The 56225-nt window shown below is 70.6% G+C and carries 54 protein-coding genes (1 of these 54 running past the window's edge); 40 read left to right on the top strand and 14 right to left on the bottom strand.

All coding sequences use genetic code 11. The features are described from left to right. Window positions 1–165 precede the first annotated feature (165 nt). The 3 genes from LOZ83_RS37670 (at window position 166) to LOZ83_RS37680 (ending at window position 2902) form a co-directional block, all read left to right on the top strand. On the top strand, window positions 166–2010 hold the full coding sequence (locus LOZ83_RS37670; RefSeq protein WP_236796680.1) for a type VII secretion-associated protein: 1845 nt from the start codon (window positions 166–168) through the stop codon (window positions 2008–2010). A 226-nt stretch (window positions 2011–2236) separates the two neighbouring features. Then, window positions 2237–2554: a WXG100 family type VII secretion target gene (locus tag LOZ83_RS37675; protein WP_236796681.1), complete on the top strand. Its 318-nt coding sequence runs from the start codon at window positions 2237–2239 to the stop codon at window positions 2552–2554. Window positions 2555–2605: 51 nt separating this feature from the next. Next, the gene (locus LOZ83_RS37680; protein WP_236796683.1) at window positions 2606–2902 is read left to right on the top strand and encodes a WXG100 family type VII secretion target; all 297 of its coding nucleotides are present in this window, start codon (window positions 2606–2608) and stop codon (window positions 2900–2902) included. Between the two features lie 61 nt (window positions 2903–2963). On the opposite strand, the gene LOZ83_RS40650 is transcribed toward LOZ83_RS37680, so the two are convergent. Next, a complete protein-coding gene (locus LOZ83_RS40650; RefSeq protein ID WP_236796684.1) occupies window positions 2964–3518 on the bottom strand; it encodes a DUF4333 domain-containing protein in 555 nt (184 codons plus the stop codon). 4 nt (window positions 3519–3522) lie between these two features. Then, on the bottom strand, window positions 3523–4371 hold the full coding sequence (locus tag LOZ83_RS37690) for a hypothetical protein (protein ID WP_236796685.1): 849 nt from the start codon (window positions 4369–4371) through the stop codon (window positions 3523–3525). 186 nt (window positions 4372–4557) lie between these two features. On the opposite strand from LOZ83_RS37690, the gene rplM reads away from it, so the two are divergent. From rplM to LOZ83_RS37730, 8 genes are all read left to right on the top strand, one after another. After that, the gene (rplM, locus tag LOZ83_RS37695) at window positions 4558–5010 is read left to right on the top strand and encodes a 50S ribosomal protein L13 (RefSeq protein ID WP_236796686.1); all 453 of its coding nucleotides are present in this window, start codon (window positions 4558–4560) and stop codon (window positions 5008–5010) included. A gap of 170 nt (window positions 5011–5180) precedes the next feature. Further along, on the top strand, window positions 5181–5636 hold the full coding sequence (rpsI, locus tag LOZ83_RS37700) for a 30S ribosomal protein S9 (RefSeq protein ID WP_236796835.1): 456 nt from the start codon (window positions 5181–5183) through the stop codon (window positions 5634–5636). A 196-nt stretch (window positions 5637–5832) separates the two neighbouring features. After that, window positions 5833–7167, top strand: a complete 1335-nt coding sequence (glmM, locus tag LOZ83_RS37705) for a phosphoglucosamine mutase (RefSeq protein ID WP_236796688.1) — start codon at window positions 5833–5835, stop codon at window positions 7165–7167. 19 nt (window positions 7168–7186) lie between these two features. Further along, window positions 7187–8821, top strand: coding sequence for a fatty acyl-AMP ligase (locus LOZ83_RS37710; protein WP_236796689.1), 1635 nt, complete (start codon window positions 7187–7189; stop codon window positions 8819–8821). Further along, complete coding sequence (locus LOZ83_RS37715; RefSeq protein ID WP_236796690.1) at window positions 8814–9077, top strand: acyl carrier protein; 264 nt, start codon at window positions 8814–8816, stop codon at window positions 9075–9077. Before LOZ83_RS37710 ends, LOZ83_RS37715 begins: the two co-directional genes overlap by 8 nt. A 102-nt stretch (window positions 9078–9179) precedes the next feature. Further along, window positions 9180–9491 (top strand): hypothetical protein, encoded by a 312-nt coding sequence (locus tag LOZ83_RS37720; RefSeq protein ID WP_236796692.1) that lies wholly within the window; start codon window positions 9180–9182, stop codon window positions 9489–9491. Next, window positions 9491–11992, top strand: coding sequence for a hypothetical protein (locus LOZ83_RS37725; RefSeq protein WP_236796694.1), 2502 nt, complete (start codon window positions 9491–9493; stop codon window positions 11990–11992). The genes LOZ83_RS37720 and LOZ83_RS37725 overlap by 1 nt, the downstream gene beginning before the upstream one ends. 13 nt (window positions 11993–12005) lie before the next feature. Beyond that, window positions 12006–12464 (top strand): hypothetical protein, encoded by a 459-nt coding sequence (locus LOZ83_RS37730; protein ID WP_236796695.1) that lies wholly within the window; start codon window positions 12006–12008, stop codon window positions 12462–12464. 3 nt (window positions 12465–12467) lie between these two features. Here LOZ83_RS37730 and LOZ83_RS37735 read toward each other — a convergent pair whose 3' ends face one another. Then, window positions 12468–13277, bottom strand: coding sequence for an alpha/beta hydrolase (locus LOZ83_RS37735; protein ID WP_236796696.1), 810 nt, complete (start codon window positions 13275–13277; stop codon window positions 12468–12470). A gap of 128 nt (window positions 13278–13405) precedes the next feature. On the opposite strand from LOZ83_RS37735, the gene glmS reads away from it, so the two are divergent. The 10 genes from glmS (at window position 13406) to LOZ83_RS37785 (ending at window position 24831) form a co-directional block, all read left to right on the top strand. Further along, window positions 13406–15268, top strand: a complete 1863-nt coding sequence (glmS, locus tag LOZ83_RS37740; RefSeq protein ID WP_236796698.1) for a glutamine--fructose-6-phosphate transaminase (isomerizing) — start codon at window positions 13406–13408, stop codon at window positions 15266–15268. 9 nt (window positions 15269–15277) lie between these two features. Then, the gene (locus LOZ83_RS37745) at window positions 15278–16720 is read left to right on the top strand and encodes an NAD(P)H-hydrate dehydratase (protein WP_236796699.1); all 1443 of its coding nucleotides are present in this window, start codon (window positions 15278–15280) and stop codon (window positions 16718–16720) included. Window positions 16721–16786: 66 nt separating this feature from the next. Further along, a complete protein-coding gene (locus tag LOZ83_RS37750) occupies window positions 16787–17794 on the top strand; it encodes an NAD(P)-dependent alcohol dehydrogenase (protein ID WP_236796701.1) in 1008 nt (335 codons plus the stop codon). 2 nt (window positions 17795–17796) lie between these two features. After that, window positions 17797–18597 carry a DeoR/GlpR family DNA-binding transcription regulator gene (locus LOZ83_RS37755; protein ID WP_236796703.1) on the top strand — a complete coding sequence of 267 codons (801 nt, stop codon included), beginning with the start codon at window positions 17797–17799 and terminating at the stop codon, window positions 18595–18597. Further along, window positions 18594–20003, top strand: a complete 1410-nt coding sequence (xylB, locus tag LOZ83_RS37760) for a xylulokinase (protein WP_236796705.1) — start codon at window positions 18594–18596, stop codon at window positions 20001–20003. The genes LOZ83_RS37755 and xylB overlap by 4 nt, the downstream gene beginning before the upstream one ends. Beyond that, a complete protein-coding gene (locus LOZ83_RS37765) occupies window positions 20003–21082 on the top strand; it encodes an ABC transporter ATP-binding protein (RefSeq protein WP_236796706.1) in 1080 nt (359 codons plus the stop codon). The genes xylB and LOZ83_RS37765 overlap by 1 nt, the downstream gene beginning before the upstream one ends. Before the next feature lie 72 nt (window positions 21083–21154). Beyond that, the gene (alr, locus tag LOZ83_RS37770; RefSeq protein WP_236796708.1) at window positions 21155–22267 is read left to right on the top strand and encodes an alanine racemase; all 1113 of its coding nucleotides are present in this window, start codon (window positions 21155–21157) and stop codon (window positions 22265–22267) included. Further along, window positions 22267–23367 (top strand): alpha/beta fold hydrolase, encoded by a 1101-nt coding sequence (locus LOZ83_RS37775; protein WP_236796709.1) that lies wholly within the window; start codon window positions 22267–22269, stop codon window positions 23365–23367. Before alr ends, LOZ83_RS37775 begins: the two co-directional genes overlap by 1 nt. Continuing rightward, window positions 23352–23801 (top strand): tRNA (adenosine(37)-N6)-threonylcarbamoyltransferase complex ATPase subunit type 1 TsaE, encoded by a 450-nt coding sequence (gene tsaE / locus LOZ83_RS37780; RefSeq protein ID WP_236796710.1) that lies wholly within the window; start codon window positions 23352–23354, stop codon window positions 23799–23801. Before LOZ83_RS37775 ends, tsaE begins: the two co-directional genes overlap by 16 nt. A gap of 49 nt (window positions 23802–23850) precedes the next feature. Further along, the gene (locus LOZ83_RS37785) at window positions 23851–24831 is read left to right on the top strand and encodes a zinc-binding dehydrogenase (RefSeq protein WP_236796711.1); all 981 of its coding nucleotides are present in this window, start codon (window positions 23851–23853) and stop codon (window positions 24829–24831) included. A gap of 501 nt (window positions 24832–25332) precedes the next feature. Here the strand turns inward: LOZ83_RS37785 and LOZ83_RS37790 are convergent. Together LOZ83_RS37790 and LOZ83_RS37795 are read right to left on the bottom strand one after the other, a co-directional pair. Continuing rightward, entirely contained in the window at window positions 25333–26628 is a 1296-nt protein-coding gene (locus LOZ83_RS37790; RefSeq protein ID WP_236796712.1) for a carboxyl transferase domain-containing protein, read from the bottom strand. Beyond that, the gene (locus LOZ83_RS37795) at window positions 26628–28073 is read right to left on the bottom strand and encodes an acyl-CoA synthetase (RefSeq protein ID WP_236796714.1); all 1446 of its coding nucleotides are present in this window, start codon (window positions 28071–28073) and stop codon (window positions 26628–26630) included. The genes LOZ83_RS37790 and LOZ83_RS37795 overlap by 1 nt, the downstream gene beginning before the upstream one ends. Before the next feature lie 110 nt (window positions 28074–28183). Here LOZ83_RS37795 and tsaB point away from each other — a divergent pair, with 110 nt between their 5' ends. From tsaB to tsaD, 3 genes are read left to right on the top strand one after another with little or no spacing between them, the layout of a single operon-like run. Beyond that, window positions 28184–28831 carry a tRNA (adenosine(37)-N6)-threonylcarbamoyltransferase complex dimerization subunit type 1 TsaB gene (gene tsaB / locus LOZ83_RS37800; protein WP_236796716.1) on the top strand — a complete coding sequence of 216 codons (648 nt, stop codon included), beginning with the start codon at window positions 28184–28186 and terminating at the stop codon, window positions 28829–28831. Further along, window positions 28828–29298 (top strand): ribosomal protein S18-alanine N-acetyltransferase, encoded by a 471-nt coding sequence (gene rimI / locus LOZ83_RS37805; protein ID WP_236796718.1) that lies wholly within the window; start codon window positions 28828–28830, stop codon window positions 29296–29298. Before tsaB ends, rimI begins: the two co-directional genes overlap by 4 nt. Next, on the top strand, window positions 29298–30344 hold the full coding sequence (gene tsaD / locus LOZ83_RS37810) for a tRNA (adenosine(37)-N6)-threonylcarbamoyltransferase complex transferase subunit TsaD (protein WP_236796719.1): 1047 nt from the start codon (window positions 29298–29300) through the stop codon (window positions 30342–30344). The genes rimI and tsaD overlap by 1 nt, the downstream gene beginning before the upstream one ends. A 90-nt stretch (window positions 30345–30434) precedes the next feature. Here tsaD and LOZ83_RS37815 read toward each other — a convergent pair whose 3' ends face one another. Both LOZ83_RS37815 and LOZ83_RS37820 read right to left on the bottom strand, forming a co-directional pair. Further along, on the bottom strand, window positions 30435–32333 hold the full coding sequence (locus tag LOZ83_RS37815) for an N-acetylmuramoyl-L-alanine amidase (protein ID WP_236796720.1): 1899 nt from the start codon (window positions 32331–32333) through the stop codon (window positions 30435–30437). 99 nt (window positions 32334–32432) lie between these two features. After that, entirely contained in the window at window positions 32433–32816 is a 384-nt protein-coding gene (locus LOZ83_RS37820) for a helix-turn-helix domain-containing protein (protein WP_236796721.1), read from the bottom strand. A 65-nt stretch (window positions 32817–32881) separates the two neighbouring features. Here LOZ83_RS37820 and LOZ83_RS37825 point away from each other — a divergent pair, with 65 nt between their 5' ends. The 4 genes from LOZ83_RS37825 (at window position 32882) to groL (ending at window position 36796) form a co-directional block, all read left to right on the top strand. Further along, the gene (locus LOZ83_RS37825) at window positions 32882–33742 is read left to right on the top strand and encodes an NADP-dependent oxidoreductase (RefSeq protein ID WP_236796722.1); all 861 of its coding nucleotides are present in this window, start codon (window positions 32882–32884) and stop codon (window positions 33740–33742) included. Window positions 33743–33826: 84 nt separating this feature from the next. Further along, window positions 33827–34423: a cadmium resistance transporter gene (locus tag LOZ83_RS37830; protein ID WP_236796725.1), complete on the top strand. Its 597-nt coding sequence runs from the start codon at window positions 33827–33829 to the stop codon at window positions 34421–34423. Window positions 34424–34806: 383 nt separating this feature from the next. After that, entirely contained in the window at window positions 34807–35100 is a 294-nt protein-coding gene (groES, locus tag LOZ83_RS37835; protein WP_236796727.1) for a co-chaperone GroES, read from the top strand. Between the two features lie 79 nt (window positions 35101–35179). Then, entirely contained in the window at window positions 35180–36796 is a 1617-nt protein-coding gene (groL, locus tag LOZ83_RS37840) for a chaperonin GroEL (protein WP_236796728.1), read from the top strand. A 117-nt stretch (window positions 36797–36913) separates the two neighbouring features. Here the strand turns inward: groL and LOZ83_RS37845 are convergent, their stop codons facing one another. Then, entirely contained in the window at window positions 36914–37216 is a 303-nt protein-coding gene (locus LOZ83_RS37845) for a WhiB family transcriptional regulator (protein ID WP_236796729.1), read from the bottom strand. A gap of 225 nt (window positions 37217–37441) precedes the next feature. On the opposite strand from LOZ83_RS37845, the gene LOZ83_RS37850 reads away from it, so the two are divergent. The 5 genes from LOZ83_RS37850 to LOZ83_RS37870 all read left to right on the top strand — a co-directional run bounded on the left by LOZ83_RS37850 (window position 37442) and on the right by LOZ83_RS37870 (window position 41727). Further along, window positions 37442–38344 carry a MerR family transcriptional regulator gene (locus LOZ83_RS37850; protein ID WP_236796731.1) on the top strand — a complete coding sequence of 301 codons (903 nt, stop codon included), beginning with the start codon at window positions 37442–37444 and terminating at the stop codon, window positions 38342–38344. Between the two features lie 69 nt (window positions 38345–38413). Beyond that, a complete protein-coding gene (locus LOZ83_RS37855) occupies window positions 38414–39229 on the top strand; it encodes a hypothetical protein (protein ID WP_236796836.1) in 816 nt (271 codons plus the stop codon). 141 nt (window positions 39230–39370) lie between these two features. Then, window positions 39371–39967, top strand: coding sequence for a response regulator transcription factor (locus tag LOZ83_RS37860; RefSeq protein ID WP_027940930.1), 597 nt, complete (start codon window positions 39371–39373; stop codon window positions 39965–39967). A gap of 239 nt (window positions 39968–40206) precedes the next feature. Continuing rightward, window positions 40207–40779: a sigma-70 family RNA polymerase sigma factor gene (locus LOZ83_RS37865; protein WP_236796732.1), complete on the top strand. Its 573-nt coding sequence runs from the start codon at window positions 40207–40209 to the stop codon at window positions 40777–40779. After that, on the top strand, window positions 40780–41727 hold the full coding sequence (locus LOZ83_RS37870) for an anti-sigma-D factor RsdA (RefSeq protein WP_236796734.1): 948 nt from the start codon (window positions 40780–40782) through the stop codon (window positions 41725–41727). A gap of 23 nt (window positions 41728–41750) precedes the next feature. Here LOZ83_RS37870 and LOZ83_RS37875 read toward each other — a convergent pair whose 3' ends face one another. Continuing rightward, window positions 41751–42146, bottom strand: coding sequence for a DUF5319 domain-containing protein (locus LOZ83_RS37875; RefSeq protein ID WP_236796735.1), 396 nt, complete (start codon window positions 42144–42146; stop codon window positions 41751–41753). A gap of 81 nt (window positions 42147–42227) precedes the next feature. Here LOZ83_RS37875 and guaB point away from each other — a divergent pair, with 81 nt between their 5' ends. Genes guaB through LOZ83_RS37890 form a run of 3 tightly spaced genes read left to right on the top strand, consistent with a single transcriptional unit; the run spans window position 42228 to window position 46647 of the window. Then, window positions 42228–43730, top strand: a complete 1503-nt coding sequence (gene guaB, locus LOZ83_RS37880; RefSeq protein WP_236796736.1) for an IMP dehydrogenase — start codon at window positions 42228–42230, stop codon at window positions 43728–43730. Window positions 43731–43762: 32 nt separating this feature from the next. Then, window positions 43763–44896 (top strand): GuaB3 family IMP dehydrogenase-related protein, encoded by a 1134-nt coding sequence (locus LOZ83_RS37885; RefSeq protein WP_236796737.1) that lies wholly within the window; start codon window positions 43763–43765, stop codon window positions 44894–44896. Window positions 44897–44952: 56 nt separating this feature from the next. After that, on the top strand, window positions 44953–46647 hold the full coding sequence (locus LOZ83_RS37890) for a GMC family oxidoreductase (RefSeq protein ID WP_236796738.1): 1695 nt from the start codon (window positions 44953–44955) through the stop codon (window positions 46645–46647). Window positions 46648–46799: 152 nt separating this feature from the next. On the opposite strand, the gene LOZ83_RS37895 is transcribed toward LOZ83_RS37890, so the two are convergent. Further along, entirely contained in the window at window positions 46800–48245 is a 1446-nt protein-coding gene (locus LOZ83_RS37895; RefSeq protein ID WP_236796739.1) for an aldehyde dehydrogenase family protein, read from the bottom strand. A 99-nt stretch (window positions 48246–48344) separates the two neighbouring features. Between LOZ83_RS37895 and guaA the strand changes: the two genes are divergently transcribed. Next, a complete protein-coding gene (gene guaA, locus LOZ83_RS37900; protein WP_236796741.1) occupies window positions 48345–49889 on the top strand; it encodes a glutamine-hydrolyzing GMP synthase in 1545 nt (514 codons plus the stop codon). Between the two features lie 70 nt (window positions 49890–49959). Here the strand turns inward: guaA and LOZ83_RS37905 are convergent, their stop codons facing one another. Together LOZ83_RS37905 and LOZ83_RS37910 are read right to left on the bottom strand one after the other, a co-directional pair. Then, complete coding sequence (locus LOZ83_RS37905; RefSeq protein ID WP_236796837.1) at window positions 49960–50169, bottom strand: hypothetical protein; 210 nt, start codon at window positions 50167–50169, stop codon at window positions 49960–49962. Window positions 50170–50179: 10 nt separating this feature from the next. Continuing rightward, window positions 50180–51418: a PspC domain-containing protein gene (locus tag LOZ83_RS37910; protein ID WP_236796742.1), complete on the bottom strand. Its 1239-nt coding sequence runs from the start codon at window positions 51416–51418 to the stop codon at window positions 50180–50182. A gap of 115 nt (window positions 51419–51533) precedes the next feature. Between LOZ83_RS37910 and LOZ83_RS37915 the strand changes: the two genes are divergently transcribed. Together LOZ83_RS37915 and LOZ83_RS37920 are read left to right on the top strand one after the other, a co-directional pair. Then, window positions 51534–52844 (top strand): ATP-binding protein, encoded by a 1311-nt coding sequence (locus LOZ83_RS37915; protein ID WP_236796743.1) that lies wholly within the window; start codon window positions 51534–51536, stop codon window positions 52842–52844. Then, window positions 52841–53509 carry a response regulator transcription factor gene (locus LOZ83_RS37920; protein ID WP_236796744.1) on the top strand — a complete coding sequence of 223 codons (669 nt, stop codon included), beginning with the start codon at window positions 52841–52843 and terminating at the stop codon, window positions 53507–53509. The genes LOZ83_RS37915 and LOZ83_RS37920 overlap by 4 nt, the downstream gene beginning before the upstream one ends. Here the strand turns inward: LOZ83_RS37920 and LOZ83_RS37925 are convergent. Beyond that, entirely contained in the window at window positions 53409–54368 is a 960-nt protein-coding gene (locus tag LOZ83_RS37925) for a DMT family transporter (protein ID WP_236796745.1), read from the bottom strand. The genes LOZ83_RS37920 and LOZ83_RS37925 overlap by 101 nt on opposite strands. 82 nt (window positions 54369–54450) lie before the next feature. Between LOZ83_RS37925 and LOZ83_RS37930 the strand changes: the two genes are divergently transcribed. After that, window positions 54451–55350, top strand: coding sequence for a LysR family transcriptional regulator (locus tag LOZ83_RS37930; protein ID WP_236796746.1), 900 nt, complete (start codon window positions 54451–54453; stop codon window positions 55348–55350). Between the two features lie 174 nt (window positions 55351–55524). Here the strand turns inward: LOZ83_RS37930 and LOZ83_RS37935 are convergent, their stop codons facing one another. Then, window positions 55525–56225, bottom strand: partial view of a serine/threonine-protein kinase gene (locus LOZ83_RS37935; protein WP_236796747.1) — the 3' portion only. The gene runs 268 nt beyond the window's last position; only the last 701 of its 969 coding nucleotides appear in the window; the start codon falls outside the window, past its right edge; its stop codon occupies window positions 55525–55527.

The raw sequence follows: 56225 nt of genomic DNA on the forward strand, positions 1-56225 counted from the left end.
TCATGAACGGCAACAAAGACGAAGGCGCCCTCATCGGCACCGTCAAACCCGGCCCCATGCCCCCCGGCCGCGGCAACCTCGTCACCCGCAAAAACGGCAAACAACTCATCCAGGTCTCATGGATCCAGCCAGACTGATCGCGCCAGGCACCAGCGGGGGCGTGGCGTGACGCTTCGGGTCGCGGTGGACTTCGGCACGTCCAGCACCTGTGTGGTCGCGGCCATCAACGGTCGCGAGCCGCAGGTGGCGGTCATCGACGGGCAGCCGCTGATGTCGTCGGCCGTCTACGCGGCGGCCGACGGCACGCTGTTCGTCGGGCAAGAGGCCGAGCGGCAGGCCGCAGTGGACCCGTCGCGCTACGAACCGAACCCGAAGCGCCGTATCGACGAGGGTGAACTGCTGCTCGGGGACACCGTGCTGCGGGTCACCGAAGTCGTGCGCGCGGTGTTGTCGCGAGCGGTGTCCGAAGCCCGCCGGCTCGCCGGCGGCGCCGAGGCCGATCTGCTGGTCCTGACCCATCCGGCCGACTGGGGCGCGGTCCGGACCAGGTTGTTGCGCCAGGCCGCCGGTGGCCTGGCTCGCGAGGTCACGCTCGTGCCGGAGCCCGTCGCGGCGGCGGTGTTCCACGCGGCGACGCATCCGCCGCTGGAGATCAACCACGACCGGACGGTCCAGGTCAGCCGGCAGCCCGGGGAAACCATCGCCGTGCTCGACCTGGGCGGTGGCACGGTGGACGTGAGCGTGGTGAGCCGGGCACCGGTCCAGGCCAATCGCCGTGGGTTCCAGGTGCTCGCGACGCGTGGCGATCCGAGCTTCGGCGGGGCCGATGTGGACCAGGCGCTGCTGGAGCATGTCGGTGATCTCGTGTCGTCGGCCGATCCCGAGGCCTGGCGCCAACTCGTCGAAGGGCGCGAGCTCGCGGACCGCCGGCGGCGCCGCGTCCTGCGGCAGGATGTCCGTGGTGCCAAGGAAACCCTGTCCCGGCACACGTACACCGATGTGCCGATGCCGCCGCCGTTCGCCGACGCGCACGTGACTCGCGAAGATCTGGAGAAGCTCATCGCGGCGCCGTTGAGCCGCGCCGTCGAGCTCACCTGCGCGGCGATCGACGAGGCGGGGCTGCGGCCCAAGCAGCTCACGGCCATCTTCCTCGTCGGCGGATCGAGCCGGATCCCGATGATCTCGCGTCTGGTGCACGAGCGCACCGGCGTCGTACCGACCACTTTGGACCAGCCGGAAACCGTTGTGGCGCGCGGAGCTCTGCTCGCCGTGCGGCAGGACCCGGCCCGCGTGCCGCTCGCGGAGCGGAGCACTGAGGTCGTCCGCGGCGGCCGTGCCGCGCCGCGGCCCGCGTACGCCGCCCGCCCGCCGGTGCGCCCGTTCCACGCGCCGCAGCTACCGCCGCGCCTGCCCCCGCCGCCCGTGTCACCGCCGCGCGGCCTGCCCGTCGCGCCGGAACCCCCGCGCGGCAAGCGAAAGCTGCCGTGGCTCATCGGCGGTGCTGTGGTCGTCGTCGGGGCGGTCGCGGCGGGTCTGCTGTTCTGGCTCAACCAAGGCGATGCGGCGCCACCGCAGGGCAAGGTCGTCGCGCAGTACCACTACCAGTTCTCCGCGCCGCAGGACTGGACGCAGACCGGTGGGCAGCCGCAGTTCCGCGAAACGCTGATCAAACCGGGCGACGCGGACACCCAGAATGACGCGATCTCGGTGCAGGAATACCCGCTCGACTACGACGCGACGGCGGACCCGGGGAAGCTGTCGGACAACCTACGGCAGCAGGCGCAGCAGGCCGGTTCGGTGTACTCGGGATTCGACGCGAACGCGACTTTCGCCGGGCGTAAGGTCATCTACTACCGCCAGGCCGGGAACTTCGGCCCGATCGACTGGTACGTCCTCGCTCAGGGGAAGGTTCAGGTGAACGTCGCGTGTCAATACGCGACACAGCCGGCACACGACCGGGTGGCCGCGGCGTGCGATCAGGTCGTGCGTTCCCTTTCGATCACGGCATGAAGCCCGCCTGAACCCATTGGGGTGACGCGGTTTCGCACCTGCGAATTCGCGCGTTGCCCGAGGTAGATGGGTGTTTTTCCGGATGGTTCACCGGGTGGGCATTCACTCTCGCAACTACTTCAGGGCAAACCGCGACAACCCGGAACCAACCATGGCATCGTTTCCGTCGTAAGCACGTACCCAACGCAGTACGGCAACAAAACCACAGACGAAGGGGGCATCCCTCATGGCTAACGGTTTTACCGGAGATCCGGCTGACTTCGCGCAGGCGCAGACCAACGTTGACGAGTGCCAGCAGCAGATGGACTCGACCTTGGTCAAGCTCGCCAACGAGATCGAGGCGACGCGTGCGGGCTGGGATGGCCCGGCCGCGGTCGTGTTCCAGAAGGTGATGGACGCGTTCAGCGAGAAGTCCAAGGCTCTGAACAAGTCGCTCGCCGACATCGGTGAGATGCTCAAGAACTCGGGTGTCGCGTACCAGACCCAGGACGACGACGTCAAGTCGCAGATCAGCCAGCTGTCCCAGGTGCTCGAGGGCCTGTAAGGGTCCCCGCACCACCATCACCGAATTCTTGAGTCTCAAGGGAGGAAAGACATGTCCGACGGCATGATCAAGGTCGACCCGGCCACAATTCACACCGCGTCCGACCACTGCAAGACCGCTGGCAACGAGATCAAGGGCCAGTTCGACACGCTCGTGCAGCAGATGAAGAAGCTCACCGACAGCTGGACCGGTGACGCGCAGGACCAGTGGCACGCCCGCCAGGACGAGTGGAACAAGTCCCTCGAGGACATGAACGCTCTGCTGGCCCGCATCGCCATCGCGCTGCCCGAGATCGCCGACGGTTACTCGAAGACCGACAAGGACGTCATGAACATGTTCGGTGGCTGATTTCGGCTTCCGTACGAACAAAAGGGTTCCGGCCGCGCGCCGGAGCCCTTTTTGTTTTGCGCTATTTCGGTGCGCCGACCTCGTATTGGGCCTGGTCGTTGAGTACCCGCACGGTCACCTTTTTCGGTTGTCCCGCAACGGTGACCGTGCAGTCGAAAATGGTCCCGGTCGCGACCGGCCGGTCCTTGGGGCAGCTGACGTTCTTCACATCGCCTTCACCGAAGTCCTCGCGGAGGATCTTCTGCACACCGTCCTCAACGGACTTCTGGTCGAGCACCTCACCGCGGAACGCGCCGAGCAGCCAGGCGGCCACCCCGGCGCCGGCGAGCACGACGAGCACTGCGCCCCCGATGAGCCACGGCTTCTTCGACCGCTTCGGCTTGGGCGCTGCCTCGAACGCCCCGAACCCGCCGTAGGTGGCGCCCGCCCCGAACTGCTGCACCGGCTGCGGGCCGCTGGCGGGTTGTCCAGGCCACGGGTTCTGCGGCGGCGGGTAGCCCGGAGGCTGCGCCGGCCCGGGGTAGCCACCGGGCTGCCATGGACCGGGCGGCGGCGGATACCCGGGCTGCTGGCCGGGGTAGCCCGGCCGCGGCTGCGGATCGTGCGGAGAGGTCACGTCGTCACCGGCCCTGGATCTCGCCCATGCGGGCGTAGAAGTCGCTCACCGCGGCACTGTCCGGCAGCACCGTCACGTCCGCCGGATCGGGCACCTTCGGCAGGTCGTTCTGCGTCGGGGTGCCGTCGAGGCGGTAGTGCTCGTTCAGTTCCAGCTCGTGCCCGTTGCCCTTGATCAACCCGTTCAGCTGGATCTCGGTCAGCCGGCCCTGGGGGTCGAGCACGATCCGCGCCTGCAGGGTCTGTGTCTTCATCGCCGGGCTGATCTGGTCGAGGATCGACTGCGGGAACACGACCACCCGGTTGTCGAGGAACGCCGTCAGCGTCACGTCGGCCGTCAGCTCCACGCTCCCGTCGGGCCTGCTGTTCGCGCCCTTGACGCGACCCTGGCCGACCGAGTCGGACACGGCGCCGAGCATCTTGCACACCCCCTGCGCACCCGCCCAGAAACACTCGTTCAGATCACCCGCGGTGTAGGGCATCGACACCCAGTGTGTCGGCGCCAGGCTCGCGTACACCGGACCGAGGAGCATGTACTCCACCGGACTGTTGACCGGATGGAAGGAGTCCAGGAACTCGTTGGAGTCGAGGTTCGAGTGGTTCTTCGACAGCCGCGCCGGCGGCCGGCCCAGCTGCACGGCCGACACCGTGCTGTTGATCTTCTTGTCGTCGAACCGGGCGAACGTGTCCTGCACGGTCTTCTTCGACTCCGTCCCGTTGAGCTGGTCGGAAAGCTTGTCCAGGGTCGAGGAGAACTTGGCGCTCACGTACGCCGCCGCTTCGGCGCCGTTGGGCACCGGGCTGCCCGCCTTCGCGGCGCCACACCCGCTCGCGAGCAGGGCCAACCCGGCCAACAGAGCGCTAAGCCGCCTCGCGGTACGCACGGTCACCGCGCCACCGTAGTATGGAACGCGCCCGACACCCCCGCTTTCCGGACGATCGGAGTGAGGGGGTATCTTCATATGTCGTTGTGCGCTGCGGCGTGAAATCGCGCTAGGCCCGCACTGACCCCACAAGCAAGTTGACGACGAGGTAGACCCTTGCCCACGTACAGCCCCAAGCCTGGCGATGTCACCCGTGCCTGGCACGTGATCGACGCCGAGGATGTCGTGCTCGGCCGGCTCGCGACCGAGGTCGCCACGCTGCTGCGCGGCAAGCACAAACCCACCTTTGCGCCGCATATGGACACTGGTGATTTCGTCATCATCGTGAACGCCGAGAAGGTCGCGCTCACCGGTAACAAGCGCGAGCAGAAGTTCGCCTACCGGCACAGCGGCTACCCCGGTGGTCTGCGCAAGCGCTCGTTCGGCGAGCTGCTCGACACGCGGCCCGAGCGGCTGCTCGAGAAGGTCGTCAAGGGCATGCTGCCGAAGAACAAGCTCGGCCGCGCCCAGGCGAAGAAGCTCAAGGTCTACGCGGGCCCGCAGCATCCGCACGGCGCGCAGCAGCCGCAGCCGTACGAGATCACCAAGATCGCGCAGGTCGCCCAGTGAGTGAGGAACAGTCTGTGACCAGCACCGAGAACGAGGCTGCGGACAGCGCCGAGGCCATCGAGACCCCGGTCGCCACCGAGGCGGCCGAAGCAACCGAGGCCACCGAGACCCCGGCGGCGGCCGAAGCAACCGAGGCCACTGAGGCCCCGGCGGCGGTCGAGACCACCGAGATCCCCGAGGCCGTTGACGGCGTCGTCACCAGCGAGACCCCGGCCGCGCCGCGCCCGTCGCGTGCCGCCGGTGGTTCCGCGCAGACCGTCGGCCGCCGCAAGGAGTCCGTCGTCCGCGTGCGGCTGGTGCCCGGCAGCGGTGAGTTCAAGCTGAACGGCCGCAGCCTCGAGGAGTACTTCCCGAACAAGGTCCACCAGCAGCTCATCCGTGAGCCGCTGGTCATCGTCGACAAGCCGGAGTCGTTCGACATCTTCGGCAACCTCCACGGCGGCGGCATCTCCGGCCAGGCCGGTGCGCTGCGCCTGGCGATCGCCCGCGCGCTCGTCGAGGTCGACTCCGAGGACCGCCCGGCGCTGAAGAAGGCCGGCTTCCTCACCCGGGACGCCCGTGCCACCGAGCGCAAGAAGTACGGCCTCAAGAAGGCCCGCAAGGCCCCGCAGTACAGCAAGCGGTAATCCGAGTTTTCCCGAGCAAAGGCGCCCGTCCGCATCGTGGATGGGCGCCTTTGTCGTGCCCAGCTTCGTAATACCGGCCCTCCCTCGCGCGTCTTGCAGGGCAGAAGGCACTCCCGCGGGCACCGGTCCCGGCGGGGGCTACCGTCGAAGGGCCGCTAGGTTGTCCGCGGCACAAGAGGTTCGAGGAGAAGATCAGATGGCTCGCCTGTTCGGCACCGATGGGGTTCGTGGTCTCGCGAACGGGGATCTGACGCCGGAGCTCGCGCTCTCGGTCGCCGCCAGCGCCGCGCGGGTGCTCGCCGCGCACGACCGCTCCCACCGCCCGGTCGCCGTCGTCGGCCGGGATCCGCGGGCCAGCGGCGAAATGCTGGAGGCGGCTGTCGTCGCCGGCCTCGCTTCCGCGGGTGCCGACGTGCTGCGGGTCGGTGTGCTGCCGACCCCCGCCGTGGCGCACCTGGTCGGCGGGCTCGACGCCGACCTCGGTGTGATGATCTCGGCCTCGCACAACCCGATGCCCGACAACGGGATCAAGCTCTTCGCGGCCGGCGGGCACAAGCTCCCGGACGGGATCGAGGACGAGATCGAGGCGGGCCTCACCTCCGGCGCGGTCCGCCCGACCGGCGCCGAGATCGGGCGTGTCTCGGACGTGGCCGACGCCGTCGACCGCTACGTCCAGCACCTGCTGGACTCGACCCCGCATCCCCTGACCGGGGTGCGCGTCGTGGTCGACTGCGCGAACGGCGCCGCGTCGTTCGCCGCGCCCGAGGTGTACCGCAAGGCCGGGGCGGAGGTCGTCGCGATCCACGCCGAGCCCGACGGCATCAACATCAACGAGGACTGCGGCTCGACCCATATCGACAAGCTGCGGGACGTGGTCCGCGAGCACCGCGCGGACCTGGGCATCGCCCACGACGGCGACGCCGACCGCTGCCTCGCGGTGGACGCGTCGGGCGAACTCGTCGACGGCGACCAGATCATGGCGGTGCTCGCGCTCGCGATGGCCGAGGCCGGTGAGCTGACCCACGACACCCTGGTCGCCACCGTGATGAGCAACCTTGGCCTGCACCTGGCGATGCGGGAAAGCGGCGTGCACCTGCGCACCACCGCGGTCGGCGACCGCTACGTGCTGGAGGAGCTGCGGGCCGGCGGGTTCGCGCTCGGCGGCGAGCAGTCCGGGCACGTGGTGTTCCCCGCGCTCGCCACCACCGGCGACGGCCTGCTGACGGCGCTGCGGCTGATGAGCCGGATCGCGGCGACCGGCAAGCCGCTGGCCGAGCTGGCCGGCGTGATGCGGCGGCTGCCGCAGGTGCTGGTCAACGTGCGGGTCGCGGACAAGCACGCGGTCGTGAGCTCGGACGTGGTCAAGGACGCCGTGAAGGACGTTGAGGCCGAGCTGGGCGAGCGGGGCCGGGTGCTGTTGCGGCAGTCCGGCACCGAGCAGCTGGTGCGGGTCATGGTCGAAGCCCCCTCGCACGAGGTCGCGCAGGCCTCGGCCGACCGGCTTGCCGGAGTCGTGTCCGCCGTCGCGTGATCCTCAGTACGGTGGGCGGGTGACCGTACCGGAAGAAGCCCTGCGGACGCCGCTGCTCGACCGCCTGTTCGCGCGTGCCTCGGACGAGCGGCCGGTGTTCACGTTCCAGGACCACGCGGCGGTCGACCATTCCCTGACCTGGGCGCAGCTCGCCGCGCGGGTGCGCGCGGTGGCGGGGCGGCTGGCCGAGATCGCCGAGCCGGGCGACCGGGTCGCGATCGTGGCGCCCCAGGATCTGAACTATCCCGTCGCGTTCCTCGGCACGCTCGCGGCTGGGCTGGTCGCGGTCCCGCTGTTCGACCCAGCGAGCAAGTCGCACCGCAGCCGCCTGGACAGCGCGCTCAGCGACTCCGCCGCCGACATCTGGCTGACGTCGGCGAAGGCCCGCGACCGCGTCCGTGAGCTGGGCGAACCGGCGCATCTGCTCGCGGTGGACGAGATCGACGGCGACGGCATCGACCCGGTACCGGTCGCCATGGACGCGCCCGCGTACCTGCAGTACACGTCGGGGTCCACCAGGGAGCCCGCGGGCGCGATCGTCACCCATCGCGCGGTGGTGGCGAGCTGCTGGCAGGCGAGCCACGCGTACGAGGTCGACGAGTCGGTCACCTGTGCCGGCTGGATCCCGTTCTTCCACGACATGGGTCTCATCCAGCTGATGTGCCTGCCGCTGTACGCCGGCGCGCGGTCGGTGTTCATGGCGCCGGCGGAGTTCGTCCGGCGGCCGGAGCGCTGGCTGCGGCAGATGTCGGACTACCCCAACGTGTTCACCGCGGCACCGAACTTCGCGTTCGATCTGGCGATCGGGGCGGCTGCCCGTGATGGTCTGGACCTATCCGGGGTGCGGGTGGCGCTCAACGGCAGTGAGCCCGTCCAGCCGCGGACCGTCGAGGAGTTCCAGAAGGCGTTCGGCCCCTACGGTTTCCGGCGCGAGGCGCACAGGCCGTCGTACGGGCTGGCGGAGGCGACGGTGTACGTGGCGAGCGCAGGTCCCGAAGGGCCGACGGTCACGGCGTTCGACCGCGCCGCGCTGGCACAGGGCCAGGCCGTCGAGGTCGGCCCGGAGGTCGCCGGCTCCCGCGAGCTGGTGTCGGTGGGCCGGCCGATCGGGCAGCTGGTCCGCATCGTCCACGATGGACAGTCGCAACCCGACGGGTCGATGGGCGAGATCTGGGTGCACGGGCCGCATGTCGCGGCGGGGTACTGGCGGCGCGACGATGACTCGTTCGACGGATACCTCGACGGGCTCGGCGGTTGGCTGCGCACGGGCGATCTTGGCGTGTTCCACCGCGGTGACCTGTACATCACCGGGCGGATCAAGGACCTCATCGTGATCGACGGCCGCAACCACTACCCGCAGGACATCGAGGCGACCGCGGCACGGGCACATCCGGCGATCCGCCGCGACCGGGTCGCCGCGTTCGGGGTGTCCGACGCCCGCGGCGAGGGCGTGGTCATCGTCGCCGAGCGGCTCCGGGACGCCGAGGCGCAGCCGAAGGAGGTCACGCGGGCGATCCTGCGTGCCGTCGGCGGCGAACACGAGATCGCGGTGCGGTCGGTCCACCTCGTCGCGCCCGGCGCCCTGCCGCGCACCTCCAGCGGCAAGGTGTCCAGGTCAGCGGTCAAAAAGCAGTACGGTGACGAGCATGAATGAGCCCACCGTCGCCGACGTCCAGAAGATCGTGAGCGACACCTTCCTGCTCGATCCGGCGCTCGTGGAGCCGGACACGTCGCTGGCGGAACTGGGTATCGACTCGAAGGGCCGGATCCGCCTGCTCGCCACGCTCGAGGTGTTCTACGACGTCACGATCGACCTGGACGAGCGCGACCGGCTGACCGATATCGCGGCCGTCACCGAGGTGCTGGCGCAGGCGATCCGCGACAAACCAGGTGAAACGGCTGCGTCCTGATTGCCCTTTTGAGTACATTCAGTTTGCACGTGTGACGGCACCGAACGCGGCCGGGGAGCGTCGTAGGTCTGTCAACGGACCTGGTGAGGGGGACTGGCGGAGATGAGTGGCGGCTACACCGCGAGCAGCGAAGCGATGTCGACGGCGTCGAAGACGATCACGCAGATAGGCGAGGATCTACCCGACAAGAACACCGACCTCGCCAGCTCCCCGGTGACCCAGCAGGGCTTCGGCCAGGCGCACGGAGAGCACGCGCAGAAGTACACGACCGGTGCGCAGACGCTGTGGCAGGCGGTCAGCGGGTACAGCGACACCCTCAAGGCCTACGGCGGCAACATCGGCTCGGGCGGCAAGGCCTACGCCGACAACGACCAGGCCCAGTCGGACGCGGTGAGCAGGGCGGGGAGGCAGTAATGGCGAAGAAATGGGCCGACGTCAAGAAGCTGCTCGACGACCCGAGCGTCCCGCCCGAACAGAAGACGATGCTGATCAGCAGCTGGCAGCAGGAGAACCCGGCGCCGCTGTTCAAGGACATGCCCGCCAGTTCGACCGACGCGGAGCGCCAGGAGGCCGCGAAGTACGCGGACACCTACGGCTCCAGTCCGATGCTGGGCTTCCAGGGCACGGACGCGGCCTATGACGCCGCGAAGAAGGCCGGCGACCAGGCGAGCTACAACGAGCGCGAAGAGAAGAAGGCCGTCACCGACGGCAAGACCCAACTCGACGGCAAACAGGCGCCCGCGTCGGGCGGCACCGGCACGAAGACGTCGGACGAGCTGTTCGACGCGGCCGAGCCCGCGCTGAAGCTGTTCCAGACCTTCGGCTCGCTGCTGGCGAAGATCCCCGATGACTGCCGGGGCAACACCCGCGCGCTCGACTTCAACAACGACATCAAGAAGCGGTTCGACGAGCAGCGCGGGATCAGCTTCGCGAACTTCCTTTCCGACGCGGACCATTTCAAGAACGGTTCGACCACAGTGGACGGTGCGATCAAGGACACCGGGTCGGCGCTGTCCACGCTGTTCCACACCTGGACCGGGTCGGGCGCGAACTCCGCCTCGGACCACTACAACGACAAGATCCTGCCCAAGGCCAGCAAGCTGTCGCAGACCCTGGAGGACGCGAACGAGGCGACCACCACCGCGGTCACCACGATTTTCCAGCTGTGCAAGGGCAAGGCCGACGCGGTCGTCAGCAACTACACCGACCAGGTGGGCAAGGCCGACTACAACATGGCCCAGAAGGTCGTCGGCGTCGCGAACGGGGAGCATGCCGGCAAGGACGATCTGAAGGCGATCGCCGGCTGGATGGACATGAACTTCGGCACCAACCTGACCGAAGCGCTCAACGACGACGGCTGCTGCGATGACGACGACATCAAGAAGCAGGGCCAGGACCTGGCCAAGCAGTGGATCCAGAACCAGTTCAACCCGGAGATGTGGGACCGGCTGTACAAGGGGTTCGACAAGACCTGCACGGACACGAAGGACCTGGTGAACCAGGCCTACGACGCGCTCGACGGCGTCATGGGCAAGATCAAGAACGAGTTCGAGGGCGCCACCGAGCCCTCCGGTGAGACCCAGCCGAGCCAGACCGGTGGTGGCGGAAACGGCGGTGGGGGAACGGGTTCCGGCGGCGGTGGTGGTGGTACCGGCAGCGGCGGCGGAGGTGGCGGCTCGATGCCGTCGGCCACCACGCCGTCCGCGACGACACCGTCCACTGAGGACCCGAGCGCGGTCGCCGAGGCGGCGAAGAAGGAAGGGTCCGAGGGGATCAACCCCTACACCGGCAAGCCGATGGAGATGGATCCGGACACCGGTCAGCCGTATCCGATCGACCCGAAGACGGGCGAGCCGGTCAAGGACGCGGGCGACGAGCAGGAGACGCTCAAGGTCCAGCAGGGCGACAAGACGATCGAGATGTCCGAGCCGGACAAGGACGGCAAGATGGACATCAAGGTCGACGGCGGGCCGGGTGAGCCGAAGGACTACAAGCTCGACTGGGGTGACGGCAAGGACGCGGCCGGGCAGGATCCCGCCGCGTTCGGGCCGCAGGGCTCGCAGGCGCCGGGCCAGCCGGGGCAGCCGGGACCGGATGGCACGTACAAGCCCGGGCCGGACGGCAAGATTCACATCGAGGACGGCAACCTCAAGATCACCGCGGAGCGGCCCGACGGTCCCAACGGCCCGACGGTCGTCACGGTCGACGACGGCACCGGCCCGCCGACCACGTACACCCTCGGTGACGCGAAGGACGGCGCTGCCGGTGCGGAAAGCCTGGTCGGGAAGGACGACGGCTCGACGCCGCGCCCGGACACTCCGCCGACCGACACGGCCGGCACACCGCCGCCCGGCACCCCGCCCGGCACCCCGACCGGCGATGCCGTCTCCGGTGCCGCGGCGGGCGACGCGACCGGTGGCGCCGCGGCCGGCGGCGGCGACGGAGCGGGTGTGTCGACCATGCCCACTGAAGCGGGCGGGACCCCGCCGGACGGTGCCGCCGCGGTGCCGGGCGACGGCGCGGGCGCGACCACACCGGCGGGCGGCGCGGGCCTGAGCGCGGTCGGCGCGGGTATCTCCGAGGGCGCGGTCAGCGGCTCGCTCGGCGACGCGGCCTCACTCGGCACCGGCGCGCAGACTGGGTCCGCGGACCACCAGCCCGCGGCCGCGGCGCTCGGCGCGCAGCCGGTCGGCGCGCCCCAGCAGGGGCCGGCGCAGCAGAGCCCCGGCGGGATGGCGGGCATGGGCGGCATGATGGGTGGCATGGGCGGCGCCGGTGGCGGTGGCGGCGAGGACCAGGAGCGCAACCCGCGCCAGTACCGCATCGACGGCGGCATCTTCAACTCCGGCGGGTCCGGTGGCAGCATCAGCGGTTCGCTGGACGACGAGGGGGACCGGTCGGTCACCCAGCGGTGACGAGGAGGGGAACATGGTCTCGGACGAAATCCAGCGGCTGAAGGCGCAGATGGACGGGCTGGTCCGCGAGCAGGCGGACCGGCGGGCGCTGCTCGACCGGCAGGGCGAGGAGATCAAGGCCAAGTCGCAGGAGTACATGACCAAGCAGGTCCAGGCCGCTGAACGCTACGTCCAGCACCGGCGCGAGCTGGGCCGCCGGGAGCGCGAGGCCGGCGGCTGGAGCACCGAGAAGACGTTGGCGGACAAGAACAACGTGATGGGCTTCGGCCCGGAGGACGACGAGGGCGAGGCCGACCGCTACGGCGCGCCGCGGCACGCGGCGCCGGAGCCCTACGCGTCGCGGACCACCGAGTCGATTCCCAGCCCCGAGCCGGCGCCGGAGCGCACGGAGCGGACCGAGGCGCCCCGGCGGCAGCCGCGGAAGGCGGACTTCGACGAGGACGACTTCTCGAACAACAGCTGGCTGGGCTGAACCTCAGGCCGCGATGTCCAGGCTGGGGTCGTAGTCGATCGCCGCGCGTTTGACGTCCGACTCCAGCAGCGGGCGGTACTTGGCGGTGCCGGTGAGGTGGGTCAGGAAGAACGCGGTGAACAGGGCGCGGACGAGTTTCTGCGTGCGGAACTGGGGCTTGCCCTGCAGCAGGCGCTGGCTCCAGTGGCTGCCTTCGGTCACGGCCAGGTGTGTCGACTTGTCGATCATCCGGAGCTGGACCGGACCGCCCCAGGCCTTGGCGATCGCTTCGGCGTTGCCGATCGCCGGGGTCACCAGGTCACCCGCGACGGCGAGGTGCAGGCCCGGGATCGTGAGCTTGCGCGCCGCTTCCGTGGCCTGCGGCAGGGTTTGCGCGGCGGCGAAGGTGGCGACCGCTTTGACCTTGGCGTCGTCCGCGGCCGCCAGCACGGCCGCGCCGCCGCCCACGGAATGGCCGGCCAGACCCAGTTTCGCCGGGTCCACGCTCAGCCCGCCCGGGCCCAGCCGCACGCCGGTGATGATGTCCAGGGCCGAGCGCAGTTCCGCGGCGAAGATCCGGTGCGACGGCAGTGGTCCGCGTTGAGTCGCCGGTGCCGCCGCGACGATGCCCCAGCTCGCGAGGTGGCTCAGCAGCGTGCGGTACCGCCCCGCCGGTTGCAGCCAGCCGTGCCCGAACGCGATCCCTGGCAGGCCGAGGCCGCTACGTGGGGTGAACACCACACCGGGTAGCCCGGCGAGCGCGAGGTTGCCGCGCACCACCTCGTGCGGTCCCGGGTGCGACAGCTCCTCGAGCAGCTCCTTGGGCTTCGCCATGGTCGGGAGCCTAGCCTGTCGGCGGAAGTGAGCCGGGCGAGAGGACACGGCGTGCCCCAGTACCGCCAGCCCCTCACCCGACCACCGCCCCTCATCGAGGCGCTCCGCGCCGCAGTAACCTCCCAGGGGTGTGCGGAATCGTGGGATATGTCGGCCATCGGCCTGCGCTCGACGTCGTGCTGGGTGGGCTCCGCCGGATGGAGTACCGGGGCTACGACTCGGCCGGCGTCGCCGTGCTGGACGGCGCCGGGACGCTGATCGTCGAGCGCAAGGCGGGCCGGCTGGCGAATCTGGAGACCGAGCTGGACGTCACCGGGCGTGACCGGTTCGCGGGGACCGCCGGGATGGGCCACACCCGCTGGGCGACACACGGCGCGCCCGTCGACCGCAACTCCCACCCGCACCGCGACACGGCCGAGCGGGTCGCGGTGGTGCACAACGGGATCATCGAGAACTTCGCCACGCTGAGGGCCGAGCTGGAAGCCGACGGCATCGAACTGAGCAGCGACACCGACACCGAGACCGCCGCGCACCTGATCGCCCGCGCGTACACCGACGGTCCGGCCGCGGGTGACCTGCCGGCCAGCGTGCGCACCGTGTGCCGGCGGCTCGAAGGCGCGTTCACCCTGGTCGTGACGCATGCCGACGAGCCGGACCTGATCGTCGCGGCGCGCCGGTCGTCCCCGCTCGTGGTCGGCGTCGGCGAGGGCGAGACGTTCGTCGCCTCGGACGTCTCGGCGTTCATCGAGCACACCCGGGATGCCGTCGAACTGGGCCAGGACCAGCTCGTCGCGATCACCCGGGACGGCTACGAGGTCACCGACTTCGCCGGCGAACCCGCCCAGGCCAAGCCGTTCACCGTCGCGTGGGACCTGTCGGCCGCCGAGAAGGGCGGCCACGACTACTTCATGCTCAAGGAGATCGAGGAGCAGCCGGAGGCGCTCGCGAACACCCTGCGCGGGCATTTCGACCACGGCCGCATCATTCTCGACGAGCAGCGCATGTCCGACCAGGACCTGCGGGACGTGGACAAGGTGTTCGTCGTCGCCTGCGGCACCGCCTATCACTCGGGGCTCATCGCCAAGTACGCGATCGAGCACTGGACGCGGCTGCCGGTCGAGGTCGAGCTGGCGAGCGAGTTCCGCTACCGCGACCCGGTGCTCGACCGCGACACCCTGGTCGTCGCGATCTCGCAGTCGGGCGAGACCGCGGACACCCTCGAAGCCGTCCGGCACGCGCGCGGGCAGAAGGCGCGGGTGCTCGCGATCTGCAACACCAACGGCGCGCAGATCCCGCGCGAGTCCGACGCGGTGCTGTACACGCACGCCGGGCCCGAGGTCGGGGTCGCCGCGACGAAGACGTTCACCTCGCAGATCGCGGCGAACTACCTGGTGGGCCTCGCGCTCGCGCAGGCGCGCGGCACGAAGTACCCGGACGAGGTGGCCCGCGAGTTCGCCGAGCTGGAGGCGATGCCCGCCGCCGTCCAAAAAGCACTGTCCACTGTGGATCACGTGCGGGCGCTCGGGCAGCAGCTGGCCGACTCGAAGGCGGTGCTGTTCCTCGGCCGGCACGTCGGTTTCCCGGTCGCGCTCGAAGGCGCCTTGAAGCTCAAGGAACTGGCGTACATGCACGCGGAGGGCTTCGCGGCGGGCGAGCTGAAGCACGGGCCGATCGCGCTGATCGAGAGCGGGCTCCCGGTGGTCGTCGTGATGCCCTCGCCGAAGGGGCGCGCGGTGCTGCACGCGAAGCTGCTGTCGAACATCAGCGAGATTCAGGCCCGCGGGGCGCGCACGATCGTGATCGCCGAAGAGGGTGACGACACCGTGCGCCCGTTCGCCGACGAGCTGGTCGAGGTGCCCGCGGTGCCGACCCTGTTGCAGCCGCTCGTGTCGAGTGTTCCGCTGCAGGTGCTGGCCGCGGAAATCGCCCGCACGCGGGGTTATGACGTCGACAAGCCGCGCAACCTGGCGAAGTCCGTGACGGTGGAGTAAGACGGGGCCGTGCGCGGAATCTGGACCACGGACCGAATTCGCAAGGCTGAAGAGCGGCTGCTCGCCGCGACTCCCGAGGGCGCGTTGATGCAGCGTGCGGCGTTCGGCGTCGCCGTGCAGGCGGCGGAAATGTTGGCGGCTCACACCGGCCGCGTCGCCGGGAGTCGGGTCGTGCTGCTGGTCGGCGCGGGCAACAACGGCGGCGATGCGTTGTGGGCAGGGCAATTCCTGCGCAAGCGGGGCGTCGCGGTGACCGCCGTCCTGCTCAACCCCGGCAAGGCGCACCCCGAAGGCCTGCAAGCACTACGGCGCGCGGGCGGCCGCACTGTCGGCCTGGAAGACGCGCCGGGCGTGCTCGACGCGGCGGACCTGGTGATCGACGGCATCGTCGGCCTGTCCGCACGCGGCCCGCTGCGCGCGGACGCCGCGAGCCTGCTCGACCACCTGAGCGCGCCGGTGCTGGCCGTCGACCTGCCGAGCGGCGTCGATCCGGACAAAGGCACGGTCGACGGGCCGGCGATCACCGCGGCCCGGACGGTGACGTTCGGCGCGCGCAAACCCTTGCACGTGCTCAATCCGCAGCACTGCGGTGAAGTCGTACTGATCGACATCGGGCTGCTGCCCGAGTTGAGCGACCCCGATCTGCAGCAGCTCAACGCGGTGGACGTCGGCCTGGCGTGGCCGGTGCCGGGGCCGGCGGACAACAAGTACAGCCAGGGCGTCACCGGGATCGCCGCCGGTTCGGCGACCTATCCGGGCGCGGCGGTGCTGGCGACGGGTTCGGCCGTGCTCGCCACCTCGGGCATGGTGCGATACGCGGGACCGGCGGCGGATCTCGTGCGCGCCCGGTGGCCGGAGGCGATCGCTACGGGCTCGGTCACCGACGCCGGCCGGGTGCAGGCCTGGGTCGTCGGACCGGGCATCGGCACCGGTCAGGAGGGTCGCGAGGTGCTGCGGCACGTGCTGTCCGAAGGCGTCCCGGTGTGCGCCGACGCCGACGCGACCACCTTGATGGCCCGGTACCCCGACGTGCTCGACGCGCGTGACCCCGGGACGCCGCTGGTGCTGACGCCGCACGCCGGGGAGTTCGAGCGGCTGACCGGTACCGCGCCCGGTGCCGACCGGGTGGCCGCGGTGAAGGCGGCGGCGCGGAAGTTCGACGCCGTGGTGCTGCTCAAGGGAAACACGACGCTGGTCGCCGCGCCGGACGGGCGGGTGCTGGCGAACGTGGCCCGCGGTTCGTGGCTCGCCACGGCCGGTTCCGGGGATGTGTTGTCCGGGCTGGTCGGGGCGTTGCTGGCGAGCGGCCTCGACCCGTGGCTCGCCGCGGGGGCGGCGGCGTACGTGCATTCGCTCGCGGCGGATCTCGCGGCGCGCGGGGTGCCGGTTTCGGCCAGTGGGGTGGAGGCGGCGATTCCGGCCGCGATCCGGCAGGTGCGGCGGCTCAGCTGATACTTCGCACCAGAAGATATCGATTTATGTGTTAACAACGGTGGGATCTTCTGGTAGGAAGATCTCATGAAGGTTGCGGTCCTGCACGGTGTGCATGACGTGCGACTCGAAGAGCGGCCGGTCCCGCAGCCCGGTCCCGGCGAAGTGCTGGTCCAGGTGCGGTCGGTCGGCACCTGCGGGTCGGACGTGCACTACTACGAACACGGCCGGATCGGCGAGTTCCGGGTCGAGTGGCCGCTGGTGCTCGGACACGAGCCGAGCGGTGTGGTCGTCGCGCGCGGCAGCGATGCGACCGTGCACGAGATCGGCCAGCGGGTCGGGCTCGAGCCCGGCGTGCCATGCACGATGTGCGCGCAGTGCAAGGCCGGGCGGTACAACCTCTGCCCGCGCATGCGGTTCTTCGGCACCCCGCCGATCGACGGCGCGTTCTGCGAGTACGTCGTGCTGCGCGAGGATTTCGCGCACCCGATCCCGGAGGCGATGAGCGACGACGCGGCCGGGCTGCTGGAGCCGCTGTCCGTCGGCGTCTGGGCCAACCGCAAGGCGCGCACCGGGCCGGGCAGCCGGGTGCTGATCACGGGCGCCGGGCCGATCGGGCTGGTCGCGACCCAGACCGCGCGGGCATTCGGCGCCAGCGACGTGGTCGTGACCGACGTGAACCCGTGGCGGCTGGGGGTCGCGAAGGAACTGGGCGCCACCGCGACCGTCGACGTGTCGCGGGAGAACCTCGCCGACGTCGACTTCGCGCCGGACGTCCTGCTGGAGTGCTCGGGTGTGCCCGCGGCCGCCGGCCAGGCGATCCGGAAGGTCGGCCGCGCGGGCCGGGTCGTGCTCGTCGGTATGGGCGGGGACGAAATCCCGCTCCCGCTGGCGCATGTGCAGAACTTCGAGATCGAGATCACCGGCACCTTCCGCTACGCCAACACCTGGCCGACCGCGATCGCGCTCGCCGCCGGGCGCGAGGTCGATCTCGACCGGCTGGTCACCCACCGGTTCGGGCTCGACCAGGTCGAGGAGGCGCTGACGATCGCCGCGAAGGACGACTCGGTGATCAAGGCCGTGGTGGTGCCGTAGCCATGCCCAGACCATCCGAGGCCGAAGTCGAGCAGCGTAGGCAGGACATCCTGAGCTACGTGATGGAGCACGGCGACGTGCGCATCGACCAGCTCACCGAGCAGTTCGGCGTGAGCCTGATGACCATGCACCGTGACCTCGACGAGTTGGCCGAGCGCCGGCTCCTGCGCAAGCTGCGCGGCCGCGTCGAGGCGTATCCGGCGCTCACCATCGAGACCGCGAAACGGTTCCGCGAGACCGAGAACGTCGACGTCAAGGAGACGCTGGCGGTGGCGGCCCAGCGTGAGATCACGCCCGGGCAGACCCTGTTCTTCGACGACTCGACCACGCTGTTCCCGTTGGCGCGCAAGCTGATCGGCCCGCAGGTGGTGATCACGAACTCGCTCGAGGTGGCCAGGATCCTGGGCGGTGCCGACGGGATCGAGGTGCGGCTGCTCGGCGGCCGGTACACCGATTTCGACTCGTGTATCGGGCCGGACACGCTCAGCGCGCTCAGCCGGATGCGCGCGGACGTCGGCTTCGTCTCGGCGACCGCGGTGGCGGTGGGCCGGCTGTACCACCCCGATCGCGAGTACGCCGAGCTGAAGACGGCGGCGCTGCGGGTGGCCGACTACAACGTGCTCGTCGTGGACCACTCCAAGTTCGGCCGGACCGCGACCTACGCCTACGGCGACGTGAGCGACTACGACCTGGTGATCACCGACGAGGAGACACCGGGCGACGAGCTCGCGGCCATGGACACCAAGGTGCGGCTGGCCAAGCCGGGCACCACGCGCGTGGATCACGGAGGCAGGCAGGAATGACGACAACGCCGTTGGTAGCCGGTGTCGACTCGTCGACCCAGTCGACGAAGGTCGTCGTGTGCGACGCGGCGACCGGCGCCGTCGTGCGGGAAGGCCGCGCGACGCATCCGGACACCACCGAGGTCGATCCGCAGGTCTGGTGGGACGCGTTCACGAAGGCGTCCGCCGGGCTGCTGGACGGGGTGCAGGCGATCGGCGTCGGCGGTCAGCAGCACGGCATGGTCACCCTCGACGAGTCCGGCGACGTGGTGCGGCCGGCGTTGCTGTGGAACGACACCCGGTCCGGCAAGGCCGCGGACAACCTGGTGACCGAGCTCGGCGGGCCGCGCGCATGGGCGGAGGCGGTCGGCTCGGTGCCGGTCGCGAGCTTCACCGTCACCAAGCTGCGCTGGATGGCCGAGCACGAGCCGCGGCTCGCCGACCGGGTGACCCGGGTGCTGCTGCCGCACGACTGGCTCACCTGGAAGCTGACCGGCGAGGCCGTCACCGATCGCGGCGACGCGTCCGGCACGGGCTACTTCTCCCCGGCGAAGAACGCCTATCGCGAGGACATCCTGGCCCACGCGTTCGGCCGGACCCCGGAGCTGCCGCGGGTACTCGGGCCGCGCGAGGCCGCGGGCCGCACCGAGGACGGGATCCTGGTGTCCGCCGGCACCGGCGACAACATGGCCGCGGCACTGGCGCTGGAGCTCGGCGAAGGCGATGTGGTCGTGTCGCTCGGCACGAGCGGCACCGTGTTCGGCGTGTCCGGGACGGCGTCCGCGGACGCGACCGGCATCGTCGCCGGGTTCGCCGACGCGACCGGCCGGTTCCTGCCGCTCGCGTGCACGCTCAACGCCGCCCGCGTGCTCACCGCGACCGCGGCGATGCTCGGCACCGACCTGGCCGGCCTGGACCGGCTGGCGCTCGCGGCCGAACCGGGCGCGGGCGGGCTGACCCTGCTGCCGTACCTCGACGGCGAGCGCACCCCCAACCTGCCCGACGCGGCCGGTTCGCTGCATGGCCTGCGCCGCGCCAACATGACGCCGGAGAACCTGGCCCGCGCCGCCGTCGAAGGCATGCTGTCGGGGCTCGCCGCCGCACTGGATGTGTTACAGGACAACGGAATCACCGCACGCCGGATCCTGCTCATCGGCGGCGCCGCGCAGTCCGAGGCGGTGCGCGCGGTCGCGCCGATCGTGTTCGGGCTGCCGATCGTCGTCCCCGAACCGGCCGAGCACGTCGCGCTCGGTGCGGCCCGCCAGGCCGCCTGGGTGCTGGCCGGCACCGAAGAACCACCGGCCTGGGCGGAGAAAACCCCGCTGGAGCTGGCCGCCGGGGATTCCCCGGCCGGCCGGGAGCTGCGGCAACGGCATCTCGATATCCGCGAGCTCGTGCATCAAGTCAACACAGGAGAGGACACCTGATGGCCACGATCACCTATGACAAGGCGTCTCGCCGCTATCCCGGCTCGGACCGGCCCGCGGTGGACGCGCTCGATCTCGAGATCGCCGACGGTGAGTTTCTGGTACTGGTGGGCCCTTCCGGCTGTGGCAAGTCGACGAGCCTGCGCATGCTCGCCGGGCTGGAGGACGTCGACGACGGCTCCGTCTGGATCGGCGACCGGGACGTGACGCAACTGCCGCCGCGCTCGCGGGACATCGCGATGGTGTTCCAGAACTACGCGCTGTACCCGCACATGACCGTGGGCCAGAACATGGGCTTCGCGCTGAAGATCGCGGGCAAGCCGAAGAGCGAGATCAAACAGCGGGTCGCCGACGCCGCGAAGCTGCTGGACCTCGAGGACTATCTCGATCGCAAGCCGAAAGCGCTTTCCGGTGGCCAGCGGCAGCGGGTCGCGATGGGCCGCGCGATCGTGCGCGAGCCGCAGGTGTTCCTGATGGACGAGCCACTGTCCAATTTGGACGCCAAGCTCCGGGTGTCCACCCGCACCCAGATCGCCGCGCTGCAGCGCCGCCTGGGCACCACCACCGTCTACGTCACGCACGACCAGGTCGAGGCCATGACGATGGGCGACCGGGTGGCCGTGCTCAAGGACGGCGTGCTGCAGCAGTGTGACTCGCCGCGCGCGCTGTACGAGCGGCCGGCCAACGTGTTCGTCGCCGGGTTCATCGGCTCGCCCGCGATGAACCTCGCGTCGGCGCGGCTGACCGACGGCGGTGCGACGCTCGGTGGCGTCACGGTTCCGCTGTCCCGCGAGACTCTGGCCGCGGCCGGTGGCGAGGATGTCACGATCGGTTTCCGGCCCGAGTCGCTGGAACTGGCCGACGAGGGCCTCGCGGTCAAGGTCGAGCTGGTCGAGGAGTTGGGCTCGGACGCGTTCGTCTACGGCCGGATCGAGGCGGACGGTGCCGCCGGCGGCACCAACGTCGTGGCTCGCGTCGACCCGCGGCACACCCCGTCGATGGGCGCCACGCTGCGGCTGCGTATTCGTCCCGACGAGCTGCACGTGTTCTCCACCAGCACCGGCCTCCGCCTGGACTGACACACCGCCGGCGGGCAGTCCGGTTCGACCGTGCACCGGGCTGCCCCGCGCGTTGTGGGAAACTCGGCGTTGATGAGTTCCGAAATCTCCCGTGCCGAGGTCGTGGTCGACCTCGCCGCGATCCGGCACAACGTGCGCCTGCTGGCCGACCGGGCAGCAGGCGCCGCGGTGATGGCCGTGGTCAAGGCCGACGGATACGGCCACGGCGCGGTGCCGGTGGGGAAGGCCGCCCTCGACGCGGGCGCGACCTGGCTCGGGGCGTGCTCGCTCGCCGAGGGGCTCGCGCTGCGTGAGGCGGGCATCACAGCGCCGGTGTTCACCTGGCTCGACGCGCCGAACGTGGACTTCACGCCCGGGATCGCCGCGGACCTCGACCTGTCCGTCAGCTCGGCCGACGAACTGGCGCGAGTGGCGGCCGCCGCCGAGCGGCTCGGCAAGCGGGCGCGGGTCCATCTCAAGATCGACACCGGGTTGTCCCGCAGCGGGTGCCCCGCCTACGCTTGGCCCGCGCTCGTGAAGGCCGCGACTGCCGAACCGGGGGTCGAGGTCGTCGCCGTCTGGTCGCATCTCGCGTGCGCGGACGAGCCCGGGCACCCGTCGATCGACCTGCAGGCGCAGCGTTTCCAGGTGGCGTACCACGTCGCACGCGAGGCGGGGCTGAACCCGTTGCGGCATATCGCGAATTCGGCGGCGACGCTGACCCGGCCGGATCTGCACTTCGACCTCGTGCGCCCCGGCATCGCCGTCTACGGGCTGAATCCCGTGCCACAGCAAGAAAACCTGCGTCCCGCGATGACGTTCCGTTCGCAGGTCGTGCTCACCAAACGGATCGACGCCGGTGAGTCCGTCTCCTATGGACACACCTGGACCGCCTCCCGCGACACCACGCTGGCGTTGGTCTCCGCGGGCTACGCCGACGGAGTGCCGCGAACGCTGTCCGGCCGGATGGACGTCTGGCTCGACGGGAAGCGGCGTCCGGTGGCCGGCCGCGTGTGCATGGACCAGCTGGTCGTCGACTGCGGAGACGACGAACCCGCGGCAGGCTCGGAGGTCGTGCTGTTCGGCGCGGGCGCCGCTGGCGAACCCACCGCGCGGGAGTGGGCGGACACGATCGGCACCATCGACTACGAGATCGTCACCGGGATGTACCGGCCGCGGGTCCAGCGGCGGTACGAGGGAGCGTGATGATGCCTTCCCGCCGGCTGCTGACCATCGTCGGCAGTGCTGCCGCGCTGGTCACCGGTGCCGCCGCCGCGGGCATCGCGGTCGCCGCGCAGCAGCGCAAGGGCACCGAGGTCGTCGAGCCCGGCGAAAAGCTCGGCGACCTGCGGGCGGACCGGGTCTCGACGGTGGCCGCGGACGACGGGACGCCGCTCGCGGTGTCGGAGATCCACCCGGGGCAGGGCAAGCCGGAACTGACTGTGGTCGGCGTGCACGGTTTCGCGCTCTCCCAGCGCAGCTGGTACTTCCAGCGGCGGGACCTGGCTTCGCTGACGCTGCCGCGCGTGAAGCAGGTCTACTACGACCATCGTGGCCATGGGCTTTCGGGCGCGGCCGCCGCGGAAACGAGCACCATCGAGCAGCTGGCGCGTGACCTCGACGCGGTGCTGCGCGCCGTCGCGCCGGACGGGCCGATCGTGCTGGCCGGCCATTCGATGGGCGGCATGGTGATCATGGAGCTGGCGCAGCAGAACCCGGAGCTGTTCGCCGACCGGGTGTGCGGCGTGGCGTTCATCGCGACGGCCGCCGGTGAGGTCGGCGGGCGCGGCCTGTCGCGGAGCCTGCTGTCGAAGTACAACCCGTTGACGCGGGGGGTCGGCGAGCTGGCCGGGTGGCAGCCCGGGCTGGTGGAGTTCGTGCGCGCCGCGGGTGGCCAGCTGACCCGCCCGGCTGTGCGGCGGCTGGCGTTCGGCTCGCGGGACGTGCATCCGAAGATCGTGGACTTCCTGCTGGAGATGCTGGCGGTGACCCCAGTGCGCGGGCTGGTGAACTACATCGACACGCTCGGCAGCCACAACCGGTACGCGGCGCTGGCCGGCCTGAAGCACGCGCACGTGCTGGTGATCCACGGCGACGCGGACCGGCTCACGCCGTTCTCCCACGCGGAGCGGATCGCCGCCGAGCTGCCGGACGCGGAGCTGGCGCGGGTGCGCGGCGCCGGGCACACGGTGCAGCTCGAACAACCGGAGCTGGTGAACAGCTACCTGATCGACCTGTTGCAGAAATGCGCTGGAGTGGACGAAATGGGTTCCTCACAACGGATCTGGCGATGGCTGACCAAGTAACGCTGCCGGCCGAAGCGGACACGGTCTCCTTCGGCGAATCACTCGGCCGGCAGTTGCGTGCGGGCGATCTCGTGCTGCTCGCCGGGCCGCTCGGCGCCGGGAAGACCGTGCTGACCCGTGGAATCGCCGCGGGCCTCGGGGTTTCGGGACGGGTCAGCTCGCCGACGTTCGTGCTCGCGCGGGTGCATCCGGCCGGTGCGCGAGGAGTGCCGCTGGTGCATGTGGACGCCTATCGGCTGGGCGGGGATCTCGCGCAGCTCGACGATCTGGATCTGGACACCGATCTCGAAGCGTCCGCGGTGGTCGTCGAATGGGGCGAGGGCTCGGCGGAACGGCTGTCCTCGGATTATCTGGTGGTCCGGCTCGAACGGCGCGACGACGACGTGCGGGTGGCGACGCTCGAACCGCATGGCAGCTGGAAAGAACGGGTATGAGCGTCGTCGCGGCTCGGCTCGATGCGCGCGGCGGGCGCGGAGGGCGGCGATGAGCCGCGCGGTGGTGATCGACCGGCCGCGGGAGCTGCGGGTGGTGCGCACCGAGCCGCAGCTGCCGGAGTACGGCGAGGCGGTGGTGCGGGTCGCGTGGTCGGGGATTTGTGGTTCCGATCGCGAGGTGTTCGCGGGGACGCGGGCGGCGGGTTATGTCCGCTATCCGGTGACGCCGGGGCACGAATGGTCGGGCACGGTGGTCGAGCTGGGGCCTGGTACGGACCAGTCGTTGCTGGGGAAACCGGTGGTGGGTGAGGGTTTCCGCAACTGCGGGCGATGTGACTCGTGCCGCCGGGGCGATACCAACCTGTGCGAGGCCGCCTACGACGAGACGGGTTTCACCCGGCCTGGTGCGTGGTCGGACGAGCTGCGCCTGCCGGCGCGGTTGCTGCACGAGCTGCCGGCCGACGCCGACCTGCGGGCGGCGGCGGTGCTGGAGCCCGCCGCGTGCATGGCCGGCGCGGCACTGAAGGCGGCGGTGGTTCCGGGCGAGCGGGTGGCGGTGGTCGGTGGCGGCACCCTCGGGATGCTGGCGGTGCAGCTTTTGGCGGCGAGCAGGCCGGGTGAGCTGGTGGTGGTGGACCCGCGACAGGACCGGTTCGAGTTGGCGCGCCGGTTCGGCGCGTCGGTAGCTGCGCCTGACGACGACCTCGAGCCGTTCGACGTCGTGGTCGAGGCGGCGGGCGCGCCGGGCACGGGCCGTCTCGCGGTGACCCTGACGAAACGCGGCGGGCGGACGGTACTGACCGGCTTGGCGGGCACCGAGACCGCGCCGCTGGCCCCGGCGGACCTGGTCACTTCGGCGGTGACGGTGTTCACGGTCTTCGGTGCGTCTTCGGCGGCGTGGACGCACGCGGTCCGGGCCTTCGCGACCGGCCTGCTGGACCCGGCACCGTTGATCACACACGAGTTCGCACTGGAACAGGCGGAAGACGCCCTAGCCGCCCTCGGCGGGAAGGTACTCCTGCATCCCTGACGCGCTCCGGCGATCCCGTTCGGGGCGCCCGGTGCCGCCAGACTTCGGGCCCGGACGATCGGTTGTGTCACGCTCGGTGGCGCCAGATCCTGGAGCGAGGCGAACCCTTGCGCCGCACGACTTTCGACCAGGTCCTAGGGGTTGAACGGTGCCCTGTCTTGCACGAACTTCGATCACGTCTTGGTGGCTGGGCGGTTCTTGTGCCGCACGACGTTCGGCCAGGTCCTGGGGTTGGGCGGTTTGTTGTGCCGCACGACGTTCGATCAGGTCCTGGTGGCTGGACGACTCCTTGTGCCACCCCGAGTTCGATCGAGTCGTGGGAGCTGGGCGATCCCTTGCGCCGCGCGAAGGTGGACTGGGTCCTGGGCTGGGTGGGTCTGTTGTGTCGCGTCGAGTTCGATCGGGTTCTGGGTTAGGCGATCCCTTGCGCCGCACGACGTTCGACCGAGTGCTGGGGCCGGAGGGTTTCTTGTGTCGCGTCGCGTTCGATCAGGTCTGGAGCTAGACGATTCCTTGCGCCACCCCGAGCTCGACCAGATCCTGCGGGCGCAGGCGGAGCTGGTCGGCTATCGCGGGGATGTCTGCCGCCGGGCGTTTGAGGATCGCCGCGGCTGCCTCTGGGGACGTGACCGAGAAGAAGCTGTCCGGCGTCACCCATGTGCGGCCCGGGGCGGCGAAGGCCAGCGCGCCACCTGATCCACCTTCACCGATGACCAGTGTGGTCACCGGCACGGACGCACCCGCCACGGCGGCGAACATCTCCGCGATCGCCGCGCCGGCACCTGCTCGTTCGGCCGTACCGTCGTTCGCCGCGCCGGGGGTGTCGACGAGGGTCAGCACCGGGAAACCGAGCCGGTCGGCCAGCCGGATCAGGCGGGCAGCCGTGCGGAAACCGGACGGGAGCGTCGGCGTGCCGCACTGCGCCGCGTACGCGATCGTCAGGCCGTCACGCGAACCGAAACCGCAGCGGACACCAGGATCGACGCCACCGCACCGGTCGCCGCTGATGTTCTCGCGCCAGTCGAAATACGCGTCGAGATAGGCGTCCGCGTGCGGCCGGGAGGGCGCGCGTGCGGCTCGGACAGCATCCCAGCCCGTCTCGGGCACGCCGGCCGAGCCCAGTGCCGCGGGCGGTTCCGGTGTTGTGTGGCAACGGTTTGTCAGGAGGGGCAGCCAGCGGGCCAGCGCGCCGGGCAGGTCTTCGACGATCTGGTCGACGTGACCCGACGCCAGCTGCGACTCCGCCGTGTAGGCCGAATCGTCACCAGCAGGCCGGACACGTGAACCGGCGAAGCCGACCTGCGCGCCCGGCAACGCCAGCACCACGTCGGCGCCCGCGCCGAGGGTTGCCCAGCCGCCGCCGGTCGTCGGATCGCGCAGGACCGAGATCTGCGGAAGTCCGGCCGACCGGGTCAGCGCCGCCTGCCGCGCGATGCGCTGGAGTTGCGACAGCGCCGCCATGCCCTCCTGCATCCGGCTTCCACCGGTCGCGATGAGGGACACCACCGGCGTGCGCAGCTCGCGTGCCCGCGTGAAGGCCGCCTCGATCCGATCGCCGGTGCGCCGCCCGACCGAGCCGCCGAGGAACCCGAACTCGAACACGATCAGCGTCGCCTCGACGTCGCCGACCTTGCCCACACCGCAGACCACCGACTCCCGCTCGCCGGTCCGTGCCCCGGCTCGCGCCCTCGCCTCGTCGTAGCCCGGCCAGCCGATCGGACCGTCCACTTCGGACTCTGCGAGTGGCACGTCGAACTCGGTGAAGGCCGAGCAGATCGAGCCGATCAGCGCACGCATCAGTGCTCCAACGCCCGCTTCATCACCTTGCCCATGTCGTTGCGCGGCAAGGCATCCAGGAACCGCACCACCCGTGGCCGCTTGTGTGGCGACAGCAGGCGCGCCACATGGTCGGCCAGCTCCTGTTCGCCGGGCGCGGGACCGGAAGGCACGATCCACGCGACGATCCGCTCGCCGAGGTCGGGATCCGGCTCGCCGGTGACCGCGGCCTCCGCGACCCCGGGATGTTCGAGCAGCGCGTTCTCGATCTCCCCGGCGCCTATCTTGTAACCGCCGCTCTTGATCAGGTCGGTGGCTTTGCGCCCGACGATGCGCAGGTAGCCGTCGGCGTCGCGGGTCGCCATGTCGCCGGTGCGGAACCAGCCTCCCTCACCGGTGAACACCTCGGCCGTCGCGTCCGGGCGGTTGAGGTATTCGGTGAACAGGTTCGGCCCGCGCACGTGGATCTCGCCGACGGTCTCGCCGTCCGAGGTCTCGATCACCGCGCCCGACTCCTCGACCAGCCGCACCTCGACACCGCGCAGCGGCACGCCCACGGTCCCCGGTTTGCGTTCGCCGTCGGCCCGGACGCTCGTGTTCATCAGCGTTTCGGTCATGCCGTAGCGCTCGACGACCTGCTGCCCGGTCGCGGCTGTGATGCGCTGGTGGTCGTGTACGGGCAGCGCGGCCGACCCGGACACCAGCAGCCGTGCCCGCCCGAACGCCTTGGCCAGCTCCGGGTTGTCGCCGACCGTTTCCGCGATCCGGTGGTACATCGTCGGTACGCCGAACATCATCGTCGCCTCGCCGGACAGTTCGTTCGCCGCGCCTTCGACGGAGAACCGGCCGAGGTGGTGGACGCTGCCGCCGCGACGTAGCGGCCCGAGGATGCCGAGGATCAGGCCGTGCACGTGGAACAGCGGCAGCGCGTGCACCAGGACGTCGTCCGCGGTCCACTGCCAGGCGTCTTCGAGCGTGTCCAGTGTGGTGGCGATCGCGCGGCGGGGCAGCACGACGCCCTTGGGCGGGCCGGTGGTGCCGGACGTGTAGACGATCAGCGCGGGCGCCTCCGGATCCGGCTCGTCCGGCAATTCGCCCGGCACGCCGGTGAGCGGGATGTCCTTGCGTGACAACGTGGCCAGCGCCTCGGGCAGCGTGACGCCGGCCTCGGCTAGCACGAGCGACGGAGTGCTGTCCGACACGATGTGGCCCAGCTCGCGTTCGCCGATCTTCGGGTTGACCGGGACCGCGGGCACTCCGGCCAACAACGCGGCGAGCACCGCGACGCTGGTGTGGATGGTCGGCGTCGCCCACACCGCGACCCGGCCGGGACCGGCGTCGTGTAGCTCACGCGCCAGCGTCCCGGCGACGTCCGCCAGCTCGGCGTAGTCGAGGGAGGCTTCGCCGAACCGCAGCGCGTTCTTGGCGGGCTTCGTCGTCAGGGCCGGGAACAACCGTTCTGCCACGCTGGGCCTCCTCGCACGGAACGTCATGGGGTGAATTGGCTAAGTGGCTGAACCACTTTGCGGTCGCCCAGCCATCGGTGTCAAGCGTGCAGGGCATATCCTGGTACACCGTGCTGGTACTCGCCATCGACACCTCGACACCCGCGGTCACCGCCGGGCTGGCGACGCTGGCGGGTGCCGACGTCTCCGTGCTCGCCGAGCGCGTCACGATCAACGCCCGTGCGCACGGGGAGCTGATCACTCCGCACATCCTCGACGCCGCGAAGGCAGCCGGCGTGACGCTGCGCGAGGTCGACGCAATCGTTTGCGGCGTCGGCCCCGGCCCCTTCACCGGCCTGCGGGCCGGCATGGCCACCGCGGCCGCGCTCGCCCACGGGCTCGGCATCAACGTGTACCCGGTGTGCAGCCTCGACGGCATCGCCGCGGCCACCGAGGCGAGCGAGCCGTTCCTCGTCGTCACCGACGCGCGTCGCCGCGAGGTGTACTGGGCCGCCTACGACGCGAACGGCACCCGCACCGACGGCCCGCACGTCCAGGCGCCGGAACCGCTCGGCCTGCCGATCGCCGCCGGTGACGGCGCCCGTCTCTACGCCGAGAAGCTTGGCGTCCGCGTGCTTGAGCCGTACTACCCGACGATCGCCGGGCTCGTCACCGCCGCGAGCGATGCCTTCGACGCCGAGCCCGTTCCGCTGACGCCGCTGTACCTGCGCCGCCCGGACGCCGTCGAGCCCACCGCCAGGAAGCGGGTGACGGCGTGAAGCTCGCCCTCCTTGCCCGCAAGGACATCCCGCGCTGCGTCGAGATCGAGAAGCAGCTCTTCGCAGCCGATGATCCGTGGAGTGCCTACGCGTTCCGGTCCGAGCTCGACGCCGGTGGCTACTACCTCGGCGCGTACACCGACGGGGACGAGCTGGTCGGTTACGCCGGGCTCGCGACCGTCGGGCGCCCCGGCGACTTCGAGTCCAGCGTGCACACCATCGGCGTCGACGAGGCGTACCAGGGGCAGGGCATCGGCACCGCGCTGCTGCGTGCCCTGCTCGCGCACGCCGACGAGCTGCGTGCCCCCGTCTTCCTCGAAGTCCGCACCGACAACGACCGGGCGCTGGAGCTCTACGCCCGCCACGGCTTCACCCGGATCGGCCTGCGCAAGCGCTACTACCAGCCTTCCGGCGCTGATGCCTACACCATGAAACGCCCCTCTCGCTCGGAACAGGAGGCCGGCTGATGTCCCGGATCATCATGGGCATCGAGAGCTCCTGCGACGAGACCGGCGTGGGCCTGGTGCGGCTGCACGACGACGGTGCCGTCGAGCTGCTCGCCGACGAAGTGGCCTCCAGCGTCGAGCAGCACGCGCGGTTCGGCGGGGTGGTGCCCGAGGTCGCCAGCCGGGCCCACCTGGAAGCCATGGTGCCCACGGCGAACCGCGCCTTCGAGACCGCCGACCTCAAACTGTCCGATGTGGACGCCATCGCGGTGACCGCCGGGCCGGGGCTGGCGGGCGCACTGCTCGTCGGGGTCTCCGCGGCCAAGGCCTACTCGGCGGCGCTCGGCGTGCCGCTGTACGGCGTCAACCACCTGGCGGGCCACATCGCCGTCGACACCCTGCAGCACGGGCCGCTGCCCACGCCGTGCCTGGCGCTGCTCGTCTCCGGCGGGCACACGCAACTTCTGCGCGTGGACGACATCGCCACCGCCATCACCGAACTCGGGTCCACTGTGGACGACGCGGCGGGCGAGGCCTACGACAAGGTCGCGCGCGTGCTCGGGCTGCCGTACCCGGGCGGGCCGCCCATCGACAAGGCCGCGCGGCAGGGCAACCCCAAGGCGATCGCCTTCCCCCGGGGGATGACCGGCCCCCGCGACGCGAAGTACGACTTTTCGTTCTCCGGCTTGAAAACCGCTGTCGCCCGGTGGGTCGAGGGCGCCGAACGCCGCGGCGAGGAGATCCCGGTGAACGACGTGGCGGCCTCGTTCCAGGAAGCCGTTGCCGACGTGCTGACCGCGAAGGCCGTGCGCGCGGCGACGGACCTGGGCATCGGCACGCTCGTCATCTCCGGTGGGGTCGCGGCCAACTCGCGGCTTTCCGAGTTGGCGCGCGAACGCTGCGAAGCGGCCGGCATCGAGCTGCGCGTGCCGCGGCCACGGCTGTGCACCGACAACGGCGCGATGATCGCCGCGCTCGGCGCGCACGTGGTGGCCGCCGGGGCCGAGGAGTCCTCTTTGGACATCTCCGCGAACCCGGCGCTGCCCGTAAACGTCGTTTCGGTCTGAGCTGGTCACGCCTTCCAGTTCACACGCGGGCGGCCCGGGACGGAAGCCCGAAACCGCCCGCCTGTGGACAACTGGGTACCTGTGGACAACTCAGGGGCGCCCGACCACCACATCGTCCGCCTTCACGTACGCGACCCGGTGCCCGAACTGGATCTGCACGTATTCCGTCGTCCCGCGCACCACGACATGCGTCGACGCGTCGAACGTCGTCGCCCAGTAGTACTCCGAAGGCAGCACCGGCCCGGCCACGTACTTCTGGCCGGCGGCGAACGTGTACTGCAGTGGCACCAGATCCTGCGGCGGGATGTTCGCCGGGTACGCCCCGGCCTCCGGGAACGCCCGCCCGTACACCGGAACCGTGGCCAGACCGGCCTTCGGCGTCACCACCTGCCCCAGCACCGGCACCGCCGCCGCGCTGCGGAACCAGCCCCGCTGCCCCAGGTACCAGATCGCCGTCCAGTCGCCCCGGGTCTCGGCGACCGCGTACTGCTGGCCCGCCGAAGCCCGGCTGCCCACATCGGAGACGTCCATTGTGGACGGTGAGCCGTCTGGGTGCAGGCCCAGATCCTGCAGCAGTGGCGCGTCGTCCCGCGGCTCAGTACGGAGGATGACCGCGGACGATCCGCGCAGCGTGCACGCGGCGCCCGGGGTGTCGCAGCCGGTGAAACCGGGCTGGTTCGCGGCGAAGTCCGGCTTGATCATGACCAGCCCGGTGCTCTGCCGCGCCCAGCTGTGCAACGGCGCGCCGAGCAGCTCGAAGTAGTGGGCCCAGTCCCAGTACGGGCCCGGGTCCCAGTGCATGCCCGCGACCGTCGACGGGATCGTGCCGGGGACGTTGTCGTGGCCGATGATGTGCTGGCGGTCCAGCGGGATCCGGTACTTGTCGGCCAGGTAACGCACCAGCTTCGCCGACGTGCGGTACAGCGCCTCGGTGTACCAGCCGCCCTGCGCGCCGAAGCCCTCGTGCTCGACCCCGATGGATTTCGCGTTCACATACCAGTTCCCGGCATGCCAGCCGACGTCCTTGGTCTGGATGTGCTGCGCGATGTGCCCGTCGCTGGAGCGCAGCGTGTAGTGCCAGCCCAGGTACGTCGGGTCCTGCACCAGGCCCAGCGCAACGTCGTAGGAGCACTCGGTGTCGTGGATGACGATGTGCGTGATCTGCTGGGTCCCCGGCCGCTCGGCCTTGTCGTAGTTGCCGTAGCCGCCGTTGGGGGTTTCCTGATATGGCGCGGGAATCCACTCGGCCCACACGTCCGGCGGCGCCTCGACGTCACCGCGCGCCGACGCGGGCAGGCCCAGCGAGCGGAGCTGGCCACGGGCGGGGGAGACGTTCGTGGCGTCCAGCCGGACGTCCTGGCCGTCGTCGGTCACCCGGCTCGCGCCACTGGTGATCGTGCGGTAGACCTCGTCGGCGAAGAACGCGGCGGCGGTCGAGTCCGTCGCGCCGCTGTAGCGGGCCACGGCGCCGTACCAGTCCGCCGGGCTGTCGCTCTTGATGCCCAGTTCTCGTTGGTACTGAGCCAAAACTGCCGCGCCACCGCGGATGTTCTGCACGGCATCGGTACGCAGTTCGGCCGGGTTCGCGCCGGTCAGCTCGGCGGCGAGGTCGACCGTCTGCAGGGCAGGTACCGGCGCGGCATGCTGTGGTTCGGCGGGCCGCAGCGCCGCGCGGGCGAGGTCGCCGCGCGGGTCCTCGGTGCCCTTGTCGTGGTGGCTGCCGCCCGCGGCGACCGTGCGCAGGTCGGTCAGGTGCATCGGCCCGAAACCGGCGCCCGTGCTCGGCGTGCCCGCGTTGTAGTCCCAGCGCGACTTCAGGTACGAGACGCCCAGCAGCACCTGCTCTGGCACCCCGAACTCGGCAGCGGCCGCGGCGAAGGCCCGCTGCCGTGAGCCGCCGACGGTGGCCGAGGCGGTACCGGGCAGCAGCGCGAATCCCGCTGTCCCTGCCGCGGCCGCGAGCGCGGTCCGGCGCGTGAACGGATCCATGGTTCTCCCTCGCCTGCGAACGATGTGCAGAACCTACAACCCGTCCGCAGGTTTGGGGAGCGCCTTTCGTACGCCGTGGCGGGAAAGTTGGTGAAAGGCTCAGCGAATCGGTTCAGGTGCCGGCCGGGTGTCGAAACTTTCGCGCGCGGCCATGATCTCGTCGGCGCGGGCTTCGGCCCAGTGACCGAGCGCATTCATCAGATCGCCGGCCTCGGTGCCCAGCGCCGTCACCGAGTACTCGACGCGCGGCGGCACCGTGGGATACACGTCGCGACGCACGAGTCCGTCGCGTTCGAGCAAGCGCAGGGTCTGGGTGAGCATCTTCTGTGTGACGCCCTCGAGTTGCCGTCGCAGTTCGCTGAACCGCAGCGGCCCGTCTTCCTGTCGCAGCGCGCCGAGTACGAGCAGCGCCCACTTGTTGGCGAGGGTCTCGAGCACCTGGCGGGCGGGACAGGTGCGCAGGTACGACTCGACAGTATCCATCAGGTACCTGGATATCAAAAAGGTGCCTTCTTCACAACAGATACCAACGGCTCGACGATGACGGTGTGAAAGCGATCAACGTGAGCAGGTTCGGCGGTCCCGAGGTCTTGGAGCTCGTCGAGGAGGCAGTTCCCGTGCCCGGCGCGGGCGAGGTGCTGGTCCGGGTGCGTGCGGCGAGCGTCAACCCGGTCGACTGGAAGGTGCGCAGCGGTCTCCTCGACGCGCTGGGGCCGGCGCCGCTGCGCGTCGGGTTCGACTTCTCCGGCGAGGTCGGCGGGTGCGACGTCTACGGGATGTGGCTGAGCCGCACGGGCGCGTACGCGGAGTACGTCGTCGCGCCGGAGGATGCGTTGGCGCCCAAGCCATCCGGCTTGAGCCACGTGCAGGCGGCCGCGCTGCCGTCGGTGGCTTTGACCGCCTACCAGGCGTTGCGCGATGTCCAAAGCGGACAGCGCGTCCTGGTGCACGCCGCCGCCGGTGGGATCGGGCACCTCGCGGTGCAGCTCGCCTCGCTGGCCGGCGCGTACGTCATCGGGACCGCGCGGGCGGCCAACCACGCCTTCGTGAAGGAACTCGGCGCGCACGAGGTGATCGACTACACCGCCACGGACTTCACCACGGCGGTGCGCGACGTCGACGTGGTGTTCGACCTCGTCGGTGGCGGCTACGGCAAACGCTCGCTGGAAGTCCTTGCGCCGCAAGGGGTTCTGCTCGACGCGGTCGGGGACGACGCGGAGGGTGACCCGCGCTACCGGCGGGTCTGGGTGCAGTCGTCCGGGACGGACCTGGCGGCGATCGGCGAACTGGTGGAGGCCGGGAAGCTGCGCGTACACGTCGCACGGACGTTCCCGCTGGCGGACGCGGCGAAAGCGCACGAACTGAGTGAAACCGGACGGGTACGCGGCAAGATCGTGCTGGAGGTGTGAGGCCCGCCTTCGCGCGCGGGTACGGTCAGCACTGACCGGGCGATCGCGGCCGGAGCGACGAAGGTACCGACAGGTGGAGGTTCGGTGAACCTCCACATCATCGGGCAGGCCGTGGGGCTCTTCGCCGTCACCAACATCGACGACACCGTCGTCCTCGCTCTCTTCTTCGCCCAGGGCATCGGCCGCCACGGAGCGACTCGCGACATCGCGCTCGGCCAGTATCTCGGGTTCGTCGTCATCCTTGGTGTCTCCGTCGCAGCGGCATTCGGCGCGACCTTCCTGCCCGACAACGCCATCCCGTACCTCGGCCTGCTGCCACTCGCCCTCGGCATCAAGGCCGCCGTCGAAGCGTGGCGCCACCGCAAGTACCCCGGCGAGGAGAAAGCCAGCCGGGGGAGTGGTCCCAAAATCCTCGACGTAGCACTGGTCACCGTCGCCAACGGCGGCGACAACATCGGTGTCTACGTGCCCGTCTTCGCCACCGCGGGCATCGGCGGGATCAGCGTCTACGTCGTCGTGTTCCTGGTCCTGCTCGCCGCACTGCTCGTGCTGGGAAGGTACTTCGCCACCCGGCCGGGCATCACGAAAGTGCTCGCACGCTGGGGCCACATCCTGCTGCCCGTCGTCCTGATCGGCATCGGGCTGCTCATCCTCATCGAGGGCGGAGCCTTCGGTATTTAGCTCACCTGGCAGTTCGGAGCCGCTCCCAGGAAGTCCGCCGCCGTGTTGTCCGAGGTTGCGCCGGAGGCTGGAGTCTCGCTCGACCGAAGGAACCCCGATCAGCGAACCCACCAGAGGCTGGATGCCGAGATCCTGACCGCGAGCAGATGAGGCCCGGCAGGAACGGCACGGAACCGCACGGAACAGTGTCCCTGCTCGAAGCCCCACGTCAGGGCCTTTCGACCGGTCGAGTGCGACCCTGCTTGCGGCGTTGGCACTCGCGTGGCTAGAGTGCTAAATGCACGGCACCGCACACGCCCCGGCACCCGCGACGGCGGGGGTGGTAGGCGCCAAAACCTGTAAGTACCTGCCAACGCTTTCGACGACCCGTGGAGGTCAACCCGGTGAGCGTGAACATCAAACCGCTCGAGGACAAGATCGTTGTCCAGACGAGCGAGGCCGAGGAGACGACGGCTTCCGGTCTCGTCATCCCCGACACCGCGAAGGAAAAGCCCCAGGAGGGCAAGGTTCTGGCCGTGGGCCCGGGCCGCGTGGACGACAAGGGCACCCGCATCCCGGTGGATGTGGCTGTCGGCGACGTCGTGATCTACTCCAAGTACGGCGGCACCGAGGTCAAGTACAACGGTGAGGACTACTTGATCCTGTCCGCTCGCGACGTGCTGGCCGTCGTCAACTGACGGACCGGCGCACGCATCGAACGCCCCGGGCCCCGCTTAGCCGGGGGCCGGGGCGTTCTGCGGTCTAGAGAGGACTCAAATGCCTAAGCAGATCAACTTCGACGAGGACGCTCGTCGGGCGCTCGAGCGCGGGGTGAACAAGCTCGCCGACGCGGTCAAGGTCACCCTCGGGCCGCGCGGCCGGCACGTCGTGCTGGACAAGAAGTTCGGCGGCCCGACCATCACGCTCGACGGCGTGACGGTGGCCCGGGAGATCGACCTCGACGACCCGTTCGAGAACCTCGGCGCCCAGCTGGCCAAGAACGTCGCCACGAAGACCAACGACGTCGCCGGTGACGGCACCACCACGGCCACCGTGCTGGCGCAGTCCCTGGTTCGGGTCGGCCTGCGCAACGTGGCCGCCGGCGCCAACCCAACCGCGCTCGGTCGCGGTATCGAGGCGGCGGCCGAGAAGGTCATCGAGGTGCTCAAGAGCAAGGCCACGCCGGTCAAGGGCCGCGAGAGCATCGCCCAGGTCGGCACGGTCACCTCCCGGGACGCCACGATCGGTGAGCTGCTCGGCGAGGCCGTGGAGAAGGTCGGCGAGGACGGCGTGATCACCGTGGAGGAGTCCTCCACGATGGCCACCGAGCTCGAGATCACCGAGGGCGTCCAGTTCGACAAGGGCTACCTGTCGGCGTACTTCGCGACCAACCCCGAAGAGCAGCGCGCGATCCTCGAGAACGCGTACGTGCTGCTGCACCGCGAGAAGATCTCCGCGCTGGCGGACCTGCTCCCGGTGCTGGAGAAGGTCGTGGAGGCCAAGCGGCCGCTGCTGATCATCGCCGAGGACGTCGACGGCGAGGCGCTGTCCACCCTGGTGGTCAACTCCCTGCGCAAGACGATCAACGCGGTCGCCGTGAAGGCGCCGTTCTTCGGTGACCGCCGCAAGGCGTTCCTGGACGACCTCGGCGTCGTCACGGGCGCGCAGGTCATCTCGTCCGAGATCGGCATGAAGCTGTCCGAGATCGGGCTCGACGCGCTGGGCTCCGCGCGGCGCATCGAGGTCACCAAGGACTTCACGACGATCGTGGACGGGGCCGGCACCAAGGACGACATCACCGCGCGGATCGCCCAGATCCGCAAGGAGATCGAGACCACCGACTCCGACTGGGACCGTGAGAAGCTGCAGGAGCGGCTGGCCAAGCTGGGTGGCGGCGTCGCCGTCATCAAGGTCGGTGCGGCCACCGAGACCGAGCTCAACGAGCGCAAGCACCGCATCGAGGACGCCGTGGCCGCCACCAAGGCAGCCGTCGAGGAGGGCATCGTGCCCGGCGGTGGCTCGGCGCTCGTGCACGCGGTCAAGGAGCTCGGCGACCTGGGGCTCACCGGGGACGAGGCGACGGGCGTGAAGATCGTCCGCGACGCGCTCTCCGCGCCGCTGTACTGGATCGCCAGCAACGCCGGCTTCGAGGGCGCGGTCATCGTGTCCAAGGTGCAGGAGCAGGGCTGGGGCCACGGTCTGAACGCGGCCACCGGTGAGATCACCGACCTGCTCGCGGCGGGCATCGTCGACCCGGTGAAGGTCACCCGCTCCGCGGTGGCCAACGCGGCGTCGATCGCCCGGCTGGTGCTCACCACGGAGAGCTCCGTGGTCGAGAAGCCGGTCGAGGAGGACGAAGACGCGCACGGCCACGGTCACGGCCACGCGCACTGACGCATCCGCAAGTCGGAAAAGGGGCGGTTCCCGGCCGGGAACCGCCCCTTTTTCGTTATTTCCACGCATGAAAAAGGGGGTGACGCCCGCGCGGGCGTCACCCCCTTTTCCTCCCCCTCACTGGCCGGAAAGACTCAGCTGGCGCTTACCGGTCTTGAGGATGTTGTCCCGCTCGGACTCGGAAAGACCGCCCCAGATGCCGTACGGCTCGTGCACGGCCAGTGCGTGTTCCCGGCACAACCGCAGAACCGGGCAGGACTGGCAAATCGCTTTCGCCCGGGCCTCCCGTCGTGCCCTGGCCGGTCCGCGCTCCCCGTCAGGATGGAAGAAAGCAGCACTGTCCATCCCTCGGCAGGACCCCTCCAGCTGCCAGTCCCAGATATCTGCGTTGGGACCGGGAAGCCTGCGCGTGTCTGCCATCGTGACCGCCTCCGTTATTCGGTCGGATCCCCTCGTTGTCGCACTCCGACTACTCCATTCGGTGCAACGGCGGTAACGTTAGAAGCGCGCCAATAGTTGTTCAAGGAAATCGGTGGGATTCATCCTTTGGATGTCCCCCGCAAGCGTGAGTATGCGATCTTCCGCAGGTGGGCCTGCATAACTTCCAGGTTGCTGGGTAGTCATGCGTCGGCGATATTTGATCGAATGGATCGCGCACGGCAGGCAGAGCCGACGATGCCGGTGGCCGCCGTGGCCAGGCGGCTCGGCGTCGCCCCGGCCACGCTCCGCACCTGGGACCGGCGGTACGGGCTCGGCCCGAGCAGGCACACGGGCGGCAAGCACCGCCGCTACGGCGCCACCGACATCAGCCGTCTCGAACTCATGCAGCGCGCCCTGCTCCGGGGCGCCTCGACGGCGGAAGCCGCCCGGTTCGCGCTCGACGCGGCGATCACCGACGGACCCGCCGAGACCCGCCCCGCGCGGGCCGACCCCGACCGTTCCGTCGCGCGGCGGCTGCGCGGCGCCGCGTTCGCCCTGGACGCCGCCGCGACCCAGCGCCTGCTCGCGGCGGCGATCGCGGACGCCGGCGCCGGAGCGGCCTGGGAGACCGTCATCGAGCCGGTGCTGACCGCGTTCGGCGCGGGCTGGCACGGCACGCACGCCGGCGCCGAGGCCGAGTACCTGCTGACCGAGTCCGTGCTGGCCGCGCTGATCCGGGCGACGCCGCTGCTGGAGCAGCCGCGTAACTCCCGGCCGGTGCTGCTGAGTACCGTGCCGGACGAGCGATCGGCCCTTCCGCTGTACGCGCTGGCCGCCTGCCTGGCCGAACGCGGGATCAGCGCCCAGGTCTTCGGGACCGCGCCACCGGCCGAAGTGCTGGCCGTCGCCGTGCGGCGCAGCGCACCCGCCGCCGTCGTGCTGCGGGCCCAGCGGAGCACGATGGCCGACGGCGGGTTGTTCCCGCGCGTGTCGCGCGGCCGCCAGCGCAGCCGGGTGTTCGCCTGGGGACCCGGCTGGGGCGGCGCCGCCTTGCCCGACAAGGTCGAGTTGTTGCCTGACCTGCGCGAGGCGGCCGAACGCATCGAATATGTCTTACTTGGTCGCTAAGCGCCGGCCCCTCACCCGACCACCACCCCTCATCGAGGCGCTTCGCGCCGCTAGTTTGGTCGCGTGCCCATGGAAGAGCTGCGACGGGCGGCCTTCGGCGACCTGCCGGTGGTCCCGTCCGGTGTGCCCGCGTCGCCGCGCGCGAAGCTGCTGACCGCGATCGTGCTCGGCGCGCAGGGCCGGTACGCGAGTGCGGCGACGCTGCTGGACGAGGTCGCGGGCGGCCGGGATCGGGTGCTCGGGTCGCTTGCCCGGTCGACCTTCGCGTCGCATCGCCGTCAGCTCGGCGGGCATCGCGCCGCCTTCGGACCCGATGGCGGCGCGCTCCGGCTCGTGACCGGCCTGTCCGGTGACGAGGACCCGGACGGTCTCGATGCCGAGGGGGCGCGGGCCGACGCGCTGCTCGGCCTGGCCGCCGACAACCTGGGCGTCGGCCGGCTGCCGCTCGCCCGGCGCCTGGTGGCCCGCGTGACGGCGCGGAGCTGGCGGTCGAAGGTCCGGCTGGGCTGGGTCACCGCCGAGATCGAGCTCGCCGGCGGCCGGCCGGCCGGCGCGGTGGCTCCGGCGGAGTCCGCGCTCGAATTCGCGACGGCGGCCGGCGCGCTGCGGCACGTCGTGAAATCCCAGCTCGTGCTCGCCGCCGCGCTGGGGGCCGCGGGAGACCGTGAACGAGCGGTGCACCTCATCGACGAAGCACTCGCGGTGACCGACAAGTTCGCACTACGCTCCTTGAGCTGGCCCGCCGGACTGCTCGCTGCGGAGCACCGGCCCGGCGGGGGTGGCCGTGATCGATCCAGCGTCGAGGCGCTGGTACACGCTGTGTTACTACGAACCGATCCGGACGGGAGGCGGCTGGCGAGTGAATCGCCGTGGGTCCCGGCGTGACGCCGGTTGGAGCAGCCGAGGTGGCCATACCGACATCCGGGCGAAGATCTTCCAAAAAAAGCCACCGGATCGTGTCAAGGTTCGGCCTAAAGCGTCCGATAGGGGATATGGAAGGTCACCCGGCTGCAGGAAGGAAACCCCGTGACTACGGTCTTGATCTGCGACGACCGACGCAGTGTCCGCGAAGGGCTCACTCGCGTGATGTCTGCTGTCCCCGGCGTCAGTCGCATCGACTGCGTAGCGCACGGTGACGAGTTGCTGGCCAGGTATTCGCGCCAGCCGGTGGACGTCGTCCTCGTCGGCACCCAGCGCGCGATGCCGGCCGGGGTGGAGGCGACTCGGCGGCTGGTGTCCGCCAATCCCCAGGCGAACGTGATCGTCTTCGGCGCGCCCGACGATGCCTCGAGCATCGCCGCCGCGATCGCCGGGGGCGCCCGCGGTTACCTGAGGTGGGACGCCTCTCGCCCCGAGCTCGTGGCCGCACTGGCGCACACGCTGGCGAGCACCTCGGTGCCCGCACCGCGTCAGCCCGCCGATCCCGGCGTCCAGCTCACCGAACGCGAATTGCAGGTACTGCGGGGGATGAGTCAGGGCAAGAGCAACGGCCAGATCGGCCGCGAGCTCTACCTGTCGGAAGACACCGTGAAGACGCACGCCCGCCGGCTGTTCCGCAAGCTGGGCGTGCGGGACCGCGCGCAGGCGGTCGCCCACGGTTTCCGCCGCGGGCTCGTGTCCTGACGGACGCGCTTTTCTGAGTATCTTTCATATTGTAAGCTGCGCAAGCTCGTTGAATTCTTGAACACCTTTGCGTGACGCTCGCCCGGCGCGCCCCGGATAATCGGGGCGCGCCGATGGCGACCGTGCACGAGCGATGTCGACGCCGGGCGGTACGGTGGGCATCACCGGTGCGAGGGATGTTCGATCTCGCGTGCCGTCATTTTGTACGCCTACACGTAACGCTGGGACTGTTGTCTGCGATGGCCAATGTGGGGGACGGACTGGAGGAGTCAGTCGCCGCCGCCGTCGAGGGAGATCCTCAGGCGACCGAGCGGCTGCTTGCTGCTATCCGTCCTCTAGTGGTGCGGTATTGCCGCGCCCGAGTAGGCCGGCAGGAGCGTTCGTTCGCTTCGGCAGACGACGTAGCTCAGGAGGTGTGTCTCGCGGTGCTCACGGCCCTGCCTTCGTACCGTGACCAAGGGCGCCCGTTCCTGGCTTTCGTGTACGGCATCGCCCAGCACAAGGTGGCCGACGCGCATCGCGCGGCCGCTCGTAACCGGGCCGAGCCGGTGGCCGAGATCCCGGACGAGATCGAGGGCGATATCGGTCCGGAGCAGCATGCCCTGCAAGGGGAGTTGAACGAGCGGATGGCCCAGTTGCTCCGGGTGTTGCCGGACAAACAACGCGAGATCGTGGTGCTTCGAGTGGTCGTGGGGTTGTCTGCTGAAGAGACCGCGGAAGCGGTCGACTCGACACCGGGTGCGGTGCGGGTCGCGCAGCATCGTGCCCTCGCGCGCCTCCGCAAGGCGCTGGCGTCCGAGGAGGTGGCCTGAGTGACCGACCGCGACAGCCGCGACGAGATCAGACGTGAGCTCGGTGGGTACGACGACACGATGAGTGCGTCGCAGGCGGCGTTCGAGGCCGATCTGTCCGCCGTGCACGCAGATGACGCACTGCTGGACGCCCTCGGTGGCTCCGATCCCAAGGTGGCGGACAGCCTCGGGGACCAGGAACTGAACGCACTGCTGCTGGCCTGGCGGCGTGACATCGACAGTGAACCGCTCGCCGAGCTTGTCGACACCGATACCGCGGTCGTCACCGTGAAGACCGCGGCGCTGGCGCAGAAACACGGGCAGCGCGCCCGGAAGCGGCGGATCCTCGTGCCGGTGGCGGTCGCCGCCGCGGTGCTGGCCATCGCCTTCAGCGGCACCAGCATCGCCGCGCGGGACGCCCAGCCCGGGGACGCGCTGTGGGGCCTGACGAAGGTCCTCTACTCCGACCACGCCCGCTCGGTCGAGGCCGCCTCCGCGGCGCGCACCGACCTGCAGCAGGCGAGCATCGCGCTGTCCCAGGGCCGCATCGCCGAGGCGCAGCAGGCGCTCGCGGAGGCGGCCGCGAAGCTGTCGCAGGTCGCCACCGAGGACAACCTGGCCCAGCTGATGCGGGAGCACCAGCAGCTCACCGCGATGCTGCAGAACCCGTCGGCGCCGGAAACCCCGCGGCCGCCGACCTCGCAGTCGTCGACGTCCCAGGCGATGTCCTCGACCACGACGACCCCGCCGCCGAGCACGACCACGACGACGCCACCGCCGGCGACCAGCTCGAGCCAGCCGCCGCCGTCCTCGGAAAGCCCGAGCTCTTCGCCGCCCACCACGGGCACCAGCTCGGCGTCCGCGGCGGGCACGGGCGGCAGCACGGTCCGCTACGACACGACGGACTCCAACAACGCTCCCGGCAAGCAGCCGGCCAGTGTGGACACCGGCGCCACCAGCGGCGGGTGATCGGGCGGGCCCGGGCCCGAGCCTCAGTAAGCGCTTTCCGTCGCGGTCACGCCGTCCGCGAACCCGCGGCAGTAGTCCCAGCTGACGTAGTCCGCCGGGTCCGGGTCGTACGCGGGCTCGTGCGGGCGCATCCGGCCGTCGGCGAGCAGCTGTTCGAGGCTCGCGCGCAGCAGATGCCAGTCGTGGTAATGCGGTTGGTCACATTCCCCGCAGTCCACGACGATGCCCCGGACCCCGCGCGGCTCCAGCAGCGCCTGGTAGACGGCCAGGTCGGACAGGTCGGCCAGCAGCTCCGTGCGGGCGCGGGAGTCCATCGGTTCGTCCAGGTCATCGGCGAAAGCGTCGAGATCCTTGGCGGGGTCGTCGGGGTCGTCGGCGAACGGGTCCGGGGGCAACAGGTCGTGCGGCACGGCCTGCACGGTACCGGGCCGGGGTGGGGAGCTGTCCAGATACCATCGACAAGGAGTTCTCCGATCTGCCAGGAAGGTCTGTCACCAGCCATGACGAGCGAGTTCAACCCAGAAGACAAGTTCGCGATGCTGGGCCTGACCTTTGACGACGTGCTGCTGCTGCCGGCGGAGTCCGACATCCTCCCCAGCGCGGTCGACACCGGCACCCGGCTGTCCCGCAACGTCACGCTCCACATGCCGATCGTGTCCGCCGCGATGGACACCGTGACCGAGGCGCGGATGGCCATCGCGATGGCCCGCCAGGGCGGGATGGGCGTCCTGCACCGGAACCTGCCGACCGACGAGCAGGCCGCCGCGGTCGAGGTGGTCAAGCGGTCCGAGGCCGGCATGGTGACGGACCCGGTCACCTGCTCCCCCGAGGACACCCTCGCCGAGGTCGACGCGCTGTGCGCGCGTTTCCGCATCTCCGGCGTCCCGGTCACCGACGCGGCGGGCCAGCTGGTCGGCATCATCACCAACCGCGACATGCGCTTCGAGGTGGACTACAGCCGCCCGGTCAGCGAGGTCATGACCACCAAGGGGCTCATCACCGCGCAGGTCGGGGTCACCGCGGACGCGGCGCTCGGGCTGCTGCGCCGGCACAAGATCGAGAAGCTGCCGATCGTGGACGGCGCGGGCAAGCTGCGCGGGCTGATCACCGTCAAGGACTTCGTCAAGACCGAGCAGTATCCCGACGCCACCAAGGACCCGGACGGCCGTCTCGTGGTCGGCGCGGCCGTCGGCGTCGGCACCGCGGGCCACCAGCGCGCGATGGCGCTGGCCGACGCGGGGGTGGACGTGCTGATGGTGGACACCGCGCACGGCCATGCTCGCGCGGTGATCGACATGGTCACGACGCTGAAGAAGGAACTGGGCGACACCGTCGACGTCGTCGGCGGGAACGTGGCCACCCGCGCCGGGGCGCAAGCGCTGGTGGACGCGGGTGCGGACGCGGTCAAGGTCGGCGTCGGGCCGGGCTCGATCTGCACCACGCGGGTCGTCGCGGGTGTCGGCGTGCCGCAGATTTCCGCGATCTACGAGGCCGACAAGGCCTGCCGTCCGGCGGGCGTGCCGGTGATCGGCGACGGTGGCATCCAGTACTCGGGGGACATCGTCAAGGCCATCACCGCGGGCGCGTCGAGCGTGATGCTCGGCAGCCTGCTCGCGGGCACCGGTGAGTCGCCGGGTGAGCTGATCCTGGTGAACGGCAAGCAGTTCAAGGTCTACCGGGGGATGGGCTCGCTCGGCGCGATGTCTTCGCGCGACGGCCGGAAGTCCTACTCGAAGGACCGCTACGCCCAGGACGACGTGCTCAGCGAAGACAAGCTCGTCCCCGAGGGCATCGAGGGACGCATCCAGTTCCGCGGGCCGCTGGCCAACGTCGTGCACCAGCTCGTCGGCGGCCTCCGGATGGGCATGGGCTACGCGGGTGCGGAGACGGTCGCGCAGCTGCAGCAGGCGCAGCTGGTGCGGATCACCGCGGCGGGCCTCAAGGAGAGCCACCCGCACGACATCACGATGACCGTCGAGGCGCCCAACTACATCGCCCGCTGACGGGCCTTCAGCACACGAGAGGGGATCCGCACGTGCGGGATCTGATCGAGATCGGGATGGGGCGGACCGCGCGGCGCGCGTACGACCTCGACGACGTGGAGATCGTCCCGTCGCGCCGGACGCGTTCGTCGGCGGTGGTCTCGACCACCTGGCAGATCGACGCCTACCGGTTCGACCTTCCGCTCGTCACGCATCCGACCGACGCGATCGTGTCGCCGGCCAGTGCCGTGGAGATCGGGCAGCAGGGCGGGCTCGGGGTGCTCAACGCCGAGGGCCTGTGGGCCCGGCACGCCGATGTCGAGAAGGCCATGCAGCGGCTGCTCGACACGGTGCAGGACGAGGACCCGACCGCGCTCGTGCGGGTGCTGCAGGAGCTGCATTCGGCGCCGGTGCAGCCGGAGCTGCTGGACGAGGCGCTGCGCACGGTCCGCGAGTCGGGGGTGACGGTCGCCGCGCGGGTGAGCCCGCAGCGGGCCGCCGTGCTGACCCCGCACCTGATCGCCGCGGGGGTGGAGATCCTGGTCGTGCAGGGCACGATCATCTCGGCCGAGCACGTGGTCTCGGGCGACGCGGACCCGCTCGACCTCAAGGAGTTCATCGGCGGGCTCGACGTGCCGGTGATCGCGGGCGGGGTCGCCGACTACCGCACGGCGATGCACCTGATGCGCACCGGTGCCGCGGGCGTCATCGTCGGCCATGGCTACACGCCGGGCATCACGAGCACGGACCGGGTGCTGGGCATCGGGGTGCCGATGGCCACCGCGATCATCGACGCGGCCGCCGCCCGCCGGGACTACCTCGACGAGACGGGCGGCCGCTACGTGCACGTGCTGGCCGACGGCGGCATGACCTGTTCCGGCGATATCGCGAAGGCGATCGCCTGCGGCGCGGACGCGGTCATGCTGGGCGCGCCGCTCGCGGCGTCCTCGACCGCGCCCGGGCACGGGCTGTACTGGACCGCCGCGGCCGCGCACCCGTCGCTGCCGCGTTCGCGCGTGGCCGCGGGCCCGGACATCGAGGTCGACCTGAAGACGCTGCTGTTCGGGCCCTCCTCGGACGCCGACGGGGCGATCAACCTGTTCGGTGCGCTGCGCCGCGCGATGGCGAAGACGGGGTATTCGGATCTGAAGGAGTTCCAGCGTGTCGGGCTGTCCGTGCGCGGCTGAACCCATCGGTAACTTACTCCTGGTCAGGAGCCGGCCCCGGCGTTACCCTTTTTGGTGTGACCGCGAGTAACAGCAGCGCAGCTGACTATGACGTGATCGTGGTCGGATCGGGCTTCGGCGGCAGCGTCGCGGCCCTCCGGCTCACCGAGAAGGGCTACCGGGTCGCCGTGCTGGAGGCCGGCCGGCGGTTCGCCGACGACGAGTTCGCGAAGACGTCCTGGGACCTCAAGCGGTACCTGTGGGCGCCCGCGCTCGGCTGCTTCGGCATCCAGCGTATCCACCTGCTCAACAACGTCATGGTGCTCGCGGGCGCCGGGGTCGGCGGTGGCTCGCTGGTCTACGCGAACACGCTGTACCGGCCGCTGAAGCCGTTCTACCGCGACCGGCAGTGGGCACACATCACCGACTGGGAGGCCGAACTCGCGCCGCACTACGACCAGGCGAGCCGGATGCTGGGCGTGGTCACGAACCCGACGGTCACGCCGTCGGACGAGGTGATGCGCAAGGTCGCGGCGGACATGGGGGTCGCGGACAGCTACCACCCCACGCCCGTCGGGGTGTATTTCGGCAAGCCCGGCGAGCAGGTGGCCGACCCGTACTTCGGTGGTGCCGGGCCGGAACGCGTCGGCTGCACCGAATGTGGTGCGTGCATGACCGGGTGCCGGGTGGGCGCGAAGAACACGCTGGTCAAGAACTACCTGTACCTCGCGGAACGGGGTGGCGCGAAGGTCCTTCCGATGTCCACTGTGGACACCGTGCGGCCGCGGGCGGGCGGTTCGTTCGTCGTCGAGGTGCACCGGACGGGCTCGAAGCGTTCCCGTAGCACGCTGACCGCGGGCCAGGTCGTGCTGGCGGCGGGCACCTGGGGTACCCAGCAGTTGCTGCATCGCATGCGGGACAAGGGTGTGCTGCCGGAGTTGTCCGCGCGGTTCGGTGAGCTGACCCGGACGAACTCGGAGGCGATCATCGGCGCCGGACGGCTGTCGGTCGATCCCGCGCAGGACTTCAGCCGCGGCGTGGCGATCACGTCGTCGATCCACCCGGACGAGACCACGCACATCGAGCCGGTGCGGTACGGCAAGGGCAGCAACGCGATGAGCCTGCTGCAGACGATCGCGACGGACGGTTCGCTGAAGGCGCCGCGGTGGCGGCAGATGCTGGCGACGATGCTGCGGCATCCGGTGCGGTCGCTGCGGATGCTCAACGGGTACCGGTGGAGCGAGCGGACCGTGATCCTGCTGGTGATGCAGAGCCTCGACAACTCGATCACGACGTTCACCAGGCGCGGCCTGTTCGGGCGGCGGCGATACACGTCGAAGCAGGGGCACGGGGAGCCGAACCCGTCGTTCATCCCGGCCGGGCACGAGGCGAACCTGCGCACGGCCGAGCACATCGACGGCGTCGCGGGCGGGACGTGGGGCGAGATCTTCGACATCCCGCTGACGGCCCACTTCATCGGCGGCGCGCCGATCGGTGTCTCCGTCGCCGACGGCGTGATCGACCCGTACCACCGCGTGTTCAACTACCCCGGCCTGTCCATTGTGGACGGGACAGCGGTCACGGCGAACCTGGGTGTGAACCCGTCGCTCACCATCGCGGCACAGGCCGAGCGGGCGTTTTCCTTCTGGCCCAACAAGGGCGAGGCCGACCCGAGGCCCGCGCAGGAGGCGGGGTACCAGCGGCTCGACCCGGTCGCGCCGAAGAACCCCGCCGTCCCCGCGGAAGCCCCGGCGGCACTGCGTTCGGTCTAGCGCCCGCCGATCGGCGTGTTTGCTCCTCCCGTCGGTGAGTTGGCTCCCGGCGTCGGTGAGTTGGCCTCCCGCGCAAACGGGCCGCGTGGCGGGCCAATTCACCGACGTGACGGGCAAACTCACCGACGTGGCGGGCAAACACGGCGGGCGGCTTACAGCTCGATCCCGGTGAACACCGTGACGTGCTCCTCCGTCAGGTCGTGCATCGCGGCGAGGACGCCTTCGCGGCCGACGCCGGAGCCCTTGACGCCGCCGTAGGGCATCTGGTCCGCGCGGTACGAAGGCACGTCGCCGACGATGATGCCGCCGACTTCGAGTTCGGCCGAAGCGCGGAAAGCCTGCTGCACGTCGCGTGTGAACACGCCTGCCTGCAACCCGTACGCCGAGGCGTTGACCGCGGCGAAAGCCTCATCCGGGCTGTCCACAATGGACAAAGCGAGCACTGGGCCGAAGATCTCCTCCGCCCAGGCCTTGGCGTCCACCGGCACATCCGTCAGCAGCGTGGGCTCGACGCTCGCACCCTCCCGCGTACCGCCGGTCAGCACCTTCGCGCCACCGGCCACGGCGTCCTCGACCCACGCCACGATCCGCTTCGCCGCCGCCTCGTCCACCACCGGGCCCACGTCGACCGTCGTGTCGTACGGGTCGCCGGTCTTCTGCGCCCGCACGGCGTCCACCAACGCCGGCACGAACTCGTCCGCGACGGACCGCTCCACGATCACCCGCTGCACCGCGATGCACGACTGCCCGGCCTGGTAGTTCCCGAACGTCGCGATGCGCGCCGCGGCACCCGGCAGGTCCGGCCAGTCACCGAGGACGACCGCCGCCGCGTTGCCGCCCAGCTCCAGCACGATGTGCTTGCGCGGCGCCGCCTCGGCCAGCGACCAGCCGACCGGGCCGGAACCGGTGAACGACACCACCGGCAGCCGCGGGTCCGCGACGAGCGCGCCCGTCTCGGCATTTCCCAGCGGCAGCACGGAGAAAGCGCCTTCCGGCAGATCCGTCTCAGCGAGGATCTCGCCCAGGATCAGAGCCGACAACGGGGTGCGCGGCGCCGGCTTGACGATGATCGGCGCGCCGACCGCGAGCGAGGGCGCGACCTTGTGCGCGACCAGGTTCAGCGGGAAGTTGAACGGCGCGATACCCAGCACCGGACCGCGCGGCACGCGCCGGACCAGCGCGAGCCGCCCTTCGCCGCCGGCATCGGTGTCGAGCCGCTGGACCTCACCGGTGAACCGGCGGGCTTCCTCGGCGGCGATCCGGAACACCGAGACCGCGCGCTTCACCTCGACCTCGGCCCACTTGTACGGCTTGCCGTTCTCGGCGGTGATGACCTCGGCCAGCTCCTCGGCGCGCGCGGCGAGCCGGCGGGACACGTGGTCCAGCGCGGCGGCCCGGACGTGCGCGGGCGAGCGGCGGAATTCGGGCGCGACCGCCACGGCCGCCGCCACGGCCCGTTCCACCTGGTCGGGACCGGGCACGGCGACGGTGGCGACCTCGCTGCCGTCCATCGGGTGCGTGACCTCGAGCGTGCCGGTGCCCTGCTCCGCCCGGCCGGCGATCCACGCGGGGCGTGGCTCCGGAGTGATGGTGTCCATGACACCAAGGTAAGGCGCGCCGGTTTGGTCCGGGCCGGGGGAGGCGTGGTGTGGCTCACCTGGGACGATGGTTGTCTCGGCTCAGGTAGGAGGTGCGGGTTGGGTCCCGTCGTCGTGGTGGACTTCGGCGCGCAGTACGCGCAGCTGATCGCGCGCCGGGTCCGCGAAGCCCAGGTGTACTCCGAGGTGGTGCCGCACGACGCCACGGTCGAGGAGATCATGGCGCGTAACCCCGCCGCGATCATCCTTTCCGGTGGCCCGGCCAGCGCCTACTCGCCCGGCGCGCCCGGCATGGACCCGGCGCTCGCGAAGGCCGGCGTGCCGATCTTCGGGATCTGCTACGGGTTTCAGGTGCTCGCGCAGGCGCTCGGCGGCACCGTCGAGGCGACCGGTTTCCGCGAATACGGCCGCACCGAGCTGGACCTCGCCGACGACGCCGGCATCCTGCACCGCGAACTGCCCGCACGGCACCAGGTGTGGATGAGCCACGGCGACAGTGTCACGAAGGCCCCGCCCGGCGCCGCGGTCACAGCCTCGTCCGGACGCACACCCGTTGCGGCGTACGAGAATCCCGCCGAGGGCTACGCCGGGGTGCAGTACCACCCGGAGGTACTGCACTCGCCGCACGGCCAGGAGGTGTTGCGCCGCTTCCTGCGCGATATCGCGGGCATCGGCCCGGAGTGGACCACCGCGTCCATTGTGGACGAACAGATCGCCAAGATCCGCGAGCAGATCGGCGATGGCAGGGCGATCTGCGGGCTGTCCGGCGGGGTCGACTCCGCCGTCGCCGGCGCGCTCGTGCAGCGTGCCATCGGTGACCGGCTGACTTGCGTCTTCGTCGACCACGGCCTGCTGCGCGCCGGTGAGCGCGCCCAGGTCGAGCGGGACTTCGTGGCGGCGACCGGGGTCGACCTGGTCACCGTCGACGCGCGCGACCGGTTCCTCGACGCGCTGGCCGGGGTGTCCGACCCCGAGGAGAAGCGCAAGATCATCGGCCGCGAGTTCATCCGGGTGTTCGAGCAGGCCGAGCGGGATCTCAAGGCGCGCGGTGACTACCGGTTCCTCGTGCAGGGCACGCTGTACCCGGACGTCGTCGAGTCCGGCGGCGGCGCGGGCGCGTCGAACATCAAGAGCCACCACAACGTCGGTGGGCTGCCCGACGACTTGCAGTTCGAGCTGGTCGAGCCGCTGCGGCTGCTGTTCAAGGACGAGGTGCGCCGGGTCGGTCTCGAACTGGGCCTGCCCGAGACGATCGTGCAGCGCCAGCCGTTCCCCGGGCCGGGGCTGGGCATCCGGATCATCGGCGAGGTCACCCACGACCGGCTGGAGACCCTGCGCGCGGCGGACGCGATCGCGCGCGAGGAGCTGACCGCCGCCGGTTTGGACCGCGACATCTGGCAGTGCCCGGTGGTGCTGCTCGCGGACGTGCGCAGTGTCGGTGTGCAGGGCGACGGCCGCACCTACGGGCATCCGGTGGTGCTGCGGCCGGTGTCCAGCGAGGACGCGATGACCGCGGACTGGACCCGGCTGCCGTACGAAGTGCTGGAGCGTATCTCGACCCGGATCACCAACGAGGTGGCCGAGGTCAACCGGGTCGTGCTGGACGTGACCAGCAAGCCGCCGGGCACCATCGAGTGGGAATGACGAACGACGCCGAGTGTCGAACTCGGCGTCGTCGGTGTCGGACTCGGCGTCGTGGGTGTCGGACTCGCGGTCAGTCGTCGCGGCGGTTGCCGCGGAGTGAGGCGCCCAGCATCAGCGCCCCGAACAGGATCGCGCCGCCCGCCAGCAGCCACCGCAGGTCGAACGAAGGCAGCCACGTCCGGCCGTCGGTCAGCACGTAGGCCGACGCGCACAGCGTCGCGATCCCGATCAGCAGGCCGAAGATGTCCAGCCCGCGGCGGCGAGGCCGCTGTTCCGTCATTTCGTCGTACTCAGCCACGGCGCACCTCGATGTTTCCCGCTCCCTGCGTAACCGTCAGATTCAGCTGCAGCCCACCCGGGCCGTCCGAGCCGTTGTCCTGCCCCGTGATGACCGGCCTGCCCACACCGTCGCTCGTCGAGCCCAGGCAGTCCGCGTTGCCGGCCTGGATCTCGCAGCTGTAGTGCACATCCGCGGTGGGCGGCACGGTGATGGTGGTCTGCCCCGCCCCGCTGTGCACCGAGGTGGTCACCGGCGTCGACGAGTCCAGCCTCGTCAGGTCCAGCTGGAGGTTGCCCGCGGTGTGCGAGTACACCGGCTGCACCTCGGCGGCCGTCGTGGGTGCGGCGTTGATGTCGCCGAACCCGCCCGGGTAGTCGCCGACCGGCACCGACGTGAGCCCGATGCCGACGATCGACAGCGGCACCGCCAGCCAGATCAGGCCCCGCCCGCCGCGGACGAACGCGCCCGCCACCAGTCCGACGCCGAGGACGCCGAGCACCAGCCCGATGATGTGCGGCACCGAGAACCAGTCGATGCCCACGGCCGCGGCACCCGCTCCGGCGCCGGCCACCAGCAACGCGATCCCGAACGTCGCGACCCCGACCTTCGACCGTGGCCGCTGCCGGCGTCTCGGCGGTGCCGGCGGCGGCGCGTACGGCGACGGCGCGGGCTCCGGATCAGGCAGGTCCCAGGCCAGCGGTGGCGCGCCGAGCGGGTCGGGGCCCGCGGCGGCGGTACTGGGGGTGGACATCGGGTACGTCATGGTCTCCTCCGCGGGTCCGACCGGCCGGTTCTCCTGGCCACGGCTTCGGTGCAGCAGGTAGAGCGCGGTCACCAGGAACGCCAGGCCGATCAGGCCACCCCCGTCGAACCAGCCCCAGCCGCGGTCGAACGACAGCCCGGTCAGCGGGAAGAACGCGATGATCAGGATGATCGTGAACGCCTTCGACATCGAGCTGCGGCCGCGGCCGACCAGCGCCTCGATCGGCGAGACCTCGTCGGTTTCGCTGGCGAAGAACAGCCAGCCCAGCACGTACAGCGGCAAGCCGATGCCGCCGAAGATCGTTGTCACGACAAAGGCGACCCGCACGATCACCGGGTCGATGCCGTACCGCCGGCCGATGCCGGCGGCGACCCCCGCGACCTTCTTGCCGTGCGACGGCCGGCGCGGGCGGCTGGCCCAGAAGTCCTTCAGCGTCTCTTCGAACCCGCCAAGATGCGTCTTGGTCCGTTCTGCTGCGCCACTCATGCCATCGAATATCGGTCACCGGCGGTGTGGGCACATCGGGGAAGGTCCCTGAGATTCACGATCAGGGTCTTTCCCTGATGAATCGGGCTTGCGGGCGTGTGAGCATGGAAGAACCATGGACGACGTGCAGGAAAAGGTCCGCGAAACGGCCGTGGCCCGAGTGCCCGCGGCGGCGCTCGAGCAGTCGGAGGGGCCACCGAAGCTGTACCGGCACCGCGCCGGGCGTGCCGTCGCGGGCGTTTCCGCCGGTCTCGCCGAGCATCTCGGTGTCAAGGTTTTGTGGGTGCGCGCGACGTTCGCCGTGCTTGCCGCGTTCGGCGGGGCGGGGTTGCTGGCGTACGGGCTGTTGTGGGTGTTCGTGCCGCAGCGGTCGGGGGAGGTCGCGTCACAGCCCAGCTCGCCGAAGGAACGCCAGCAGGCGATCGGCCTGCTCGTGCTCGGCATCGGGCTCGCGGTCGGCGGGAGCACGGTCACCGGCACGATCAGCGGCTGGGTGGCCGCACCACTGGCACTGGCGCTCGTCGGTGCCGCGGTGGTGTGGCGCGAGGCGGACGAGTCGCAGCGCCGCCGCTGGCGAACCGGCGCCCGCACCGGGGTCGCGGGTGTGGTGCTCGGCGGCGGCGGCTGGTCCGCGGCGGTCCGGGTACTCGCCGGGGTCGCGCTGGTCATGGTCGGCATCGGCGTGGTGGTGCTGCGCAGCGGCAGCTTCGACCAGGTGCAGTTCGCGCTCATCGCGGTCGTCGCCACGCTGGTCGGGGTCGCGGTGCTGACCGTCCCGTTCTGGCTGCGCATGGTGCGTGACCTGGGTGAGGAGCGTCGGGCCCGCATCCGCACCGATGAGCGCGCGGAGATCGCCGCGCACCTGCACGACTCGGTGCTGCAGACGCTGGCGCTCATCCAGAAGCAGGCCGACACGCCGAAGGAGGTCGCGCGGCTGGCACGCGGGCAGGAGCGGGAGCTGCGCGGCTGGTTGTACGGGCCGGCGGGCTACGGTGCGCAGAAGGAGGAGATCGCGGGCAGCGGCGGCGGCAAGCTGTCCACCGCGATCGCGACGGTGTGCGGCGAGGTGGAGGACTCGTTCGCGATCTCCGTTTCGCAGGTCGTGGTGGGGGACGCCGAACTGGACGAGCCGCTGATAGCGCTGGTCCAGGCCGCGCGCGAGGCGGTGGTCAACGCGGCCAAGCACGCGGATGTCGAAGAGGTCAGCGTGTACACCGAGGTCGAGCCCGCGTCGGTGACCGTGTTCGTGCGCGACCGCGGCAAGGGCTTCGACCCGGAGGAGGTGTCGGGCGACCGGCACGGCCTCGCCGACTCGATCCGCGGCAGGGTGGAACGCAACGGCGGTACGGTACGGCTGCGCACCGCACCCGGGGACGGGACGGAAGTGCAGCTGGAGATGCCTGTCAAGACGGGGAGTGCGGCATGACTGAGGCAGCGGTGACACCGGTGACCGTGTTCCTCGTGGACGACCACGCGTTGTTCCGCGCCGGGGTGCGCACGGAGCTGGACTCGATCACCGACGAGGTGCGCGTGGTCGGCGAGGCGGGCTCGGTCGCCGAGGCCGTCGCCGGGATCGTGCGCACGAAGCCGCAGGTCGTGCTGCTGGACGTGCACATGCCCGACGGCGGGGGCGCCGAGGTGCTGCGCCGGGTGCGGCCCGAGTTGCCGGACGTCGTGTTCCTCGCGCTGTCGGTGTCCGACGCCGCGGAGGATGTGATCGCGGTGATCCGCGCGGGCGCGCGGGGCTACGTCACGAAGACCATCTCCTCGAAGGAACTGGTCCGCGCGATCACCCGGGTCGCCGACGGGGACGCGGTGTTCTCGCCGCGACTGGCCGGGTTCGTGCTCGACGCTTTCGCCGACCGGCCGGGGTCGGCGCCGATCAGCGACCCGGAGCTGGACCTGCTCACCCCGCGCGAACGCGACGTGCTGCGGCTGCTCGCGCGCGGCTATGCGTACAAGGAGATCGCGTCGGAGCTGTTCATCTCGGTCAAGACGGTGGAGACACACGTGTCGAGCGTGCTGCGGAAGACGCAGCTGTCGAACCGCTACGAGCTGTCCCGCTGGGCTTCGGACCGCCGGCTCGTCTGAGCCTGGTCAGCGCGACCCCGGCGAGGACGACGACCATGCCCGCCAGCACCCGCGGGTTCAGCTCCTCGTGCAGCACGACGGCGCCGAGGATGACCGAGACGACCGGGATCAGGTAGCCGACCGTGGACACCGCGACCGCGCTTTCGGTGGCGAGTAGCCGGTAATTCAGCGCGAAGGCGATGCCCGTCGAGAACACCCCGAGCAGCACCACGGCGACCACACCCGCGACGCTCAGGTGCACCGGCTCGGTGCCACCGGCCGGTAGCGCGAGCAGCACGAACCCGCTGGCCGCGAGCATCTGTGCGCCGGCGAGCGCGACCGGGGAGGAGCCCGGACTGGACAGGTACTTGCTCTCGTAGGTGAAGATGAAGCCGTAGCTCATGGCCGCGGCGACGCAGGCGAGCGCGCCCCAGCTGAGCAACCCGCTCGCCTGCCACGGCGCGAAGATCAGCACGATGCCGGCCAGCCCGACGGCGAGCCCGGCGAGCCTGGGCAGGCCGAGCTTCCGGTCGATGCCGAACAGGACGGCCGCCACGAGTGTCCACAATGGAGTCGTCGCGTTGAGCACCCCGGTGATACCGGAGCTGACGGTCTCCTCGCCGATGGCGAACAGCAGGAACGGCAGCGCGTTGTGGAACACGGCGGCGACCACGAGATGCCGCCACACCCGGCGGTCGGCCGGCAGCCGGTCGCGCTGGGCGTAGCAGATCGCCACCAGCACGGCGGCGCCCAGCACGAGGCGGATCAGGACCAGCTGCACCGGGCTGAACGAGCCCAGCGCCAGCTTGATCCACAGGAAGCTCGAACCCCACATCAGCGCCAGCGCGCCCAGGCGCAGCAGCGTTTTCGTCTCGCCCACCCGGTCAGGTTGGCGCCGATGATCCGTAAGGACAAGCGAAATAAACTACAGGCAGCCTTCAGCAGAACTGTAAGCTCGGCGGATGCTCGACGTCCGGCGAATGCAGGTGCTGCGCGCGGTGATCACCAGCGGTTCGATCACCGCGGCCGCGCGCAACCTGGGGTACACGCCGTCCGCGATCAGCCAGCAGCTCGCGACGCTGGAACGCGAGGCGGGGGTGGCGCTGATGGAGCGCGTCGGCCGTGGCGTGCGGCCGACGGCGGCCGGGGCGCTGCTGTCCGAACACGCGGAGGTGCTCAGCGGCCAGCTGGCGAAGGCCGAGGCCGAGCTCGCGGATCTCAAGGCGGGCCGCAGCGGGCGGCTCGCGGTCCGGTACTTCGCGACCGCGGGTGCCGCGCTCGTGCCGCCCGCGATCGCCGCGATCCGGCGCGAGTACCCCGGCATCCAGCTGGACCTGAAGCTGCGCGAGCCGCTCGACTCGATCCCGGAGGTCGAAGCCGGCGAGGTCGACGTGTCGATCGTCGTGTGGCGCGGCGAGTGGCGGATCAAGACGGTGGAGCTGGTGCACCTGCTCGACGACCCGTACCGGGCGGCGCTGCCACGCACGCATCCGTTGGCGCGTAAGCGAATCCTCGACCTGGCCGATCTGCGGGACGAGCCGTGGGTCGGCAACGAAGGCACCCCGGGACCGTGCCGGGACGTGCTCGTGGCGGCGTGCGCGTCCGCCGGGTTCGCGCCGAACTTCGTGCTGGACTGCGAGGATTACCAGACGGCGCAAGGATTCGTGGCCGCCGGACTGGGCATCAGCCTGGTCCCGGTGCTCGGCCTCGGCTCACCGCATCCCGGCGTGGTGATCAAGCGGATCCGCCGCCCAGAACCGATCCGTTCGATCCACGCCGCGGTCGCGACGCGCTCGGCCAACCAGCCGGCCGTGCGACAGCTGCTCGAGACCTTGCGCGCCGCGGTGCCCGTTGCCGCCTAAGCCTTGAGCCACCGACGGAACCACTGGGTCGGGATCTCGTCGACAGCCTTGGCCGTAGGCCGCTGCGGAGCCGGTTCCGGCCCGGGTTCGTCGGCCAACGGTGCGCGACCGTCGATGGCTCCAACCGAGGCCGGGAAACGGCTTTCGCCGACGGCGGAATGCGGTTCGGGCCGCCTAGAGGAACAGGATCTGGGTGATCCCGATGCCGATCGCGGCCGCGCACAGGATTGCGAGCACGGTCAGGATCAGCGCGCGGATCTGGGTGGGGCTCAGCAGCGGCGGCTTCGTCGCGACCGCCTGCGGCATCTGGTGCGGAGCCTGCAACGGCGGCCAGGCGACGGGCACCGTGGGCAGCACCGGGGCGGTCGGCGGGATGAACGCCGTCTGCCGGCCCTGCGTGATCGCCTGGAACGAGGTGATGCTGTCCGTCAGCGTCGGGCGCGCCATCGGGTCCTCGCGCAGCAGTTTCAGCAGCGCGCCGGTCAGCTGACCCGCGCGTTGCGGCTGGCGCAACGGCTCCGTGCCGTTCTCGCCGTACGGTGGCACACCCTCGACGGCCTGGTAGAGCGTGGCACCGACGGCGAACGCGTCGGCCGCGTGGTCCGGCGGCGCGCCGTGCAGGATCTCCGGCGCGCGGAACGCCGGGTTCGGCCCAGGGCCGGTGATGCCGATGTCGGTGACCTTTACGCCCCCGTCGTCGGCGAGCAGCACGTTGCCCGGCTCGAGCCCGCGGTGCAGGATCCCGGCGCGGTGCGCGGCCGACAGCGCGGACGCCAGCTGGACGCCGAGGAACGCGGCCTGGTCGGGGGTCAGCGTGCCGTGCTCGGTGAGGAAGTCCGTCATGTTGCGGCAGGGCACGTACTCCATGAACAGCC

This window comes from Amycolatopsis sp. GM8 (genome assembly GCF_021653975.1).
Classification (GTDB): domain Bacteria; phylum Actinomycetota; class Actinomycetes; order Mycobacteriales; family Pseudonocardiaceae; genus Amycolatopsis_E.

What these genes read in the sequence shown, in the direction of transcription:
- LOZ83_RS37905 (WP_236796837.1), bottom strand. Translation starts at nt 50,169, where the DNA reads ATGACGGAACAGCGGCCTCGCCGCCGCGGGCTGGACATCTTCGGCCTG.
- LOZ83_RS37720 (WP_236796692.1), top strand. Translation starts at nt 9,180, where the DNA reads ATGAGTGGCGGCTACACCGCGAGCAGCGAAGCGATGTCGACGGCGTCG.
- LOZ83_RS37725 (WP_236796694.1), top strand. Translation starts at nt 9,491, where the DNA reads ATGGCGAAGAAATGGGCCGACGTCAAGAAGCTGCTCGACGACCCGAGC.
- groL (WP_236796728.1), top strand. Translation starts at nt 35,180, where the DNA reads ATGCCTAAGCAGATCAACTTCGACGAGGACGCTCGTCGGGCGCTCGAG.
- LOZ83_RS37785 (WP_236796711.1), top strand. Translation starts at nt 23,851, where the DNA reads ATGAGCCGCGCGGTGGTGATCGACCGGCCGCGGGAGCTGCGGGTGGTG.
- LOZ83_RS37735 (WP_236796696.1), bottom strand. Translation starts at nt 13,277, where the DNA reads ATGGCGAAGCCCAAGGAGCTGCTCGAGGAGCTGTCGCACCCGGGACCG.
- LOZ83_RS37730 (WP_236796695.1), top strand. Translation starts at nt 12,006, where the DNA reads ATGGTCTCGGACGAAATCCAGCGGCTGAAGGCGCAGATGGACGGGCTG.
- glmM (WP_236796688.1), top strand. Translation starts at nt 5,833, where the DNA reads ATGGCTCGCCTGTTCGGCACCGATGGGGTTCGTGGTCTCGCGAACGGG.
- alr (WP_236796708.1), top strand. Translation starts at nt 21,155, where the DNA reads ATGAGTTCCGAAATCTCCCGTGCCGAGGTCGTGGTCGACCTCGCCGCG.
- LOZ83_RS37715 (WP_236796690.1), top strand. Translation starts at nt 8,814, where the DNA reads ATGAATGAGCCCACCGTCGCCGACGTCCAGAAGATCGTGAGCGACACC.
- LOZ83_RS37815 (WP_236796720.1), bottom strand. Translation starts at nt 32,333, where the DNA reads ATGGATCCGTTCACGCGCCGGACCGCGCTCGCGGCCGCGGCAGGGACA.
- xylB (WP_236796705.1), top strand. Translation starts at nt 18,594, where the DNA reads ATGACGACAACGCCGTTGGTAGCCGGTGTCGACTCGTCGACCCAGTCG.
- LOZ83_RS37790 (WP_236796712.1), bottom strand. Translation starts at nt 26,628, where the DNA reads ATGCGTGCGCTGATCGGCTCGATCTGCTCGGCCTTCACCGAGTTCGAC.
- tsaD (WP_236796719.1), top strand. Translation starts at nt 29,298, where the DNA reads ATGTCCCGGATCATCATGGGCATCGAGAGCTCCTGCGACGAGACCGGC.
- guaB (WP_236796736.1), top strand. Translation starts at nt 42,228, where the DNA reads ATGACGAGCGAGTTCAACCCAGAAGACAAGTTCGCGATGCTGGGCCTG.
- LOZ83_RS37820 (WP_236796721.1), bottom strand. Translation starts at nt 32,816, where the DNA reads ATGGATACTGTCGAGTCGTACCTGCGCACCTGTCCCGCCCGCCAGGTG.
- LOZ83_RS37920 (WP_236796744.1), top strand. Translation starts at nt 52,841, where the DNA reads ATGACTGAGGCAGCGGTGACACCGGTGACCGTGTTCCTCGTGGACGAC.
- LOZ83_RS37755 (WP_236796703.1), top strand. Translation starts at nt 17,797, where the DNA reads ATGCCCAGACCATCCGAGGCCGAAGTCGAGCAGCGTAGGCAGGACATC.
- tsaE (WP_236796710.1), top strand. Translation starts at nt 23,352, where the DNA reads ATGGCTGACCAAGTAACGCTGCCGGCCGAAGCGGACACGGTCTCCTTC.
- LOZ83_RS37855 (WP_236796836.1), top strand. Translation starts at nt 38,414, where the DNA reads ATGGAAGAGCTGCGACGGGCGGCCTTCGGCGACCTGCCGGTGGTCCCG.
- LOZ83_RS37680 (WP_236796683.1), top strand. Translation starts at nt 2,606, where the DNA reads ATGTCCGACGGCATGATCAAGGTCGACCCGGCCACAATTCACACCGCG.
- LOZ83_RS37915 (WP_236796743.1), top strand. Translation starts at nt 51,534, where the DNA reads ATGGACGACGTGCAGGAAAAGGTCCGCGAAACGGCCGTGGCCCGAGTG.
- LOZ83_RS37910 (WP_236796742.1), bottom strand. Translation starts at nt 51,418, where the DNA reads ATGAGTGGCGCAGCAGAACGGACCAAGACGCATCTTGGCGGGTTCGAA.
- LOZ83_RS37865 (WP_236796732.1), top strand. Translation starts at nt 40,207, where the DNA reads ATGGCCAATGTGGGGGACGGACTGGAGGAGTCAGTCGCCGCCGCCGTC.
- LOZ83_RS37895 (WP_236796739.1), bottom strand. Translation starts at nt 48,245, where the DNA reads ATGGACACCATCACTCCGGAGCCACGCCCCGCGTGGATCGCCGGCCGG.
- LOZ83_RS37750 (WP_236796701.1), top strand. Translation starts at nt 16,787, where the DNA reads ATGAAGGTTGCGGTCCTGCACGGTGTGCATGACGTGCGACTCGAAGAG.
- LOZ83_RS37845 (WP_236796729.1), bottom strand. Translation starts at nt 37,216, where the DNA reads ATGGCAGACACGCGCAGGCTTCCCGGTCCCAACGCAGATATCTGGGAC.
- LOZ83_RS37930 (WP_236796746.1), top strand. Translation starts at nt 54,451, where the DNA reads ATGCTCGACGTCCGGCGAATGCAGGTGCTGCGCGCGGTGATCACCAGC.
- LOZ83_RS37850 (WP_236796731.1), top strand. Translation starts at nt 37,442, where the DNA reads ATGGATCGCGCACGGCAGGCAGAGCCGACGATGCCGGTGGCCGCCGTG.
- LOZ83_RS37675 (WP_236796681.1), top strand. Translation starts at nt 2,237, where the DNA reads ATGGCTAACGGTTTTACCGGAGATCCGGCTGACTTCGCGCAGGCGCAG.
- LOZ83_RS37765 (WP_236796706.1), top strand. Translation starts at nt 20,003, where the DNA reads ATGGCCACGATCACCTATGACAAGGCGTCTCGCCGCTATCCCGGCTCG.
- LOZ83_RS37775 (WP_236796709.1), top strand. Translation starts at nt 22,267, where the DNA reads ATGATGCCTTCCCGCCGGCTGCTGACCATCGTCGGCAGTGCTGCCGCG.